At 70.9% G+C, this 44,124-nt stretch carries 43 protein-coding genes (1 of these 43 cut by a window edge); 9 read left to right on the top strand and 34 right to left on the bottom strand.

Annotated features, from left to right (window positions below):
* Positions 1 to 502 precede the first annotated feature (502 nt).
* The 5 genes from IF188_RS18780 to tyrS are packed head-to-tail and all read right to left on the bottom strand — an operon-like array spanning position 503 to position 5,851.
* Positions 503 to 1,123 (bottom strand): response regulator, encoded by a 621-nt coding sequence (locus IF188_RS18780; RefSeq protein WP_191173335.1) that lies wholly within the window; start codon positions 1,121 to 1,123, stop codon positions 503 to 505.
* A complete protein-coding gene (locus IF188_RS18775) occupies positions 1,120 to 2,952 on the bottom strand; it encodes a sensor histidine kinase (protein WP_191173334.1) in 1,833 nt (610 codons plus the stop codon). The genes IF188_RS18780 and IF188_RS18775 overlap by 4 nt, the downstream gene beginning before the upstream one ends.
* 7 nt (positions 2,953 to 2,959) lie before the next feature.
* Complete coding sequence (locus IF188_RS18770) at positions 2,960 to 3,652, bottom strand: hypothetical protein (protein WP_191173333.1); 693 nt, start codon at positions 3,650 to 3,652, stop codon at positions 2,960 to 2,962.
* A 42-nt stretch (positions 3,653 to 3,694) separates the two neighbouring features.
* Positions 3,695 to 4,540: a DUF4184 family protein gene (locus IF188_RS18765; RefSeq protein WP_191173332.1), complete on the bottom strand. Its 846-nt coding sequence runs from the start codon at positions 4,538 to 4,540 to the stop codon at positions 3,695 to 3,697.
* A gap of 9 nt (positions 4,541 to 4,549) precedes the next feature.
* Positions 4,550 to 5,851, bottom strand: a complete 1,302-nt coding sequence (gene tyrS / locus IF188_RS18760; protein ID WP_191173331.1) for a tyrosine--tRNA ligase — start codon at positions 5,849 to 5,851, stop codon at positions 4,550 to 4,552.
* A 92-nt stretch (positions 5,852 to 5,943) separates the two neighbouring features.
* Between tyrS and IF188_RS18755 the strand changes: the two genes are divergently transcribed.
* Positions 5,944 to 6,534, top strand: a complete 591-nt coding sequence (locus IF188_RS18755; RefSeq protein WP_191173330.1) for a hypothetical protein — start codon at positions 5,944 to 5,946, stop codon at positions 6,532 to 6,534.
* A 6-nt stretch (positions 6,535 to 6,540) separates the two neighbouring features.
* Here the strand turns inward: IF188_RS18755 and IF188_RS18750 are convergent, their stop codons facing one another.
* The 8 genes from IF188_RS18750 to argC all read right to left on the bottom strand — a co-directional run bounded on the left by IF188_RS18750 (position 6,541) and on the right by argC (position 15,111).
* On the bottom strand, positions 6,541 to 7,176 hold the full coding sequence (locus IF188_RS18750) for a SatD family protein (RefSeq protein ID WP_191173329.1): 636 nt from the start codon (positions 7,174 to 7,176) through the stop codon (positions 6,541 to 6,543).
* A 64-nt stretch (positions 7,177 to 7,240) separates the two neighbouring features.
* Complete coding sequence (gene argH / locus IF188_RS18745; protein WP_191173328.1) at positions 7,241 to 8,683, bottom strand: argininosuccinate lyase; 1,443 nt, start codon at positions 8,681 to 8,683, stop codon at positions 7,241 to 7,243.
* A 9-nt stretch (positions 8,684 to 8,692) separates the two neighbouring features.
* Positions 8,693 to 9,817: a DUF418 domain-containing protein gene (locus tag IF188_RS18740; protein ID WP_191173327.1), complete on the bottom strand. Its 1,125-nt coding sequence runs from the start codon at positions 9,815 to 9,817 to the stop codon at positions 8,693 to 8,695.
* A gap of 15 nt (positions 9,818 to 9,832) precedes the next feature.
* Positions 9,833 to 10,756, bottom strand: coding sequence for an ornithine carbamoyltransferase (argF, locus tag IF188_RS18735; protein WP_191173326.1), 924 nt, complete (start codon positions 10,754 to 10,756; stop codon positions 9,833 to 9,835).
* A complete protein-coding gene (locus IF188_RS18730) occupies positions 10,753 to 11,985 on the bottom strand; it encodes an acetylornithine transaminase (RefSeq protein ID WP_191173325.1) in 1,233 nt (410 codons plus the stop codon). The genes argF and IF188_RS18730 overlap by 4 nt, the downstream gene beginning before the upstream one ends.
* Positions 11,982 to 12,881, bottom strand: a complete 900-nt coding sequence (gene argB, locus IF188_RS18725) for an acetylglutamate kinase (protein WP_191173324.1) — start codon at positions 12,879 to 12,881, stop codon at positions 11,982 to 11,984. The genes IF188_RS18730 and argB overlap by 4 nt, the downstream gene beginning before the upstream one ends.
* Positions 12,878 to 14,035 (bottom strand): bifunctional glutamate N-acetyltransferase/amino-acid acetyltransferase ArgJ, encoded by a 1,158-nt coding sequence (gene argJ, locus IF188_RS18720; protein ID WP_191173323.1) that lies wholly within the window; start codon positions 14,033 to 14,035, stop codon positions 12,878 to 12,880. Before argJ ends, argB begins: the two co-directional genes overlap by 4 nt.
* On the bottom strand, positions 14,032 to 15,111 hold the full coding sequence (gene argC / locus IF188_RS18715) for an N-acetyl-gamma-glutamyl-phosphate reductase (RefSeq protein WP_191173322.1): 1,080 nt from the start codon (positions 15,109 to 15,111) through the stop codon (positions 14,032 to 14,034). The genes argJ and argC overlap by 4 nt, the downstream gene beginning before the upstream one ends.
* Before the next feature lie 296 nt (positions 15,112 to 15,407).
* Between argC and IF188_RS18710 the strand changes: the two genes are divergently transcribed.
* The 4 genes from IF188_RS18710 to IF188_RS18695 are packed head-to-tail and all read left to right on the top strand — an operon-like array spanning position 15,408 to position 17,989.
* Entirely contained in the window at positions 15,408 to 16,061 is a 654-nt protein-coding gene (locus tag IF188_RS18710; RefSeq protein WP_191173321.1) for a hypothetical protein, read from the top strand.
* Entirely contained in the window at positions 16,054 to 16,353 is a 300-nt protein-coding gene (locus IF188_RS18705) for a transcriptional regulator (RefSeq protein ID WP_191173320.1), read from the top strand. The genes IF188_RS18710 and IF188_RS18705 overlap by 8 nt, the downstream gene beginning before the upstream one ends.
* Complete coding sequence (locus IF188_RS18700; protein ID WP_191173319.1) at positions 16,350 to 17,237, top strand: ABC transporter ATP-binding protein; 888 nt, start codon at positions 16,350 to 16,352, stop codon at positions 17,235 to 17,237. Before IF188_RS18705 ends, IF188_RS18700 begins: the two co-directional genes overlap by 4 nt.
* Complete coding sequence (locus IF188_RS18695; RefSeq protein ID WP_224752129.1) at positions 17,237 to 17,989, top strand: ABC transporter permease; 753 nt, start codon at positions 17,237 to 17,239, stop codon at positions 17,987 to 17,989. The genes IF188_RS18700 and IF188_RS18695 overlap by 1 nt, the downstream gene beginning before the upstream one ends.
* Here the strand turns inward: IF188_RS18695 and IF188_RS18690 are convergent.
* From IF188_RS18690 to infC, 11 genes are all read right to left on the bottom strand, one after another.
* Positions 17,980 to 19,047 (bottom strand): NAD-dependent epimerase/dehydratase family protein, encoded by a 1,068-nt coding sequence (locus IF188_RS18690; RefSeq protein WP_191173318.1) that lies wholly within the window; start codon positions 19,045 to 19,047, stop codon positions 17,980 to 17,982. The genes IF188_RS18695 and IF188_RS18690 overlap by 10 nt on opposite strands.
* Before the next feature lie 216 nt (positions 19,048 to 19,263).
* Positions 19,264 to 21,798, bottom strand: a complete 2,535-nt coding sequence (gene pheT / locus IF188_RS18685; RefSeq protein ID WP_191173317.1) for a phenylalanine--tRNA ligase subunit beta — start codon at positions 21,796 to 21,798, stop codon at positions 19,264 to 19,266.
* A complete protein-coding gene (gene pheS, locus IF188_RS18680) occupies positions 21,798 to 22,847 on the bottom strand; it encodes a phenylalanine--tRNA ligase subunit alpha (protein ID WP_191173316.1) in 1,050 nt (349 codons plus the stop codon). Before pheS ends, pheT begins: the two co-directional genes overlap by 1 nt.
* A gap of 66 nt (positions 22,848 to 22,913) precedes the next feature.
* Complete coding sequence (locus tag IF188_RS18675) at positions 22,914 to 23,822, bottom strand: amino acid ABC transporter permease (protein ID WP_224752128.1); 909 nt, start codon at positions 23,820 to 23,822, stop codon at positions 22,914 to 22,916.
* Positions 23,819 to 24,466, bottom strand: coding sequence for an amino acid ABC transporter permease (locus tag IF188_RS18670; protein WP_191173314.1), 648 nt, complete (start codon positions 24,464 to 24,466; stop codon positions 23,819 to 23,821). The genes IF188_RS18675 and IF188_RS18670 overlap by 4 nt, the downstream gene beginning before the upstream one ends.
* A 65-nt stretch (positions 24,467 to 24,531) precedes the next feature.
* On the bottom strand, positions 24,532 to 25,446 hold the full coding sequence (locus IF188_RS18665) for a glutamate ABC transporter substrate-binding protein (protein WP_191173313.1): 915 nt from the start codon (positions 25,444 to 25,446) through the stop codon (positions 24,532 to 24,534).
* A 61-nt stretch (positions 25,447 to 25,507) separates the two neighbouring features.
* The gene (locus IF188_RS18660) at positions 25,508 to 26,296 is read right to left on the bottom strand and encodes an amino acid ABC transporter ATP-binding protein (RefSeq protein WP_191173312.1); all 789 of its coding nucleotides are present in this window, start codon (positions 26,294 to 26,296) and stop codon (positions 25,508 to 25,510) included.
* Positions 26,297 to 26,379: 83 nt separating this feature from the next.
* Positions 26,380 to 27,180, bottom strand: a complete 801-nt coding sequence (locus IF188_RS18655; protein WP_191173311.1) for a TrmH family RNA methyltransferase — start codon at positions 27,178 to 27,180, stop codon at positions 26,380 to 26,382.
* Positions 27,181 to 27,296: 116 nt separating this feature from the next.
* A complete protein-coding gene (gene rplT / locus IF188_RS18650) occupies positions 27,297 to 27,680 on the bottom strand; it encodes a 50S ribosomal protein L20 (RefSeq protein WP_018172233.1) in 384 nt (127 codons plus the stop codon).
* Positions 27,681 to 27,712: 32 nt separating this feature from the next.
* Positions 27,713 to 27,907: a 50S ribosomal protein L35 gene (gene rpmI, locus IF188_RS18645; RefSeq protein ID WP_045297246.1), complete on the bottom strand. Its 195-nt coding sequence runs from the start codon at positions 27,905 to 27,907 to the stop codon at positions 27,713 to 27,715.
* A gap of 70 nt (positions 27,908 to 27,977) precedes the next feature.
* On the bottom strand, positions 27,978 to 28,631 hold the full coding sequence (infC, locus tag IF188_RS18640; protein WP_191173310.1) for a translation initiation factor IF-3: 654 nt from the start codon (positions 28,629 to 28,631) through the stop codon (positions 27,978 to 27,980).
* Between the two features lie 256 nt (positions 28,632 to 28,887).
* Between infC and IF188_RS18635 the strand changes: the two genes are divergently transcribed.
* The gene (locus IF188_RS18635; RefSeq protein WP_191173339.1) at positions 28,888 to 29,256 is read left to right on the top strand and encodes a DUF1844 domain-containing protein; all 369 of its coding nucleotides are present in this window, start codon (positions 28,888 to 28,890) and stop codon (positions 29,254 to 29,256) included.
* Between the two features lie 42 nt (positions 29,257 to 29,298).
* Here IF188_RS18635 and IF188_RS18630 read toward each other — a convergent pair whose 3' ends face one another.
* The 7 genes from IF188_RS18630 to IF188_RS18600 form a co-directional block, all read right to left on the bottom strand.
* The gene (locus IF188_RS18630; protein ID WP_191173309.1) at positions 29,299 to 30,687 is read right to left on the bottom strand and encodes a pyridoxal phosphate-dependent decarboxylase family protein; all 1,389 of its coding nucleotides are present in this window, start codon (positions 30,685 to 30,687) and stop codon (positions 29,299 to 29,301) included.
* A 75-nt stretch (positions 30,688 to 30,762) separates the two neighbouring features.
* On the bottom strand, positions 30,763 to 31,554 hold the full coding sequence (locus tag IF188_RS18625) for an SseB family protein (protein ID WP_191173308.1): 792 nt from the start codon (positions 31,552 to 31,554) through the stop codon (positions 30,763 to 30,765).
* On the bottom strand, positions 31,538 to 32,284 hold the full coding sequence (gene priA / locus IF188_RS18620; RefSeq protein WP_191173307.1) for a bifunctional 1-(5-phosphoribosyl)-5-((5-phosphoribosylamino)methylideneamino)imidazole-4-carboxamide isomerase/phosphoribosylanthranilate isomerase PriA: 747 nt from the start codon (positions 32,282 to 32,284) through the stop codon (positions 31,538 to 31,540). The genes IF188_RS18625 and priA overlap by 17 nt, the downstream gene beginning before the upstream one ends.
* 99 nt (positions 32,285 to 32,383) lie before the next feature.
* Positions 32,384 to 33,055: an imidazole glycerol phosphate synthase subunit HisH gene (gene hisH / locus IF188_RS18615; RefSeq protein ID WP_191173306.1), complete on the bottom strand. Its 672-nt coding sequence runs from the start codon at positions 33,053 to 33,055 to the stop codon at positions 32,384 to 32,386.
* Complete coding sequence (gene hisB, locus IF188_RS18610) at positions 33,052 to 33,660, bottom strand: imidazoleglycerol-phosphate dehydratase HisB (protein WP_191173305.1); 609 nt, start codon at positions 33,658 to 33,660, stop codon at positions 33,052 to 33,054. Before hisB ends, hisH begins: the two co-directional genes overlap by 4 nt.
* A complete protein-coding gene (locus IF188_RS18605; RefSeq protein WP_191173304.1) occupies positions 33,657 to 34,751 on the bottom strand; it encodes a histidinol-phosphate transaminase in 1,095 nt (364 codons plus the stop codon). The genes hisB and IF188_RS18605 overlap by 4 nt, the downstream gene beginning before the upstream one ends.
* Before the next feature lie 65 nt (positions 34,752 to 34,816).
* Positions 34,817 to 35,188 carry a LysM peptidoglycan-binding domain-containing protein gene (locus IF188_RS18600; protein ID WP_191173303.1) on the bottom strand — a complete coding sequence of 124 codons (372 nt, stop codon included), beginning with the start codon at positions 35,186 to 35,188 and terminating at the stop codon, positions 34,817 to 34,819.
* Positions 35,189 to 35,450: 262 nt separating this feature from the next.
* Here IF188_RS18600 and lexA point away from each other — a divergent pair, with 262 nt between their 5' ends.
* Positions 35,451 to 36,131, top strand: coding sequence for a transcriptional repressor LexA (lexA, locus tag IF188_RS18595; RefSeq protein WP_191173302.1), 681 nt, complete (start codon positions 35,451 to 35,453; stop codon positions 36,129 to 36,131).
* An 87-nt stretch (positions 36,132 to 36,218) separates the two neighbouring features.
* Positions 36,219 to 37,805, top strand: coding sequence for a hypothetical protein (locus IF188_RS18590; protein WP_191173301.1), 1,587 nt, complete (start codon positions 36,219 to 36,221; stop codon positions 37,803 to 37,805).
* Between the two features lie 84 nt (positions 37,806 to 37,889).
* Here IF188_RS18590 and metE read toward each other — a convergent pair whose 3' ends face one another.
* Both metE and IF188_RS18580 read right to left on the bottom strand, forming a co-directional pair.
* A complete protein-coding gene (gene metE, locus IF188_RS18585; RefSeq protein ID WP_191173300.1) occupies positions 37,890 to 40,220 on the bottom strand; it encodes a 5-methyltetrahydropteroyltriglutamate--homocysteine S-methyltransferase in 2,331 nt (776 codons plus the stop codon).
* 97 nt (positions 40,221 to 40,317) lie between these two features.
* Entirely contained in the window at positions 40,318 to 41,280 is a 963-nt protein-coding gene (locus IF188_RS18580) for a methylenetetrahydrofolate reductase (RefSeq protein WP_191173299.1), read from the bottom strand.
* 255 nt (positions 41,281 to 41,535) lie between these two features.
* Between IF188_RS18580 and IF188_RS18575 the strand changes: the two genes are divergently transcribed.
* Positions 41,536 to 43,449 carry a S9 family peptidase gene (locus IF188_RS18575; protein ID WP_191173298.1) on the top strand — a complete coding sequence of 638 codons (1,914 nt, stop codon included), beginning with the start codon at positions 41,536 to 41,538 and terminating at the stop codon, positions 43,447 to 43,449.
* 139 nt (positions 43,450 to 43,588) lie between these two features.
* Here the strand turns inward: IF188_RS18575 and hflX are convergent, their stop codons facing one another.
* A protein-coding gene (gene hflX, locus IF188_RS18570) for a GTPase HflX (RefSeq protein ID WP_191173297.1) crosses the window boundary here: on the bottom strand, positions 43,589 to 44,124 show its final stretch. The gene runs 985 nt beyond the window's last position; only the last 536 of its 1,521 coding nucleotides appear in the window; its start codon lies off the right edge, out of view; the stop codon is at positions 43,589 to 43,591.

The following is a 44,124-nucleotide window of genomic DNA, read 5'->3' as shown; positions in this document are numbered from 1 at the left end:
CAACCAGGATCGGGAAAAACGATCACCAGCCAGCGAGTTCAACCATGACCAAAAACGAATATCAAACTGACATCCATGAATTGATCCAAAAACCCCCACCAACCGTTAAACACGGTCGACAGAGAAATAAATTGGCATTTGACAAGTGCACGCTGTTGAGTTCTCAAAGATCGGACGCACCAACCAGCAACAGACCACCAGGCCCGCCACCCCGACTGGGCAACTTCTCCATCTTACCCAGCTCGATCCGTCTGTCAAACCGCCACGCCATGATCCTGAGATCATCAGCGTCGCCGGCGACCGCGGTCTCCGAAGCTGGGAAAACCCATCCTAGACCCGGAGGTCGACACACTCAATCGAGTGAAGAGGAAGGGCTTCGTTCTCCGCTTGAGGGGGTCGAGGCGATCAGCCTCTCCGCTTCCCTGTGGGGCGAACTCGTAATACTTTACGGAGGCACGCCGCCTCCGTCGAATCGAGCGTGCATCCCGGGCGTGTCGCACGCTCACTCGCCCAGTGAGCGCCCGATCGCGGCCAGTTCGATCCGGTCGGCGACGCCGCATTTGGCGAGCAGCACCGACACGACGTTCGCGACCGTCTTGCCCGCGATGCCCAGCCGCTCGGCGGTCTGGCGGTTGGTGAGCCCTCGCGCGACCAGCGACAGCACGTCGCGCTCGCGCGGCGTCAGCCCGTAAGGATCGCGCGTCGGCTCGCTCCGCAGACCGGCGTCCGCCACGCGCGCGACTCCCGAGCCGAGCACGGTGGCGCCTTCGAGCGCCGCAGCCAGTGCCGCGAGGATCTCGGAGGGAGCAGCATCCTTCACGACATAGCCCGCGGCACCCGCCGCCAGCGCGCGGCGCACCGAGCCGTCGTCGTCGAACATCGTCACGACGACGACGCGCGTCTGCGGGCGCTCCCCCACGATCCGCGCCGTCGCGTCGACGCCTGAGCCGTCGGGCAGCCCGAGATCCATCAGCACCGCGTCGGGCTTCGTGCGCCGCATCCATTCGACGGACTCGGCGGCGCTCCCCGCTTGAGCCACCACGTCGTACCCCGACGCTGCCAGCAGCGCGGCGATGCCCTGGCGGTACACGGGGTGGTCGTCGACCACCATCACGCGGGTCATGACCGCACCTCCGATCGCGGGACCGTGTCACCCTCCGGCGGCACCGCCGCACGCACCGGCAGCACAGCTTCGACGACGGTGCCGCTCGGCCGACCCGCGTGCACGCGCAGCACACCGCCGACCTCCTCAGCGCGCTCCCGCATCGAGCGCAGTCCCACGCCCTCGCGCGGCCGCGACGGCAGGCCGCAGCCGTCGTCGACGATCGTCAGGACGAGGTCGTCCCCACGTCGGAGCACCGACACCGTGCATTCCGACGCCGCGGCGTGACGCCGCACGTTCATCACCGCCTCCTGGACGATCCGCAACGCCGCCGACTCGACGGCGGCGGGAAGGACCAGCCGCCGCGCGGGCGCATCCAGCCGGACCGCCGGACTCGTGCCGGGCCTCACCACCCGATCCTCGATCGCCGCGGCGAGCCCGCGATCGTCGAGCACCGGCGGCCGCAGGTCGTACGCGACATCCCGAAGCTGACGGGTGGCCGAGTGCAGTCCCGCCACGAGTCCGGCGGCGGCATCAGCCGCCCGCTCGTCGCCTGCCCGGGTGAGCGTCTCGACCGCAGCGGCTGAGAGCCCCAGTCCCGCGAACGTGGGAGCGAGCTCGTCGTGCAGATCGCGACGCAGCCGCTTGCGCTCCTCTTCGCGCGCATGGACGACGCGTGAACGCGCGTCGATGAGCTCGCCCATGACGCGGGCGCCGTGCAGCGCCGGCGCCGCCTGCCGGCAGATCTGCTCGATCACGGTCCGATCGTGCGCCGTCAGCTGACTGTCACCCGCCCGGGGGCGGACAGCCAGCTGCGCGAGCTCTTCGCCCTGATACCGGATGGCGAAGACCGCGACCCCGGCTGCGCCGGGCTCCGCCGGATCGCCCGCGGCCGCGTCCAGGCCCGGACCGCCGCGCAGTTCCGCACCGCGCACGCCCAGCGCCCCGGTGACCGTCGCGACGACCTGCGCCGGGACCTCGCGAGGGTCGATGGATGCCTCCAGCCGGCCGCCCAGCTCGTCCAGGGTCTGGAGCGGATCGGCGCGGCGACCGTAGACGACGAGGTCGGCGATGCGCCCGGCGCCCGGCGCAGCCGCCACGGCGACGACGGCGGTGGCCACGGCAGCGATCCACGCGGCGGCGATGGGCTCCAGGGCTGCGCAGACCAGGGCGACGAGCCACGCGGCCACGGCGACGACGATCGCCCACAGGCCCCAGCGGACCGCGAGCCGCAGCATCCGATCCACGCGCAGCAGGCGCGGCGCCACCAGACCCACCGCGAACATCGGGGCCGGGATCGCCAGCAGCAGATTGGCGAACCAGACCGTGTCGGACGAGGCGACGCCCGCGGCGGCCGCGATCGACCACAGCGTGAACACGCTGACGATGACGACGAGTCCGAGCAGGGGCCAGCGCGTGCGCTCGCGCTCGTCGACCGACGAGCGGCGCACGTAGCGGAACAGCTGGCCGCCGCACAGCAGCAGACCCCAGGTGACGAGAAAATGCGCGGGCCACCAGGGCTGTTCCTCCCAGGCGAGACCGCTCAGCAGATTGCCTGCCTGCAGGACGATCTCCAGCGCCGCGGGGACCATGATCCACCGCGGCACCGGTCGCCCATCGGGGAAGACGGCCAGCAGAAAGGCCAGACTCGCGTTCACGATCGCGACCGCCACCCGTGCGAAGACCGCCTCGGAGAGCGGATCGCACGCCGCCACCGCCGCCGCGACGAGCAGCACGACCACGCCCGCACCGGCCGCCGGCGCGACGCGACGGGTGGCCGCCCGCCACGCGACGAGCGCGGCGAGCGGCCAGTTCACCACCTGGACCAGGATGGCGACCGCGAGGTCCATGGCGTCATCATGCCCCAACGGCGTCTGCGGCGACAGGCGCGACCGGGTCCGCGGCGTCCGTGCGTCGCGCGCGCCGCAGCAGGATCGGCCCGGCCACCGCGAAGCACACCATCACGACCAGGAACCCGAACTGCGCACCGAGGATCGCGAATCCCGCGAACGGGCCGACGGCCGCGATCCACAGCATGACCGCGACAGTCTTGGAGACGCGCCGCGCAGCGCCGACGGCGGCGATCGCGAGCCACGGCACGGCGGCGATCGCGAACAGGATGCCGCCCAGGTGGATGCCGAGGTACAGCCCCTCGATCACCGCGCCCTCCGCTGCGGGATCGGCCTGCTCGGCGGCGATGTTGGCGTTGAGCATGGGCGTGCGCTGAGCCAGGATCGCGGCGCCGCTGAGCATCCAGCCGGCCGTCGCGACCGCACCGAAGAGCAGGCAGACCCGGGCGGTCAGCCCGGTCCCGCGCCACGCGACCGCGGCGAGACCGACGGTCGCGATCCCCAGAGCGACGCCGCACACGGACCACAGCACCGTGCCGAGCACGCCGAGCCCGAAGTCGGCCGCCATGTCGGCGGCGAGCGGGTGCTCGGGGTACTGCACGAAGACCGTGTTGATCAGGGCGTTGATGACGAACATGGCGAAGAACGCGATCGCGAAGCCGAGCGTCCCCCACCCCGCCACTCGCAGCGACGTGCGCATGGCGACTCCTTTCGACGGGGCACCCGGCGAGTGCCGCTGTCGTCAGGGTCGCGGCATCCCTTCCCGGGACACCAGGGTCGCGTCCTCCCGGCCGCCGCGCCCGCGCACCACCTGCACGGCGATGCACAGCACCAGGGTCGCCACGCCCCACACAGCGCACGCGGGCGGAAGGACGCGGTAGCCGAGATGCGCGGGGGTGAATCCCGCGTCGAAAGGCCCGAGCGCGGCATATCCCCAGCCCCAGGCGGCGACCAGCACGACCGGCAGGGACGCCCACCAGCACCACCGCAGCCACGACGGCATGATGCGGAGAGCGGATGCCTCGACCCGGCGCCGCGCGAGCCACACCGCCATGAACACACCGAGGATGACGAGACCGATGACGCTCGAGCCGTGCTGCAGCCACTTGTAGCCCGGAAGCGGTCCCCACGTCGCGTCGAGGAACGGGATCGCCGACGAGCCCCAGCGTCCCTCATGCGTGAAGAGGTCCCAGACGATGTGGCTCACGACTCCGATCGCCAGCGAGGCGACGAGCAGCAGCACGCTGCGCACCCCCGGGCGGGCGCCCTGCCGGGCCGCGAAGGTCTCGCCGAACGACGCCCGGGCGCCGGCATCCCACTCCCCCGGCAGACGAACCGCGAGCCACCCCGGCGACAGCTCACGCGCCGCCGGGCGCAGCACGCACCGCCACACCAGCAGCAGCGCGAGCGCCACCGCCATGGTCAGCGGCAGCCACGCGAACGAGTGCGTGATCCCGTACTGCAGCGGCAGTCCCCGCACGAACAGCGGCAGGTCCGGCGTCATCGCACCGACCGCGATCGCCGCGGGCACCAGCGGCGTCCGGACGAACGGCAGCGCGACGACCGCGTGGCTCGGGGTGAACGGCATCCGCCCGGGTCAGCCGACGAACACGCCCGCGAGCGTCTTCTTGCCGCGCCGCAGCACCGACACCCCGCCCGGCAGCGAGCCGTCGACCACCGCGGAGTCGTCGTCCACCTTCACGCCGTCGAGCGAGACGCCGCCCTGCGCGATCGCGCGACGCGCCTCGGACAGGCTCGCCACGAGTCCCGTGTCGACGAGCGCCTGCACCACCGGCGTGCCGGCGGCGACCGACGCGTTCGGCAGCTCCTCCAGCGCCTGGCGCAGCGTCGACGCGTCGAGCGCGGCAAGGTCTCCCTGGCCGAACAGCGCATCGGACGCCGCGATCACGGCCTGCGTCGACGCCACTCCGTGCACGACGGTGTTGACCTCGAGGGCCAGGCGCTTCTGCGCGGCGCGACGGAACGGCTCCTCGGCCACGAGTCGCTCGTACTCGGCGATCTCGTCGCGGGTGAGGAAGGTGAACACCTTGAGCCGCTCGATCACATCGGCGTCGTCCGTGTTCAGCCAGAACTGGTAGAACGCGTAGGGACTGGTCATGTCCGCGTCGATCCAGATCGCGTTGCCCTCGCTCTTGCCGAACTTCGTGCCGTCGCTGTTCGTGATCAGCGGCGTGCCGATCGCGTGCACCGAGACGCCCTCGACGCGGTGGATCAGGTCCGTGCCGCTCGTGAGGTTGCCCCACTGATCGCTGCCGCCGGTCTGCAGGACGCAGCCGTACTGGCGGTAGAGCTCCAGGAAGTCCAGCCCCTGGAGGATCTGGTAGCTGAACTCGGTGTAGCTGATGCCCGCGTCGGAGTTGAGGCGTGCGCTGACGGCATCCTTCTTGATCATCGTGCCGACGCGGTAGTGCTTGCCGATCTCGCGCAGGAAGTCGATCGCGCTCAGCGGCGCCGTCCAGTCGAGATTGTTGACCAGGCGCGCGGCGTTGTCGCCCTCGAAGCTCAGGTACTGCTGCACCTGCCCGCGCAGCCGGTCGACCCACTCGGCCACCGTCTCGCGGGTGTTGAGCGTGCGTTCGGCGGTCGGGCGCGGATCGCCGATGAGGCCCGTCGAACCGCCGACCAGACCGAGCGGCTTGTGGCCGGCCAGCTGCAGGCGGCGCATCGTGAGCAGCTGCACGAGGTGACCGAGGTGCAGGCTCGGCGCGGTCGGGTCGAAACCGCAGTAATACGTGATCGGATCCCCGGAGAGAAGGGCGCGCAGCGCCTCCTGATCGGTGGACACATGCACGAGTCCACGCCACACGATCTCGTCCCACACGTTCTCGAACGTCGGGTCGTTGGCGGGCGCGGTCGCGCTCACGACGGTTTCAGACACGCTCGCCAGGTTATCAGCGCCGCAGCCGCATCCTGCCGCTGCACGGCTGGTCGCACCGGGCGGCGTCCGGGGTGCGTGCCAGACTTCCACGCATGGTGCTGTTCCCCGAGGCGATCCTCGTCGCGATCCTGTCGATCTTCCTGTTCCTCGTGCTGTGCGGGGCGCTGGTGCTGATCGTGGTGAGCCTGCGGCGGCCGACGACGGTGCCTCTCGTGATCGCCGGCGCCCTCGTCGCGCTCGGGCTCGTCGTGGTGGCGATCTCGCCGATGAAGATCCCGGTGCTGATGGGGCTCATCCTCGCGCTCCTGGCGACCGCGGTCGCGGTCCTCGGCGGCAACCCCGTGACCCGACGGGTACTGGACGCGGCAACCGGCGGTCGCGTGCGTGAGACCGAGGACGGCGGCATCCTGCTCGCCGTCCCCGCGGCCGAGGACGGCGAGACAGAGGTGCGCACCCTCATGCGCGGCGGCACCGTGATCGGGTACCTCGAGCGGGTGGCCGTGGTCATCTCGATCATCGCCGGCTTTCCCGAGGCGATCGCGGTCGTCGTGGCCGTCAAAGGCATCGGCCGCTTCTCCGAGCTCGCCGCCGCCGAGGCGCGCGAACGCTTCATCATCGGCACGCTCGCGAGCCTGCTGTGGGCGGGCGTGGTCGGGGGCCTCGTGCGCCTCGCGATCTTCTGACGCGTCTCACGTCTCCAGCAGGCGGAACCCCTCGACGACCGCGGCGGAGCCGGATGCCGCCAGCAGCTGTGACACTGCCGACTGGGTGATCCCCTCCTCCGCCGCGAGCTCGCGCTGCGTCACGCCGAAGCAGCGCCCGTAGGTCAGCCGCCGCGCACGCTCGGACATCGCACCGACGACCTGATCGCGGGCGAGCAGGTAGGCGCTGGCGCGACGCGCGGCGTCGTGTGCGGCATCCCTCTCTCGCTCGTCGGCCACCACCCACGTCCGCGCGCTGGGAACCGTTCGCTGTTCGAGCGCGTGGACGTGCTCGATCGCCGCACGCGCCGCCCACCACCCGGGACCGTCGGGAATGCCGCCGGAGGCCGAGGCGACGAGCCCGATGTCGCCGATGCCCAGGCCGAACCGGCACTGCACGAGGTCGGGCAGCACGAGCTGCAGGAGCAGCGTCGTGGCGAGCGCCGCATCGAGGGTCGGGAAGATCCCCTGCAGCTCGTCGCCGACGGTCGGCCGCAACGGGCGTTCGGCGATGGGCAGGTCCCGCTCGACCCGCGCGATCGCGGTGTCGAGTGCACGCTGTGAGGCATCGCGGTCGGGCAGACGCCGCGAGCCGACGATGTCGACCGTCATCGCTACAGGCATGCGATCAGGATATCACTGATATTCCGTAGATATCAGTGAAGAACTTATAAAGCAGAACGATCAGTCAGAGACCGAGCGCATGCGCAGCCGACTGCACCCGCTGAATGAGCTCGGCGCGCTGCTCGGCGACCCGCACCGGAGCAGTCCCACCCGCCCCCGCGCGGCTCGCGACGGAGCCCTCGACGCTCAGCACCTCGCGCACGTCGGGCGTCAGCTGCGACGAGACCGACGCCAGCTGCGCATCGGTGACCTGGTGCAGCTCGATCCCGTTCTCTTCGCAGACCCGCACCAGGTGGCCGGAGATCTCATGGGCGTCGCGGAACGGGACGCCGCGCTTGACGAGCCACTCGGCGACATCGGTCGCGAGCGAGAAGCCCTGCGGCGCGAGTGCCGCCATGCGCTCGGTGTGGAACCGCATCGTCGCGACCATTCCGGCGAACGCCGGCAGCAGCGTCTCGAGCGTTCGCACCGAGTCGAAGACGGGCTCCTTGTCTTCCTGCAGATCGCGGTTGTAGGCCAGCGGCAGCGCCTTGAGCGTCGCCAGCAGGCCCGTCAGGTTGCCGATGAGCCGGCCCGACTTGCCCCGCGCGAGCTCGGCGATGTCGGGGTTCTTCTTCTGCGGCATGATGCTCGAGCCGGTCGAATAGCCGTCGTCGAGGGTCACGAAGCCGAACTCGCGCGTGTTCCACAGGATGATCTCTTCGGCGAAGCGCGAGACGTCGATCCCGATCATGGCCGTGATGAACGCGAACTCGGCGACGACGTCGCGCGAGGCCGTTCCGTCGAGCGAGTTCTCGGCCGGACGCGCCAGGCCGAGCTCGTGGGCCACGAGCTGCGGGTCGAGGCCCAGCGTCGAGCCGGCGAGCGCGCCGCCGCCGTACGGCGACACCGCCGCGCGGGCGGACCAGTCGCGCAGGCGTTCGAGATCGCGCACCAGCGGCCATGCGTGCGCCTGGAGGTGGTGGGCCAGCAGCACGGGCTGCGCGTGCTGCAGGTGCGTGCGGCCGGGCATGATCGCGTCCGGGTTGGCCTCGGCCTGCGACACCAGGGCGTCCACCAGGCGCAGGATCTCGCGCGCGATCGTGCGCGAGTGGTCCAGCAGGTACATGCGCACGAGCGTGGCGATCTGGTCGTTGCGGCTGCGGCCGGCGCGCAGCTTTCCGCCGAGCTCGGGACCGACGACCGCGATGAGCGCCTGTTCCAGCGCCCCGTGGACGTCCTCATCGGATGCCGCCGGCCGCAGCGTCCCGTCCGTCACACCCTGCGCGAGCTCATCGAGGCCGGCATGCATCGCCTGCTCCTCGTCGGCGGTGAGGTAGCCGGCCGCCGCCAGCGCCTTGGCGTGCGCGTGGGATCCGGCGATGTCGTACAGCGCGAGGTCCCAGTCGAAGTGGGTCGAACGGCTGAGCTCGGCCAGCTCAGGAGACGGCCCCGAAGCGAATCGTCCGCCCCACAGCGATCCCTCGTTCGTGCCGTGCTGGGCCAGTCCGTCGTTCGCGTCGCTCACCCCGACAGCCTACTCGGCACGCGGTTCGACCGACCGCGTCGCCAGGCGGGCCACCCGGTCGAAGACCCACTCCAGCGGACCGCGACCGACCGCCAGCGCCCAGCCGGTCGCGAACACGATGGTGCCCAGCGCGAACGGCCAGAAAGGCGCGAGGGCACGGAAGCCCGCGAGGTCTCCGGTATCGCCGAGGACGACCGCCGCCGTGATCGCCCACACCACGAGCTGCAGCGTGTACGCGGTGAGCGGCATCGCGCCCACCGCGCGCAGCGGCAGCACCGCCCAACGCGCCGGAGTGCGACACAGCAGCAGGCATGCGCCGACGACGGCGAGCGCGAAGCCGCCCGACCCGATCACCTCTAGAAGCCCGCTCGAGTGCGCGCGGGCCGTCCACACCGCTCCCCCGAACGAGTCCTCGGGCTGAGGGTCGGCGGCGGTGGCGGCATCCATCCCGTAGGCGACGATCGCGAGCAGCGCACCGGCCGCCAGCATCCACACCTGCACGCCCAGCCGGGCGACGCCGGCGCGGGCCACGCCGAGACCGGCGACGACGAAGACGATCCACGTCGTGAACGGATAGTGCCAGCCGAGCACGAGCGACAGATCCGCACCGGTCGGGGTCTGCCACACCGGGAGCGCGTCGAGCACGATCTGGACGAATGGCATGACGAGCGCGAGGCCCGCGGCCAGTGGCAGCAGCGCACGGGCCGGCAGAGCGGTCAGCGGCGCCGCGCACACGAAGAGGATCGCGTAGGCGGGAAGGATCACGGAGACCGGCACGCCCGTGAGGATGAGCAGTAGCCCGAGCAGCCCGAGCAGACCCGCCCGCACGACGAGCCGCCGTCGCGCACTGCGCATCGCCCTGCCCGACGGCGGCGTCGGCCCGCCCGTGGCGAGCCCGATCGAGACGCCCGCGAGCGTCGCGAAGAGGATCGACGATCGACCCTGCACCACCGCCGTCCACGTGGACGGGTCGGTCCACGAGATCGGGTCGTCGATGACGAGCAGGTGCGCGGCGAACATCCCGAGCACGGCGAGGCCGCGCGCGAGGTCCACCCCGCCGACGCGGCCGGGACCGTTCAGGTGCGCCCAGCGCGTGGCGAGCCAGGACCCCTGTGACGCGCCCGACCCGCGCACGGGGACGACCCGTTCTCAGCCCTGCCGCAGCAGCCAGACCAGCAGCGCCTTCTGGGCGTGGAGCCGGTTCTCGGCTTCGTCCCACACCACCGACTGCGGGCCGTCGATGACCTCGGCATCCACCTCGTAGCCGCGGTCGGCGGGCAGGCAGTGGATGAAGATCGCGTCGCCGCGGGCGAGGCCCATGGTCTCTTGCGTGACCTTGTAGGCGCCCAGATCGCGCAGGCGCTCGAGCTTCTCCTCCTCTTTGCCCATCGACACCCACGTGTCCGTCACGATGACGTCGGCGCCGGCGGCGGCCTCGTTGGGGTCGGTGTAGAGGGTGACCGAGCCGCCCGTTTCGGCGGCGCGGCGGTCGGCGTCGGCGATCACGTCGTCGCGGGGCGCGTACGACTCGGGCGAGGCGACGCGTACGTGCATGCCCGCGGTGACGCCGGCAAGCACGTACGAGTGCGCCATGTTGGACTTGCCGTCGCCGAAGAAGGCGAGGGTGAGGCCTGCGAGGTCGCCCTTGTGCTCTTTGATCGTGAGCAGGTCGGCCAGCAGCTGGCACGGGTGGAAGTCGTCGCTCAGCGCGTTGACGACCGGCACCCGGGTGCCCGCCGCCATCTGCTCCAGTCCCGCCTGCGCGTAGGTGCGCCACACGATCGCAGCCACCTGCCGCTCCAGCACGCGGGCCGTGTCGGACGGCGTCTCTTTGCCGCCGAGCTGGCTGTTGGCGGTCGAGATGATCAGCGGCGACCCGCCCAGATCGGCGATGCCCACGGCGAACGAGACGCGCGTGCGGGTCGAGGACTTGTCGAAGATGACGGCGACGGTCTGCGGGCCCGCGAGCGGCTTCTGCGCCCAGCGGTCCTTCTTCAGCTCGACGGCGAGATCGAGGATCTCGGCCTGTTCGGCCTGGGTGAGGTCGTCGTCGCGGAGCAGATGGCGGGTCATGCGGGGACCTCCGTCGTGGTCGGGAGCACCAGGGCGTCCTCGACGGTGCGCAGCGCCGCCGTGAACAGGGTGACGAACTCGTCGATCTCGACGTCGCCGATCGTGAGCGCGGGTACGAGACGGATCGTCTCGTCGCCCGTCGCGTTGATGATGAGGCCGTGCTCCTGGGCCGCCGCGACGAGCGCCTTGGCGACGGGATGCCGCAAGCCGACGCCGATGAGCAGCCCCGTGCCGCGGCATCCATCGATCAGCGTCGAGTCGATCGCCTCGATCGCGGCGCGCAGCTGCGCTCCTCGCTCAGCGGCGTTCTGGACGAGCCCTGCCCGCTCGATCTCGCCGAGGACGGCGTTCGCCACGGCCGTGCCGAGGGCGTTGCCGCCGAACGTCGAACCGTGCGTGCCCGGGTAGAACAGCTCGCTCGCGGTGCCGAAGGTGATCATCGCGCCGATCGGGAAGCCGCCGCCGATGCCCTTGGCGACCGTGATCGCGTCGGGGGTGATGCCCTCGTGCTGGAAGGCGAACCACTCCCCCGTGCGTCCTGCGCCGGTCTGGATCTCGTCGATGATGAGCAGCGCACCGTGGCGCTCGGTGATCTCGCGCGCCGCCGTCAGATACCCCTCCGGAAGCGGCAGCACGCCGGCCTCGCCCTTGACGGGCTCGACGAACAGCGCGGCGACGCGATCGTCGATGGCCGCTTCGAGCGCCTCGACCGTCGAGTCGATGAACTCGACGCCCGGCGTCATCGGGAGGAACGGCTCCTGCATGTAGGGCTTGCCGGTGAGGGCGAGCGTGCCCATCGTGCGGCCGTGGAACGCGTCCTTGAGCGCGAGGATGCGGGGGCGGTCGGCTCCGCTCTCCCTACTCTTGGCACCGTGCAGGCGGGCGAGCTTGAATGCCGCCTCGTTGGCCTCCGCGCCGGAGTTGCCGAAGTACACGCGGCCCGCGTCGCCGGTGCCGGCGAGGCGCTTGAGCGTCGCGGCCAGCGCGAGCTGCGGCGGCGTCGCGAAGTAGTTCGACACCTGTACGAGCGTCGCCGCCTGGGTCGCGACCGCGTCGACGAACACCGGATGCGCGTGACCGAGCGAGTCCACCGCGATGCCGGCGAGGAAGTCGAGGTACCGCTTGCCGTCGGCATCCCACAGGTAGGCGCCCTCGCCGCGCACGAACATCTGCATGCGAGCACCGAAGCTCTTCACGAGGTCGCGCGCCTCGTCGTCCTGCCACGTCATCCGAGCACCACCTCTGTTCCGATTCCCTTGCTGGTGAAGATCTCGACGAGCACCGAGTGCGGCACCCGTCCGTCGATGATGGCCGCGGTCTCGACGCCGCCCTCGACGGCCTCCAGGCACGCCGCCATCTTCGGGATCATGCCCGACTCCAGTCGCGGCAGCATCTCGCGCAGCTCGCCCGAGGTCAGGTGCGACACGAGCGAGTCGCGGTTGGGCCAGTCCGCGTACAGTCCCGCGACGTCCGTGAGGACGACGAGCTTCGCCGCGCCCAGCGCGACGGCGAGAGCGGATGCCGCGGCATCCGCGTTCACGTTGAGCGAGTGTCCGGGGTTGTCGAGGTCGGGGGCGATGCTGGAGACGACCGGGATGCGACCCGCCTCGATCTGGTCGAGCACCGGCTGCGGGTCGACCTCGACCACGTCGCCGACACGGCCCAGGTCGTGCTCGACGCCCTCGATGACGACTCCGCGACGACGGCCGCCGAACAGCCCGGCGTCCTCGCCGCTCAGGCCGGTGGCGACCGGTCCGTGTGCGTTGATCTTCGACACGAGCTGCGGGTTGATCTGGCCGGTCAGCACCATCCGCACCACCGAGATCGCCTCGGTCGAGGTGACGCGGTACCCGCCCTTGAACTCGCTCGGAATCGCGAGGCGGTCGAGCATCGACGAGATCTGCGGTCCGCCGCCGTGCACGACGACCGGCTTCACGCCGACATAGCGGAGGTAGGCGATGTCGGCCGCGAACGCGTCCTGCAGCTCTTCGGACACCATGGCGTTGCCGCCGTACTTCACCACCACGATCTGGTCGCGGAAGCGCTTGAGCCACGGCAGCGACTCGATGAGCGTCACCGCCCGCGCGCTGGCTTCGCCGGGATCCGTCTCTTGCAGGTCGGTCATGAGGAGTAGGCGCTGTTCTCGTGGACGTAGTCGTGGGTGAGGTCGTTGGTGAGGATCGTGGCGGATGCCGCGCCGACCTTGAGGTCGATGATGAGGTCGGTCGCGCGCGGCGTCAGGTTGACATCCTCGCGCGGTGCGTCGGGACCGCCCTGCGAGCACACGCGCACACCGTTCATCCACACGTCGACGTCGTACGGGTCGAACGCCGCCTGCGTCGTGCCGATCGCGGCCAGCACGCGGCCCCAGTTGGGGTCGTTGCCGAAGATCGCGGCCTTGAAGAGATTGTTCCGGGCGACCGAGCGGCCCACCTCGACGGCATCCTCTTCGGTCGCGGCGTTCTGCACCAGGATCGTGATGTCGTGGCTCGCACCCTCGGCGTCACCCTGCAGCTGCTTCGCGAGGTCCTGACTGACCTCGGCGAGCGCCGCGGCGAACGCCTCGGCGTCGGGGGTGATGCCGCTCGCGCCGCTGACCATCAGCGTCACCTGGTCGTTCGTCGACATGCAGCCGTCCGAGTCGAGGCGGTCGAACGTGCGGCCGGTAGCCTGCCGCAGCGCGGCATCGGCCTGCTCTGCCGTCAGCACGGCGTCGGTGGTGATGACCACGAGCATCGTCGCGAGCCCGGGCGCCAGCATCCCGGCCCCCTTCGCCATGCCGCCGATCGTCCAGCCGTCGCCGGCGAAGACCGAGCGCTTCGGGCGCGAGTCGGTGGTCATGATGGCGAGGGATGCCGCCTCGCCGCCGTCCGCCGACAGCTCGGCGATCCCCTGCTCGGTGCCGGCGAGAACCTTCGCGCGGAAGACCTCGTCGCCCGTGCCGATGAGTCCCGTCGAGCAGATCAGCACGTCGCCCGCGCTGACGCCCAGCAGCTCCGCCGCCTTCTCGGCGGTGAGATGGCTGGTCTGGAACCCGAACGAGCCGGTGAAGCAATTGGCGCCGCCGGAGTTGAGCACGATCGCCTCGACGACGCCGTCCTGGACGACCTGCTGCGACCACATGATGGGGTTGGCCTTCGCGCGGTTGCTCGTGAAGACGGCGGCGCCGACCTTGAGCGGGCCACGGTTGACGACGACGGCGACATCGGGCTTGCCGGTCGACTTGAGTCCGACGGCGACGCCGGCCGCCTCGAATCCCTGGGGCGCGGTGACGCTCACGGCGCGACTCCGTTCACGGTCAGCGCGGTGCCCTCGGGCAGACCCAGCGCGATGTTCATGGACTGCACGGCGGCTCCGGCCGTGCCCTTGACGAGGTTGTCGACCGCGGTCACGACGACGACGCGATTGGCCGCACGGTCGATCGCGAGGCCCAGCAGCGCCGTGTTGGCGCCGAGCACGTCGGCCGTGCGCGGGAACTGCCCCGCCGGCAGCAGCTGCACGAAGGTCTCGTCGCCGTAAGCGGCCTGCCAGGCGGCGCGGATCTCGCCGTCGCTCACACCCGGCACGATGGGCGCCGTCGACGTCGCGAGGATCCCCCGCGCCATCGGGACCAGCACGGGGGTGAAGGAGATGCGGATGCCTTCGTCCGGGGCGGTGCCGGCTGCCGGAGCCGCGGCGGCCGCGCGGGCGGCCGCGAGCGCCTGCCGGATCTCGGGGATGTGCCGGTGCGTGCCGCCGACCGCGTAGGGGTTGGCGGTGCCGAGGATCTCGCTCGCGAGCAGGTTGGGCTTGAGGCTCTTGCCCGCGCCCGACGGCCCGACGGCGAGCACGGTGACGATGTCGGACGGATCGATGACGCCGGCCGCGACGCCCGGTGCGAGGCTCAGGCTCACCGTGGACGCGTTGCACCCGGGAGCGGCGATGCGGGTCGCGCCGACGAGACGCTCGCGCTGCTTCGCCCCCGCGACCGGAAGCTCGGGGACGCCGTACACCCACGGCTCGTGGAAGTCGCCGCCGTAGAACGCATCCCAGTCGGCGACCGACTCGAGACGGTGGTCGGCGCCGGCGTCGATCACGAGCGGCGTGTCGCCGAGTGCGTCGGTGTACTGACCCGACTGACCGTGCGGCAGCGCGAGGAACACGATGTCGTGACCCGCGAGGATCTCGGGCGTGGTGTCCTGCAGAGTCAGGTGCGCGAGGGAGCGCAGATGGGGCTGGTGCTGGATGAGCGGCTGTCCCGCGTTGGAATGCGCGGTCACGGTGCGGATCTCGACGTCGGGATGCGCGGCGAGGATCCGCAGGATCTCGCCGCCCGCATAGCCGGATGCGCCGCTGACGGCGACCGAATATGTCATGGATTCCACCTTAGAGTCTTGGGGCGGGGCGTAATGAGCCCAGGGGCCGGAGACGGCGACACCCGCTCGCGGCAGTCCAAGACGGACGGCGTGCGGGGTCGCCTAGAGTCGGCGCTCGCCCAGGAACCCGGAGAGGCGGAGTCGGCATCGGCGCGCGGGAGCGACGCTCGGAGCGAGCGTCTGCGGTCCCTGGAACACCGAAGGCATGCGCCGACGATAACGGCCGAGTCGCAGCATCCGCAAATCTGCTCGATCGCCTCTTGACACAAAGTACTTTGCGCTGCAAAGTACTTTGTATGACAACGGATGATCCTCGCGCCGAGGCCGAGCGCATGTTCGACCTGATGCAGTCCCAGCGACGCAGCACGCAGAGCCGGCTGCTGCGCGGCTACGCCGTGCTGCTCATGGTGTGGGCGGCCGCCTGGGCCATCGGTTTCACGACGCTGTGGTTCGGTCAGGGCATCGGCGGGGTGGACCTGATCCCGGCGCCCGTCGCCTGGACGGTGTTCGGCCTCTGCATGGTCGCGGCGATCGTGTGGTCGATCGTCGCCGGGATCCGCACGGGCTCCGGCATCCGCGGCCGCTCCAGATTCCAGGGCGCACTGTACGGCTGGTCGTGGACGATCTCGATGGTCGGCACCTGGATGCTGCTGTTCGGCGTGCAGCGTGCGGGGCTGTCGGCGGAGCTCGCCGCCCTGCTCTACCCCGGCGCCTTCGTGCTGATGGTCGGTGTTCTGTATCTCGCCGGCGGCGCCCTGTGGCGCGCCCCCGTCCAGTACGCGCTCGGCGTGGTGATGATCGCCGTGGCCGTTGTCGCGACGTTCGTCGGCGCCCCCGTCCATTACCTCGTGTACGCGGTCGTCGGTCCCGTCGCGATGCTCGTCGTCGCGATCCTCCTGGTGCGCGGGCTCCTGCCGGTCGAGCCGCGACGGGAGCAGACCGATGATTGAGCTCGACCCCGTGATCCACGCGCCGGCGCGCCTGCGGATCATGACGACGCTCGACGAGGCGCTCGAGGAGGGCGACGAGATCGCCTTCCCCACGCTCCAGAAGCTGCTCGACATGACGGCGGGCAACCTCACCACCCACCTGTCCAAGCTCGAGGCCGCCGGCTACGTGTCGAGTACCAAGACGTTCGCCGGCCGCAAGCCCGCGACGCTCGTCGCCATCACCCCGAACGGACGCGCCGCGTTCCGCGCCTATCGCACCCAGCTCCTGCAACTCCTCGGAGGATCCAGATGAACACCCTCGTCCGCACCGACGCGCTGGTCAAGCGCTTCGGCGACGTCACCGCCCTCGGCGGCGTCTCACTCGAGATCGAGGCCGGCGAATGCGTCGGACTCCTCGGTCCGAACGGCGCCGGCAAGACCACGCTGCTGACCCTCGTCGAGGGACTTCGGGCGCCGACCTCGGGCACCGTGACGCTGTTCGGCGGGGATCCGCGTGATGCGGCATCCCGCGTCCGGCTCGGCACCACGCCCCAGACCACCGCGCTGCCCGAGGCGCTCAAGGTCGGCGAGGTGCTCGACCTCGTCGGCGCGCACTACCCCCACCCCGCCGACCGCGCGCGCATCGTCGACGAGTTCGGTCTCGACGACCTGCTCGGCAAGCAGTGCGGTGCCCTGTCGGGCGGGCAGCAGCGCCGCGTCGCCGTCGCCCTCGCCTTCGTCGGAGACCCCGAGCTCGTGCTGCTCGACGAGCCCACCACGGGACTGGACGTCGACGCCCGGAGGCGGCTGTGGGACGCCGTCCGCGCTCGCAACGCCGCGGGATGCGCCGTCGTCGTGACCAGCCACCACCTGGAAGAGATCGAGCAGTTCGCGCAGCGCGTCGTCGTGATCGACGAAGGCGTCGTGCGCGCCGACGACACGCTGGCCGCGATCGTGTCGGGCGTCGCCCGTCGCCGCGTGACCGTGGGCGGGGTCGATGCGGCGCAGGTCGAGTGGCTCGCCCCCGACGCAGTCGTGACGGTCGACGCCGATTCCGACACCGTCACGGCCGTGCTCGCGGACTCGGACGCGTTCATCCGCCGCCTCGTGCAGTCCGATCTGCCGTTCTCGGGCCTCGCCGTGCGGGGCGCAAGCCTCGAAGAAGCCTTCCTCACGCTCACGAAGGGAGCCGTGTGATGTCCGCCGTGACCTTGGCCGTCGTCCACACCAAGTACAACCTGCTCGAGACCGCCCGCGTGCCGATCGCGGTGATCGGCTCGCTCGCCTTCCCGACACTCGCGTTCTGCCTGTTCGTGCTGCCGCAGCGCATGGTGGTCGAGAATCCCGAGTACGCCACCGCCGCCGTCGCGTCGATGGTCGTGTTCGCCTTCATGTCGGCGAGCCTGTTCTCGATCGGCCTCGACCTCGCCGACCAGCGGGCCAAGCCGTGTGCGCCGTACCTGCGGACTCTGCCGGGCGCCCCGGGCGCGCGCATCGCGGGGCTGATGGCCTCGACACTCATCGTGGCCGCCGTCGCGATGGTGCCGCTGCTCGTGATCGGCGGGCTGTTCACGTCCGCCGCGCCTCAACCGCTCGACCTGCTGGCCGCCATCGGCCTGGTGATCGTGACGGCGGTGCCGTCGGCGCTCATCGGCGTCATCATCGGCACGACGTGCGGACCCAAGGCGGCGATCGCCGTCACGCAGGTCGCGATGTTCGTCCTCGCGTTCGGCGGCGGCCTGTTCCTGCCGCCGTTGCTGTTCCCCGACTGGCTCGACCTCGTCTCGAAGTTCCTGCCGGTGCGTCAGGCGCGTGAGATCGTCGTCGGAACCGCGCTCGGCACCGGAGCGCCGCTGTGGGCGCTGCTGGGCATCCTCGCCTGGACGATCGTGCTCGGCGCGCTCGCCGTCTGGCTGTACCGCCGCGACGAGGGCCGCCGCTACCGCTGAGCGCGGTCGGGTCGGTCGGGTCCGGCGAGTCCGGTGGGTCTGGCGAGTTCTGCCAGCAGGGCGAGCTCGTCGGACCGGACGAGGCCGGCCCGGCGTTCGCGGTCGAGCCCCCGCGCGCGCTCGTCGGCGAGCGTACGCTCCAGCGTCTCGCGCAGCGGCCGCAGCGTGCCGCCCGCCGCCCGGAAAATCGCGTTGCGGTGGGTCATGAACCCCGGCATGTCGCCCGGCAGCCACAGCGGCAGCGATCGGGGTCCCGCCCAGTGCGCGACGTCGTGGTCGACGAGGAACTGATCGGATGCCGCCACCGCCGCGCCGGAATGCCCGGCGATCTGGCGGGCGAGGTCGAGCACGTCAGCGAGCGCGTGCACATCGCCGACGGCGTTCGCGGTGCCCGACCAGCGCTCCCGGCCGATGTGGACCACGAACGCCGCGACATCGTCGACGTCGATCACCTGCGCGCGGGCGTCGGCGGTGTAGGGCACAAGCACCGGATCGTCGCCGGCGAGTGCGCCGGTCTCGGGCACGAGCACCGGGCCGTCGCCGGCGAGCGCGAACCTCGACACCCAGTAGCCGAACCGGTCGGTGGGGTCGCCCGGACCGACGATGAGCCCCGGCCGGATCACGGCCGCACGATCGGCCAGCGCATCGCGCACGGCCTTCTCAGCAGCGACCTTGTCGCGACCGTAGTCGGGCTCCTCCCCCGCGGCCGCCGGCGCGAGCAGCTCGGCCGACTCGTCCTGCCCCTCGACGTCGGCACGGGCGTACGCCGAGACGCTCGACACGTACGTCCAGTGCGCGGCGCGCGTGCCGAGCGCATCCACCGCGGCCGCCACGTGCACCGGGTTGGACGACACGTCGACGACCTCGTCCCAGTCCCGGTCGGTGAGCGCCGCGTACGCCTCGGGGGCGTCGCGGTCCGCGACGACGAGCGCGGCGCCCTCGGGAGCGGGGCGAGAACCTCGGGCCAGGCAGGTCACGTCGGCACCGGCATCCGCCCATGAACGCGCGATGCGCCCGCTCAGCCAGCCCGTCCCGCCCAGGATGAGCACGTCCGTCATCGCACCAGCAAACCAGGTGCAGGGCGCGAACGGCAGCCGTTCCGCCCAGGGCGGAGCCGCTCAGGTGTCACGACACGCCGCAACGCCCGTCGAGATACGACACTTTGCGACCCTCGAGAGAGCCTACCCGCGCGATCCGCCGCTCAGGTGTCACGACACGCCGCAACGCCCGTCGCGATACGACACTTTGCGACACCCGAGCGGGTGACCGAAGGCCTACTCGCGGATGGCGGCGCCGAACCGCTCCGCGGCCACCGCGACGCCGGCGAGCTTCGCCTCCGTCGCCTCGGCGGCGGTGAGGGTGCGGTCCGCGGCACGGAAGCGCAGCGCGAACGTCAGGCTCTTGGAACCCTCGGGCACCCCCTGCCCGCGGTAGTCGTCGACGAGACGGACGGACTCCAGCAGGTCGCCGGCGCCCTCGACGAGCGCGGCGCGCACCTCGGCGGCCGCGACGTCCGTGCCGAGCACGAGCGAGACGTCCTGCGTGGCGGCCGGGAAGCCCGACAGCGATGCAGCGACGACCTTCTCGCCCGCGAGCGAGAGCACGAGGTCGAGATCCAGTTCGGCCACGATGACGCGACCGGGAAGATCGGATGCCTCGGCCACCGCCGGCAGCAGCTCGCCCACGTAGCCGACCTCGGTGCCGGCGACACTCAGCACGCCGGTACGGCCCGGGTGCAGTGCTGCGCGCTCACCCTGGACGACGTCGATCGCGACGCCCGCGGCGGCGGCGATCGTACGGACCGCGTCCAGCGCATCGGCGAGCTCGGCGGTGACCGGGGCGACGCCCGGCTGCTTGGCGACCAGGTGGCCCGTCAGCAGCACCGCCACGTGACGATGCTGCGGCAGGATGGAGGCATCCAGCTCCGCCAGGGTGGCGGCATCCGGACGCACCGCCAGCGGCGGGACGAACGACGTGCCGTACTGCACGCCCGGCTTCGGCAGGAACACCAGGCCGGTCTCGAACAGCGACAGATCGGTGAGGCCGCGCGACACGTTGCGGTGTGCGACCTGCAACAGGCCCGGGATCAGCGTGCGACGCAGGAACGGCGACTGGCCGTCGAGCGCGTTCGCGAGCTTGACGCTCGGCAGGTGACCGCCGGAGGCGGACCCGTGCAGATCGTTCTGCTCCTCGGTCGTGAAGCCGAACGACGGCGTCTCGACGTAGCCGGCGGCGGCGAGCGCGTTCGCGACGCGACGACGGCCGGACTGCAGCGCGGTGAGCCCGCGACCGGAAGGCGGCAGCGGGAGGTGCGAGGGGATGCGGTCATACCCCTCGATGCGGGCCACCTCTTCGGCGAGCGTCCACTTGTCGGTGAGGTCGGGGCGCCACGACGGCGGGATGACCTGCCATCCCTCTTCGTCCTCGGCACCCACCACGTCGCAGCCGATGAGGCGCAGCGCGCCCTCGATCTCGCCCGGCGTGTAGTCCACGCCGATGAGCCGCTGCACGAACGTCGGCGGCAGGGCGATGCCGGGGATGAAGACCTCGGCGAACAGCGCACCGCCGAGCTCCTCGTCACTCGTGCCGCCCGCGTACGCGACCATGAGGTCGGCCACACGGCGAGCGGCCACGAACGGAACGAGCGGGTCGACGCCGCGCTCGAAGCGACGCGACGCCTCGCTCGGCAGCTTGTGGCGGCGGGCGGTGCGCGCGATCGACACGGTGTCGAACGTGGCCGCCTCGATGAGGACGTTGCGGGTGGTGTCGCTCATCTCGGTCGTGCCGCCGCCCATGACGCCGGCGAGACCGATCGGACCGGACTCATCGGTGATGAGCAGGTCCTCGGGGTCGAGGGTGCGGACCTTGCCGTCGAGCGTCTCGAGCTTCTCGCCCGCCGCAGCCCGGCGCACCGTGATGCCGCCCTGCAGCTTGTCGAGGTCGTAGCCGTGGATCGGCTGACCCAGCTCGAGCATCACGTAGTTCGTGATGTCGATGAGGATGCCGAGGCTGCGGATGCCCGCGAGCGACAGGCGCGCGATCATCCAGGCGGGCGTCGGTTTGGTGGGGTCGACGTCGCGCACGACGCGCGCCACGAACTCGGACGCCCCGACACGGCCGCGGATCGGCGCCTGGTCGTCGACCGCGATCGGGAAGCCGGAGCCGGGCGCCAGTTCTTCCCACGGACGGTCGGCCGGGTCACGGAACGCAGCGCCCGTCGAGTGCGAGTACTCCCGCGCCACACCGCGGATCGACAGCGCGTAGCCGCGGTCCGGCGTGACGTTGATGTCGACCGCGACATCGTCGAGGCCAAGCAGTGCGATCGCGTCGGTGCCGACGGGCGCGTCGATGCCGAGCTCGACCAGGCGCAGGATGCCGTTGTGCTCGTCGCCGAGGCCGAGCTCGCGGGCCGAGGCGATCATGCCGTCCGACACGTGGCCGTACGTCTTGCGCGCGGCGATGGGGAACGGCCCGGGCAGCACGGCACCGGGCAGTGTCACCACGACCTTGTCGCCGGCGAAGAAGTTGTGGGCGCCGCACACGATGCCGTGGACGGCGTCGCCGCCGTCGGCGGCCGTCTCACCGTCGGGCGCGACGCGCACCTGGCACCACCGGATCGTCTTGCCGTTGGACTGCGGCTCCTCGACGAACTCGAGCACCTCGCCCACGACGATCGGGCCCTGCAGCTCGAAGCGGTGCACGTCCTCCTCTTCGAAGCCGACGCGCACGAGCGCCGCCAGGACGTCCTCGGGCAAGGCGTCGGCCGGGACGTCGGCGTACTCACGAAGCCATGAGAGCGGGACGCGCATCAGACCACCATTCCGAACTGCTCGCTGAAGCGGACATCGCCCTCGGCCATGTCGCGCATGTCCTGGACGTCGCTGCGGAACATGAGCGTGCGCTCGATGCCCATGCCGAACGCGAAGCCCGAGTACTCCTCCGGGTCGATCCCCGCCGCGCGCAGCACGTTGGGGTTGATCATGCCGCAGCCGCCCCACTCGATCCAGCGCGCGCCGCCCTTGAAGGTCGGGTGCCACAGATCGAGCTCGGCCGACGGCTCGGTGAACGGGAAGAAGTTGGCGCGGAAGCGCGTCTTCGCCTCGGCCCCGAACAGCACCTTGGCGGCGTGGTCGAGCGTGCCCTTGAGGTGGGCCATCGTGATGCCCTTGTCGACGACGATGCCCTCGAACTGGGTGAACACCGGCAGGTGCGTCGCGTCGAACTCGTCGGTGCGGTACACGCGGCCCGGGCACAGGACGTACAGCGGCAGGTCGCGCTCGAGCATCGAGCGCACCTGGACGGGGCTCGTGTGCGTCCGCATCACGAGGTGACGCTCGACCGGGTCGACGAAGAACGTGTCCTGCATCTGACGAGCCGGGTGGTCGACGTCGAAGTTCAGGGCGTCGAAGTTGAACCACTCGTGCTCGAGCTCGGGCCCCTCGGCGATCTCCCATCCCATGCCGACGAAGATGTCGGCGATCTGCTCCTGGAGGAGAGAGATGGGATGCCGCGCGCCGACGCGTGCGCGCGCGGCAAGGGCCGTGATGTCCACGCGCTCGGCCTCGAGCCGGGCGGCGGTCTCCGCAGCGGCGAGCTCGTCCTCCCGCGCCGCGAATGCCTGGGTGACGCGTCCGCGGGCCTGGCCGACGAGCTTGCCGAATTCGGCCTTCTTGTCGTTGGGGATGTCGCGCAGCCGCGCGTTCAGCTTCGCCAGCGGCGAGCCTTCGGCGGCGTGCGCGGACCGCGCGGCCTTGAGCGCCGCCGTGTCGGCGGCTGCAGCGATGGCTGCCAGAGCATCGGTGACGGCGGCATCCACCGCCTCAGGCGTGATGTCGAGTGTTTCGGGAGCGTCGGACACGAGAGAAGAGTCTACCGACGGCCGACTGGGCCACCGGCCGGCCGCATCGGGCGGGCCGGCGGCGCGTCAGAAGCCCTGGGCGTCGTACTTGCCCAGTCCGCGCTGCGCCGCGATCGTCTCGGTCGCAGTGGTCGGCTCGCCGCCGCCGTCATCGAGCGTCACGACCTTGGGTGAGCGCCGAGTCCGCTTCTCGACGAGGTACGCCACGTAGGAGAGCGCGAGACACATCGCGACGTAGATCGATCCGCCCACGATCGCGGCGGGGATCAGCGGCGAGTGGTACACAGCGTTCGACCCGAGGAGCTTGATCACGTAGAGCAGCTCGTGGTAGGTGATGATGAAACCGAGTGCCGTGTCTTTCAGCGTCACGACGAGCTGCGCGATGATCACGGGCAGCATCGCGCGGATCGCCTGCGGAAGCAGGATGAGCTGCATGACACCGGTCTTGCGCAGGCCGATCGCGTACCCCGCCTCGCTCTGGCCGCGCGGCAGCGATTCGACGCCCGCGCGGATGACCTCGGCGAGCACCGATCCGTTGTAGGCGATGAGAGAGATCACAACGGCCCAGTACGGCGACATCTTGATGCCGGCGATGGGCAGGCCGTAGTACAGCAGCATCATGAACACGAGGACTGGAATGGCTCGCAAGACCTCGACGATCCAGCCGACGGGCACGCGCAGCCAGGCATGTTCGGACATCCGGCCGAGAGACAGCACGAAACCGAGGATGATCGCGCCGACAGCCGCGACTGCGAATGCCGACAGGGTGTTCAGGACTCCCTGACCGATCAGCACCCAGATCTGCGTGTAGCCGAAGATCTCCCATTTCTCGGCGCTGAACTGCCCGGTGGCCGCGAACCGCCAGATCACCCACCCGAAGAGCGCCGCGACGACGAGGACGGTGACGACGCCCAGGATGCGGTTGCGGACGACAGCCCGCGGGCCGGGGACGTCGTACAGGACTGAGCCGCTCATCGCGCGATCCTCCATCTGCGCTCGAGCACGCGTTGCAGCCAACCGAGCAGCAGCACCATCACTACGAAGAACACCATCACCCACAGCAGGACGACGAGCTGGTTCTCCCCCTGCTCGCTGAGATCGAACCGGACCGAGCCGAGATTCATCACCGAGAAGCCTGCGGCGACCGTCGTGTTCTTCAGGAGCGCGATGAACACGCTCATCATCGGCGGGATGACGGACCTCGTCGCCTGAGGCAGAATCACGAAGGCCATCACCTGACCGAAGCCCAGCCCGAGCGCACGTGCAGCCTCCGCCTGCCCGACGGGGACCGTGTTCACGCCGGAGCGGATCGCCTCGGCGACATATGTCGCGGTATAGACCCCCAGCGCGATGGTCGGCAGGATGATCGGGTCGATGCGCTGACGGAGCAGCACCGGCACGCAGAACGCGAAGAAGAACATCACCAGCGTGAGCGGCGTGTTGCGGATCCAGTTGACGTAGACCGCGCCGACTGTGCGCGCGATCGGGACCGGCGAGACGCGCATCGCGCCGACGATGAATCCGAGCACCAGTGCGATGAGTCCACCCACGAAGAACAGGACGAGCGTGCCGCCGATGGCTGCGCCCCACAGGTCGAGATGGTCGGTGATGACGCCCATCGAGCTCCCTTCTCACGTGCGAGGTGGTGGTGGCGACGCAGGCCCGCGCCGCCACCACCGTTCGATCAGTCGACCGGGTCGACTTCGGGCTGCTGACCTTCGACCCCGGACGCGCCGAGGTTCTTGTCGAAGATCGCCTGCCAGATGTCGCCGCCGTCGGTGAACATCGTGTTGATGTACTCCTGGAGTGCGGTGTCGCCCTTCGCGAGTCCGACGCCGTAGCGCTCCTCGCTGAAGACATCGCCGACGACCTTCAGCGCGTCCGGCTCCTGCGCGGCATAGCCGATGAGGATGGCCTCGTCCGTCGTGACCGCATCCACCTGACCGTTCTTGAGCGCCTCGACACACTCGGAGTACGTCGTGTACTCCTGCGTCTTTGAGGGCGTCTCGTCCTTGATCCGCTGGATCGAGGTCGAACCCGTCGCCGAGCAGACGGTCATGTCGGCGGTCAGGGAGTCCTTGCCGTCGATCGTGTCGTTGTCGGCCGCGACGAGCAGGCCCTGACCCGTGATGAAGTACGGGCCGGCGAACGAGATCTGCTCTTTGCGCTTGTCGGTGATCGAGTAGGTGCCCACGTAGTAGTCGATGTCGCCGTTCACGATCGCCTGCTCGCGGTTGGCCGAAGGGATCGCCTGGAACTCGATGTCTGCCTCGTCGTAGCCGAGGGTGGCAGCGATCCAGCGTGCGATGTCGATGTCGAAGCCCGAACGCTCGTTCGTGACCGGGTCGAGGTAGCCCAGGCCGGGCTGGTCCTCCTTGACGCCGACCTTCACCTTGCCCCGCTCTGTGATGGCGTCGAATGTCGGGCTGCCCTCGAGGGTGACGTCCGTCGCCACCTCGAACCAGGTCGTGTCTTCCGCCGGGGTAGACGCGCCGTCGCTCGGCTCTTCCGCACCGGGCGTGCCGCTGTTGCACGCCGTCAGGGCGAGGGCCGCGATCGCGATGCCCGCGAGCGCCCCGCCGATTCGTAGCTTGCGCATGTGATCCTCCAAGTCCGTTCCGTGTGTTCGTTCGTTCGTCGCGCCGGTGCGGGCGCGGACGTCAGTGGGTGAGCAGCTTGGACAGGAAGTCCTTCGCCCTGCTGCTCTGCGGGTTCGTGAAGAAGTCCTCGGGCGTGGACTGCTCGACGATCTGGCCGTCGGCCATGAAGACGACGCGGTCGGCGGCCTTGCGGGCGAATCCCATCTCGTGGGTGACGACGATCATCGTCATGCCGTCCTGGGCGAGGCCGACCATGACGTCGAGCACCTCGTTGATCATCTCGGGGTCCAGAGCGCTGGTCGGCTCGTCGAACAGCATCACCTTCGGCTGCATCGCGAGCGCGCGGGCGATCGCGACGCGCTGCTGCTGACCGCCCGACAGCTGGGCCGGGAGCTTGGACGCCTGGTGACCCACGCCCACGCGGTCGAGCAGCTGCTTCGCGAGCGCCTCGGCGTCGGCCTTCTTCATCTTCTTGACCTTGATCGGCCCCAGCGTGACGTTCTCGAGGATCGTCAGGTGCGAGAAGAGATTGAACGACTGGAACACCATGCCGACGTCGGCGCGCAGGCCGGCGAGCGCCTTGCCCTCTTTGGGCAGCTCTTTGCCGTCGATCGTGATCGACCCGCTCGTGATCGTCTCGAGTCGGTTGATCGTGCGGCACAGCGTCGACTTGCCCGAGCCGGACGGCCCGATGACGACGACGACCTCGCCGCGGTTGACCGTCAGGTCGATGTCCTTCAATGCGAGGAAGTCGCCGTAGTGCTTCTGCACATCGGTGATCACTACGAGTGGATCCCCGCGCCGCACCGAGATGTTGCTGGTGGGCGGCGCACTGTCGTCGGGCGTCATATCGCCACACTAGGGCCGGTTTCCGACACGGGGCCAGAGCGCCGCACGCGTCTTAACCGTGTTGTAACAGGAACGCGACCGTGTCAGCCGGCCGCGCGCTGCGCGAACGCGGTCTCGTACAGGCACACGCTCGCCGCCGTCGCGAGGTTGAGCGACTCGGCGGCGCCGTAGATCGGCAGGCGCAGCGACAGGTCCGCGAGGGCCAGCGCGTCGTCCTCGAGCCCGCGCGCCTCGTTGCCGAACAGCCACGCCGTGGGCTGCGAGAGCAGCCCCCGGGACTCGAGGAAGTCGCCGCCGCCGACGTCCGCGGCGATCACCTGCACACCCGCGGCATGCGCCTTCTCGACAGCCGTGGCGAGGTCCACCCCCACCGCGACAGGGACGTGGAACAGCGACCCGGTGGTCGCCCTGACGACCTTGGGGTTGTAAGGATCGACCGTCCGGCCCGTCAGGACGACAGCATCCGCCCCCGCCGCATCCGCGGCCCGGATGATCGTGCCCAGGTTGCCCGGGTCGCGCACCTCTTCGCAGATCGCGACCAGGCGCGGCGACGCCGCGAACACCTCGCGCACCGACGTCGGCGACTGACGGGCGACCGCGACGATCCCCTGGGGGGTCACCGTGTCGGCCATCGCGTCGAGCACAGCCTCGGTCGTGTACACGACCTCGAGGCCGGCGTCCTTCGCCGCCTCGCGCACGTCGGCGTGCTTCTCGAGGGCGGTCGGCGTCGCGAAGATCTCGACAAGCGTGTCGGGGCGGTACGCGAGCGCCTCGCGCGCGGCCTGAGGCCCCTCGAGCAGGAACAGCCCGGTCTCTTGACGGGCGCTGCGCTTGGTCAGCTTCGCGACGGCGCGGACACGCGGAGAGCGGGGGTTCTCGAGCACGGCATCAGTCTAGGGTTGCGCCGCCTGCGTTTCGTCTCGCTTCGCTCGCTCAACGACCGATGCGAAAGGGGCGCCCTCCGTGCGGAGGACGCCCCGTTTCCGAGTGGATGCCGGTGTCAGGCGCTCTTGGGAGCGTTGACGTTCTCGGGCAGAGCCTTCTTGGCGGTCTCGACGAGCGACGCGAACGTCTTGGGCTCGTTCACCGCGAGCTCGGCGAGCATGCGGCGGTCGACCTGCACACCCGCGAGGCCGAGGCCCTGGATGAAGCGGTTGTAGGTGATGCCGTTCTGGCGGGCAGCGGCGTTGATGCGCTGGATCCACAGACGGCGGAAGTCGCCCTTGCGCTTGCGACGGTCACGGTACGCGTAGACGAGCGAGTGGGTGACCTGCTCCTTCGCCTTGCGGTACAGGCGCGAACGCTGACCACGGTAACCCGAGGCGCGCTCGAGGATGACGCGACGCTTCTTGTGGGCGTTGACGGCCCGCTTGACTCTAGCCATTTCGATTGATTCCTATTCGTGCGTCGGCGCGCTCAGCGACCGAGGAGCTTCTTGGCGACCTTGGCGTCACCGGGAGCGAGGACCTGCTCCTGCGACAGACGGCGGGTGCGGCGGCTGGGCTTGCCCTCGAAGTTGTGGCGAAGGTTCGCCTGCTGCTTCATGAGCTTCCCGCTGCCGGTGACCTTGAAGCGCTTCTTGGCGCCCGAGTGGGTCTTCTGCTTCGGCATCTCTTCTTCCTTCGTTTCCATCCCGCACAGGCGGGAGTCGGTATCCCGCGGTGCGGGAGTCTGTGGGGGCCTATTCGGCCGGGGCTGCCTCGGCCTCGGGGGCCGGGGTCTCGGCCGCCGGTGCGCCACCGTTGCGGGCGGACCGTGCGGCCTCCTTGTTCGCGGCGCGCTGAGCGTTCTGCTCGGTCTTCACCTCGGACTTGTTCTTGTGCGGCGCGATGACCATCACCATGTTGCGTCCGTCGATCGTGGGGTTCGACTCCACGGTGCCGAACTCGGCCACGTCCTCGGCGAACTTGCGGAGCAGACGCACACCCTGCTCGGGACGCGACTGCTCGCGACCGCGGAACAGGATCATGGCCTTCACCTTGTCGCCGGACTGGAGGAAGCCCTCGGCGCGCTTGAGCTTGGTGATGTAGTCGTGAGCCTCGATCTTCAGACGGAACCGGACCTCTTTGAGGACGGTGTTCGCCTGGTTGCGACGCGCTTCCTTGGCCTTCTGCGCGGCCTCGTACTTGAACTTGCCGTAGTCCATGATCTTGACCACGGGCGGCTTCGAGTTGGGGGCCACCTCGACGAGATCGAGGTCGGCTTCCTGAGCCAGGCGCAGCGCCACCTCGATGCGGACGACGCCGACCTGCTCTCCGTTCGGGCCGACGAGGCGTACCTCGGGCACCCGGATGCGGTCGTTGGTGCGGGGATCGCTGATGCGGAACTCCTTCATGCGGATGGTTTCGCGGAAAGAGTCACGCATTCCACCCGGCACGACGCGAGCGCCGGCTCTCGCACCCTGAACTACCCCGGCCGCAAGCGGTCGGGGCGGAGTGCATGACCCGGTAGCCTGGAACGGCAAGCGCGGGTGGGATGTGATCCACTTTCCGATCCGGTGCAGAACGCACCGGAGACCGCAGCAGTCTATCAGAGAGAACGGCGTGGACACGATTCGAGACCAGGACGGCGACCAGACGAGCGCGGCGGCAGTGGACGCCGAGCGTCAGGCCCGCTGGGAGGAGCAGGAACGGGCGGCGGCATCCGCCACCCGCGACATCGCGGACGTGCCCGCCGTCGAGGTGATCACCACGACCGCCGTGCACCTGCTGAGCGCCGCCGCCGTGAAGGTCGGGCTCGCGGACGACCCCGCCACCCAGACCGACCTCGACGAGGCGCGCAAGCTCATCAACGCCCTCGCCGGACTCGTCACCGCCGGCGCTCCCGAGATCAGCGACATGCACGCGCGATCGCTGCGCGACGGCCTGCGGTCGGTGCAGCTCGCGTTCCGCGAGGCGTCCGTGATCCCCGACCCGATCGGTCAGGGCCCCGGCGAGAAGTGGACCGGCCCGGTCAACTGACGGGTCGAGGTCGAGCGAGCGGAGCGAATCGAAACCCCTCGCTCACAGGGCGCCGAGGGCGGACGCCGCCGCCGCGAGCGTGCGCTCGACCTGAGCGGCATCGGTCCCCCAGTTGCTGACCGAGAAGCGCAGCACCGACCGGCCGTGCCAACGCGACGACGACGCGAACGCGACGCCGTCGGCGCGCAGCACGTCCGCCCACGCGTCCGTCGCCTCGTCGTCGGCGCGTGCCACGCACACCTGCGTGAAGACGACCTCGCCCAGCACCTCGACCCCCGGCAGCCGCGACAATCCGGCCGCAAGGGCGGTGGCGGCATCCGTCAGCCGTTCCACCAGCGCGGTGACGCCGTCGCGCCCCATCGCCCGCAGCGCCGCATACGTCGGCACACCGCGCGCACGCCGCGACAGCTCGGGAACGCGGTCGTGCGGATCGGCGTGGTCGACGCTCGCGGTGCGGCTGAGGTAGCTCGCCGTCATGCCCATCGCAGCCCGCATGGCCGACGGATCGGCGACGATCGCGATGCCGCAGTCGTAGGGCACGCTGAGCGTCTTGTGCGCGTCGGTCGCCCAGGAGTCCGCGCGCTCGACGTCGACGACGAGTGGACGCGTGCGAGGGGATGCCGCCGCCCAGAGCCCGAACGCGCCGTCGACGTGCACCCACGCACCGGCGAGATGGGCCAGATCGATCGCCGCGCCGAAGTCATCGAAGGCACCGGAGTGGAGATTGCCGGCCTGCAGGACCACGATCGTGGGGCCGTGGTCGATCGCGAGCTCGGCCTCCAGCGCCGCGACATCGATCCGGCCCTGGTCGTCAGCGGGCACCACGACAGGGGCGCCGAGCCCGAGCATGCGGATCGCGTGATCGACGGTGTCGTGCCGCTCCTCGCCGACGATGACCCGCACACGCGGCCCGCCGGCGAGCCCCTGGATCGACGAGTCCCAGCCGACGTCGCGGAGCACCGCGTCACGCGCCGCGGCCAGGCAGGTGAAGTTCGCGACCGTCGCGCCCGTGACGAATCCGACGTCCGACTCCGGCGGCAGGCCGAGCAGGTCGAGGATCCACTCCCCCGCCAGCTCTTCGGCCGCCACCACTCCCGGTGTGACGGCGCGCAGCGCGGTGTTCTGATCCCACGCCGACACCAGCCAATCGGCGGCGAGGGCCGCCGGCTGCGTGCCGCCGATGACCCAGCCGTAGAAGCGTGCGCTCGGCATGCCCATCAGGCCCGGCTCGACCGCGGCGGCGAGGCTGCGGACGACGGCCTCGGGGTCGGTGGCATCGTCGCCGAGCGCGCGGCCGAGTGCGTCCTTCACATCCTCGACCCCCACGCGCGGCGGGATCGGCCGGTCATCGAGCGCGCCCAGCCACGCGAGTGCGGCTTCGGGCGCCGCGTCGAGCGCGCGCGGGAACGCGTCGGATTCGGGATGCACCATTGCGACCTCCTGCTGCGGAAGCGGCCGTCGTGAGACAGGAGGACTCTATGCCCGAAGCGGGGCGTCTGTCGCGGGTCAGGCCCGCACGAGCCTGACGGTGAGCGAATCCACGAGCACCGCGATGCGGTCATCGGCTGCCCACCGCTTCGCGAGCCGGCCGAGCACCGCGTCGAGCTCGTCCTTCTCCAGGCCCTGCATCAGCTGCAGGCGCACGATCAGCTCGGGGCCGCGGAGCCTCGCCTCGGGATCGCCGGATTCGACCACGAGGTCGATGACGGCGAGCTCACCGCCGATGCTCTCCAGCAGCCCCGCCACCACCTCGGCCGACAGGAAGCTCGGCTCCCACGCGTGGCCCTGGCCGATCGCCCACACCGCGGGACGACGGATCACGAACTCGGTCGCCGAGCCGGGATCGACGACGATCAGATCGGTGTCGTCGGCGGCCGCCGCCAGCGCGGTGCGGACGCCGTCGGCCGGGACCGGCCGTGCGGCGGCATCCCATCGCCTCATCGCGTCGACCGACGTGAAGACCGGCAGCACGCGCCGGCCGTCAGGTGCCGCGACCGTCACGATCGACAGCTCCTGCGTCTTGTCGACCTCGAGACCGTGCGGGCCGATGCCATGATCGCCCTTGTCGGCGACGAGCGGGATCAGCAGCCGCGCGGCGCGGTACGCATCGACCACCTCGGTCTGCGAGCCCGTTCCGTCGCGGAACGCCGTCAGCGCGGCGAGGAGCGCGGGATCGGCCGAGCCGTCGTCCGCCGCGTGCGGGTTGCTGTGGAAGCTGCGGCCCTCCCACGGCACGCCGGCAGAATCGGCGGCGCCGTGGTGCGCGTGATCGCCGCTTCGGTCAGTGTCCGGCGACATCCAGCGCCTCGGCGAGCGTGAACGCCCCGGCGTACAGCGCCTTGCCCACGATCGCGCCCTCGACGCCGAGCGGGACGAGTTCGCGCAGCGCCGCGATGTCGTCGAGGCTCGACACGCCGCCCGATGCGACGATCGGCTTCGGCGTGCGCGTCGTCAGTTCGCGCAGCAGGTCCAGGTTCGGACCCTTGAGGGTGCCGTCCTTCGTCACGTCGGTCACGACGTACCGGCTGCATCCGGCTGCTTCGAGGCGGTCGAGGACCGTCCACAGGTCGCCGCCCTCACGGGTCCAGCCGCGCGCAGCCAGCGTCGTGCCGCGCACGTCGAGGCCGACGGCGATCGCGTCGCCGTACCGACTGATGACGTCTGCCGCCCACTCCGGGTTCTCGAGCGCCGCCGTGCCGAGGTTGATGCGCGACGCACCGCTCTCCAGCGCCGCCTCCAGCGTGCGGTCGTCCCGGATGCCGCCCGACAGCTCCACCTGGACGCCCTTGACCTGCTTGATCGCGCGACGCAGCACCGCCGCGTTGCTGCCGCGGCCGAACGCCGCGTCGAGGTCGACGAGGTGGATCCACTCCGCACCCTGGCGGGCGAAGTCCAGCGCGGCGTCGACGGGGTCGCCGTAGCTCGTCTCGGTGCCGGCCTCACCCTGGGTGAGGCGGACCGCCTTGCCGTCGGCGACGTCGACGGCGGGCAGGAGGACGAGCTTGGGCGTAGACGCGAAATCGTTCATGTTTTCCTGGCTGATCAAGTCTTGTGCGTGCGGACGAGGTCACGCGCGACGCGCTCGTCGGTGCGGACGTGCGTGGCGCCGGCGCGGACGGGCACGAGTTCAGAGGGTAGCCGCGCGAAGGCCGTCGATCCAATTCGTCAGCAGCCGGATGCCGGCATCGCCCGACTTCTCGGGGTGGAACTGGGTCGCCGACAGCGGTCCGTTCTCGACGGCGGCGAGGAACGGCGCGCCGTAGTCGCACCACGTCAGGACGGGCTCCGGGAACGGCGGCTGGACCTCGAGCAGCCACTTCTGGGCGCCGAACGAGTGCACGAAGTAGAACCGTTCGTCCTCGATGCCGCGGAACAGCCGGGAGCCCTCGCCGGCCCGCACCGTGTTCCAGCCCATGTGCGGCAGGACCGGCGCATCGAGCTCGGTCACGACACCGGGCCATTCGCCGAGCCCCTCGGTGTCGACCGAGCGCTCCACGCCGCGCTCGAAGAAGATCTGCATGCCGACGCAGACCCCGAGCACGGCTCGCCCTCCGGCGAGGCGGCGCTCGATGAGCTCGTCGCCGCGACTCGCGCGCAGCGCCTCGGCCACGGCGCGGAATGCCCCGACGCCCGGCACGAACAGCCCGTCGGCATCCCGCACGAGACCGCGGTCGGACGTCAGGCGCGCGTCGGCGCCCGCGGCGATCAACGCCTTGACGGCGGAGTGCACGTTGCCCGATCCGTAGTCGAGCACCGCGACGACCGGCCGGTCGCTCGGCGTGGCGGTGGCGTCGGTCACAGTGCGCCCTTCGTGCTCGGGATGCCGTCCACCAGCGGGTCCAGCGCCTTGGCCTGCCGGAACGCCCGGGCGAACGCCTTGTACTCGGCCTCGGCGATGTGGTGCGGATCGCGCCCCGCCAGCACGTTGACGTGGACGGTCAGCGCGGCGTTGAACGAGATCGCCTCGAAGGTGTGACGCACGAGAGAACCCGTGAAGTGGCCGCCGATCAGGTGGTGCTCGAAACCGGCGGGCTCACCGGTGTGCACCAGGTACGGGCGGCCGCTGATGTCGACGACGGCCTGCGCGAGCGCCTCGTCGAGGGGCACCAGCGCGTCGCCGTAGCGCGAGATGCCCGACTTGTCGCCGAGCGCCTCGCGGATCGCCTGGCCGAGCACGATCGAGATGTCTTCGACAGTGTGGTGAGCGTCGATGTCGGTGTCGCCCGAGGCGCGCACCGTGAGGTCTGTCAGCGAGTGCTTCGCGAACGCGGTCAGCATGTGGTCGAAGAACGGCACGGTCGAGTCGATGCGGCTGCGGCCCGTGCCGTCGAGGTCGAGCTCGAGCTCGACCGTCGACTCGCTGGTCGCGCGCCGAAGGGAGGCGGTGCGAGGTGCGGCGCTCATGCGGCCGATCCTACCGAGGCGAGGGCGTCCAGGAACGCGGTCGTCTCGTCGGCGGTCCCGGCCGTGACCCTCAGGTGGTGCGGGATGCCGACATCGCGGATGAGCACGCCCTGGTCGTACAGCGCCTGCCAGGTCGTGGCGGGGTCGTCCACTCCGCCGAACAGCACGAAGTTCGTCCACGACTCGTGCGGTGTGTAGCCGAGCGCCTCGACCGTCGCCGTGATGCGGTCGCGCTGGGCGACGATCTCGTCGACCATGCCGAGCATCACCGGCGCGTGGCGCAGTGCAGCCGATGCGGCTGCCTGCGTGAGAGCGCTCAGGTGGTACGGCAGGCGCACGAGCCGCAGCGCGTCGATCAGCGCCGGATCGGCGGCGAGGTAGCCGACGCGGGCGCCCGCGAACGCGAACGCCTTGCTCATGGTGCGCGAGACGACCAGTCGCTCACGGCCGGGGAGCAGGGTCAGCGCCGAGCGCGCATCGGCGGGCGCGAACTCGAAGTACGCCTCGTCGACGATCACGATGCCGTCGGCCGCCTCGTACACCGCCTCGACCACGTCGAGGTGCAGCGGCGTGCCGGTCGGGTTGTTCGGCGCGCACAGGAACACGACGTCGGGTGCGGCATCGGCCACCTGGGATGCCGCGTCCGAGGCGCTCACCGTGTAGTCGGCGGCGCGGGTGCCCGACACCCACTGGGCGCCCGTGCCGCGCGTGAGCAGCGGATACATGGAGTAGGTGGGCGAGAACCCGAACGCGGTGCGGCCGGGGCCCGCGAAAGCCTGCAGGATGTGCTGCAGCACCTCGTTGGAGCCGTTGGCCGCCCAGATCTGGTCACGGGTCAGGCCGTGACCGAGGTACTCGGCGAAGCCCTCGCGCAGCGCGGTGAACTCGCGGTCCGGGTAGCGGTTGACGTCGCGCAGCGCCCGTGCGATCGAGTCGAGGATGTCGTCCGCCACGTCCTGCGGAACGGGATGCGTGTTCTCGTTGACGTTCAGCGCCACCGGCAGCGGGGCCTGAGGGGCTCCGTAGGGCTTCTGCCCACGGAGATCGGGGCGTAAAGGGAGGTCTTCGAGACGTGCACTCACCCCTCCCATGCTAGAGCGGTGGCGAGACACCGATCCTCGCGTGACGAAGAGCGTCGGGGCGGTCCGTCCGCCGTTCAGCGGCCGTCGGCGTACTGCGCGGGGATGGCCAGTCGCTGCCCCGCCTGCACGGAGACGCCGGGCAGCGCGTTCAGCCGTGCGATCTGGTCGACGACATCGCGCGGGTCGTGCCCCGGCGCGACCTCTTCGGCGATGGACCAGAGGGTGTCGCCCGCCGACACCAGGACGGTCTCGAAGGAGTCGACCGGCGCGCCGTCGTCGCGCGAGGCGAGGGCCGCACCGCCGCCCAGCACGACCGCGGCTCCCAGCGCGAGCAGGGCAGGCAGCGCAGCCAGCATCGCCAGCACCCGACGACCGCGGACGGTCAGTCGCAGGCGCGTGGCGCGCGCCGGCGCGGCGACGGTCGACGAAAAGCTGATCGCGGTCATGCTGTTCTCCTCCTGCTGGGGAGAGATTCGCATTCCCCGCTCGGCCGGGAGCGGGGAATCCGAACCTCTTTTCCGAAGCTATCTTCGATTCTGATAGATGTCAACAGTCGATCCCGGTGCACATCCCTCGAACGCGACACGCGGACGGGTTGTTCCCCTCGGCGCACGGATCCGGATACGGTTTCGATAAGAGAACCCCACCACGGGCCTCCGACATTCGAAGAAACAGCGCTCGACGACGCAGCGCAGGACGGAGCCGGACATGAGCGACGCGGCCGGTCGCGACAAGCCACAGACCCGACGACGCAAGAGCCTCAGCGACAAGCAGCTCGCGATCCTCGAGGTCATCCAGCGCTCGATCGCCCGTCACGGCTACCCGCCGAGCATGCGCGAGATCGGCGACGCGGTCGGGCTGAAATCGCTGTCCAGCGTCACGCACCAGCTGAACCAGCTCGAGCTCAGCGGCTACCTCCGCCGCGACGCGGGGAAGACCCGCGCGATGGAGGTGCTGATCGATCTTCCCGGCGCGTCCACCGAGAACCCCGCCGACACCGCGCCGGCGCTCGGCGACGCGGCGCTCGTGCCGCTGGTCGGCAGGATCGCGGCCGGCGTGCCCATCACCGCCGAGCAGCAGGTGGAGGAGATCTTCCCGCTCCCCCGTCAGCTCGTCGGCAAGGGCGACCTGTTCATGCTGAAGGTGTCGGGCGAGTCGATGATCGACGCGGCGATCTGCGACGGCGACTGGGTGGTCGTGCGGTCCCAGGCCACCGCCGAGAACGGCGACATCGTCGCGGCCATGCTCGACGGCGAGGCGACGGTGAAGACGTTCCGCCAGCGCGACGGTCACACGTGGCTGCTCCCCCGCAACTCCGCGTTCGAGCCGATCCTCGGCGACGAGGCCGTCGTGCTGGGCAAGGTCGTCGCGGTCCTGCGCGCGGTCTGACCCGGCCGCCGGCGCGGGCGTCGCGCGTTGTCCGCCGCACGGTGCGGCAGGTGGCGGGATGTCGGCCGCAGGCGCTATAAGGGGGGAATGACCGCCGATGCGACCACCGCCGACGACACCGCCGCACTTCGCGCGAGGCTCGAAGCCCTCGAAGCTGAGAACGCCCGGCTGCGAGCCACGACAGGCGCGGACGCAGCGCCTGCGCCCGACGAGCGGTTGAAGGGATCCCGCTGGCGCGCGTTCTTCTCGGCGCTGTGCATCGTGATCGCGACGATCCTGGTACCGGTCTCCATCGTGGCCGCGTGGGCGCGCAGCGAGCTCGTCGACGAAGAGAAGTTCGTCGCCACGCTCGCACCCCTCGCGCAGGACCCGCACGTGCAGAGCCTCATCATCTCGGAGGCGATGGACGCGGTCGACGCGCAGGTCGACTTCACCGAGCTCACCGGCAACGTGATCGACGGGATCTCCGACCTCGGACTCGGCCCCCGCGCCGTCGCTGCGCTCAAGCTCCTGCAGCAGCCGGCCGCCGACGGCCTGCACAATCTGGTGCAGACGGGCGTCACGCGCGTCGTCGAGTCCGACGCGTTCGCGGACGTCTGGGCGACGGCGGTGCGCGGCGCGCACCGCGCACTGGTGACGACGGCCACCTCCGACGGCGCCGGAGTGTTCGTGCTCACCGACGAGGGTCTCGGAATGAAGCTGGGGCCGATCATCGATCAGGTCAAGCAGCGACTCGTCGACAACGGCGTCGGAGTGGCATCGCTCATCCCCGAGGTCGACAGGACGATCATCATCGGCGACGGCTCGGCGGTCGGCACGATCCGCACCGTGTATGCGATCGCCGACGTCGCGGGATGGTGGCTGCCCTTCATCGCGATCGGCCTCTTCGTCGCCGGCATCCTGATCGCCCGGCGCCGCCCGGTCGCCGTCCTCGGTACCGGCATCGGTCTGTTCATCGGCGGCGCCGCGCTCGCGTCGACGTTCTCGATCGGCACGCTCGTGGTCGCGAACGCCGCCAGCGACCTCGACCTCTCGGTACCGGCGCTCGACGTGATCTACACGGCCCTCGTCGACGACATGCGGCGCACGGCCCTCGTCGTGGCGCTGCTGGGCGCGCTGATCGCCGTCGTCGGGTGGGTGACCGGCCGCTGGCGGCCCGCTCGCCGCGTGCGGGGACTCGTCAGCGGGCTCAACGCGAGTGCACGCGCCGGACTCGCTGCGCGCGGCCTCGACACCGGCCGGGTCGGCACCTGGATGGGTCGCCAGCGGGTGCTGGTGCGCATCGTCGTCGTCATCCTCGCGGTCGTCTGGCTGATGGCGCTGCGGCCTCTGTCGGCGGGTGACATCTTCCTCGTCGTGGTCGTCGCGATCATCGTCGCCTGGGTCCTGGAGCTGCTGCAGAAGCGCCCCGACGATGCGGCACGCGCCGTCGCGACGCGGCGCTCCGTCGATGAGTCCGAGGCGGAGGCCGCAGTCGCAGAAGCAGCGACCGTGGACACGGGCACCGACGCCAACGCCGACGCCGACGGCGACGGCAGCAACGACACTCTCCCGCTGCCCTCGCCCGATGCCGAGACCGCGCCGCTGCCCGACCTCGAGCCCGGGGACGCCGGCGACGCCGCAGCCGGAGGTGCGGCATCCCCTCGCCCCCCGAAGCGCCCGAAGCGCCCATAGGGTCCGCAGCATCCGCAGCACGCGACGACACCCAGGAGGGGCGGTGCGAATCCGCACCGCCCCTCCTCGTCTCGGCGCGCCGGCTCAGGCGTTCAGTCGCTCCCGCACCTCGATGGTCGCCGCCACGAGATTGCGCAGCGACGCGACCGTCTCGTCGTAGCCGCGCGTCTTCAAGCCGCAGTCCGGATTGACCCATACCCGACGCAGCGGCAGCTGCCCGACCGCGCGGTCCAGCAGCGCGCCGATCTCTGCGACCGCCGGGACGCGCGGCGAGTGGATGTCGTAGACCCCCGGACCGATGCCCGCGACGAAGGCCGAGCCGGCGATGTCGTCGATCACCTCGCCGCGGCTGCGCGCCGCCTCGATCGAGGTGACGTCCGCGTCCAGCGCGGCGATCGCGTCGATCACGACGTCGAACTCCGAGTAGCACAGATGCGTGTGGACCTGCGTGGCGGGCGCGGCGCCCGCCGTCGCGAGCCGGAACGACCCGACCGACCACTCCAGGTACGCCTGCTGGTCGGCCTTCTTGAGCGGGAGCAGTTCGCGCAGCGCCGGCTCGTCGACCTGGATGACGCGGATGCCGGTCGCCTCGAGGTCCGCGATCTCGTCGCGCAGCGCCAGGGCGACCTGGTTCGCCGTCGCGCCGAGCGGCTGGTCGTCGCGCACGAACGACCACGCGAGGATCGTCACGGGTCCCGTGAGCATGCCCTTCATCGGCTTGTCGGTGAGCGACTGCGCGAACACCGTCCAGTCGACGGTGATGGGCGCCGGCCGCGAGACGTCGCCCCAGAGGATCGACGGCCGCGTGGCGCGAGAGCCGTATGACTGCACCCAGCCGTGCTGCGTGACGGCGAACCCGTCCAGGTGCTCGGCGAAGTACTGCACCATGTCGTTGCGCTCGGCCTCGCCGTGCACGAGGACGTCGAGCCCGAGGTCCTCCTGCAGCGTCACGACGCGCGCGATCTCGTCGCGGAGGAACGCCTCGTACTCGTCGGCCGAGAGCTCGCCGCGTCCGTGACGCGCGCGGGCACGACGGATGTCGCCGGTCTGCGGGAACGAGCCGATCGTCGTGGTCGGCAGCACCGGCAGGCCGAGCTCGGCGTCCTGCGCGACGGCGCGGGCGTCGTAGTCACCGCGCTCGAAGTCGCCTGCGCCCAGCCCGGTGGCCTTCGCGCGCACGGCGCCGTCGTGCACGCCCGGTGCCGAGCGGCGGTCGGCGAGGGCGAGGGATGCCGCCGACAGCGCGCTCTCGATGGCCTCACGCCCCTCGACGAGGCCCGTCGCGAGCGTCACCACCTGCGCCACCTTCTGGTCGGCGAAGGCGAGCCACGACACGAGGCGCGCGTCGAGCGCCGTCTCTTCGTCGACATCGTGCGGGACGTGCTGCAGCGAGGTCGACGTGCCCGCGCTCACCTGCGCCGCGCCCAGTCCGCGGAGGGCGACGAGGCGGTCCCATGCGCCGGCGAGGTCGCCGCGCCACACGTTGCGGCCGTCGATCACGCCGCCCACGAGCGTCTTGCCGGCCAGCCCCTCGGCCGGCGCCGGCACGGCACCGCGGCCGAGGTCGATCGCGATGGCCTCGATCGGCGCGGCGGCGAGCGCCGTCCACGCCTGGGGCGACAGCTGGGCGTACCCGGCGGCCACCAGCAGGCTCGGCCGATCGGCGCGACCGCCGAGCGTCGCGTAGGCGCGGGCGGCGGCGTCCGCGAGAGTCTCCGGGCTCGCCGCGAGGCTCTCGCTCACCAGGGCCGGCTCGTCGAGCTGCACCCAGTCGGCGCCTGCGGCGCGCAGTGCGGCCAGCAGCTCGACGTACACGGGCACGACGTCGTCGAGGCGGTCGAGCGGATCGAAGCCCTCGGGCGCGTCGTCGGCCGCCTTCGCGAGCGCCAGCAGCGTCACGGGCCCGACGATCACGGGGCGGGTGGTGAAGCCGTCCGCCTTGGCCTCGGCCACCTGGCGTGCGAAGCGGTCGCTCGACAGCGCGAACGCGGTCTTCGGCCCGACCTCGGGCACGAGGTAGTGGTAGTTCGTGTCGAACCACTTCGTCATCTCGAGGGCTGCATCGTCCCCGGCACCACGCGCGGCGGTGAAGTACGCGTCCAGCCCGACCGAGCCGTCGGCGCCGCGCAGCGCGGCGAACCGCTCGGGCAGCAGGCCGACGGTCACCGCGGCGTCGTGCACCTGGTCGTAGAACGAGAACGACTCGGGGATCGAGGAGTCGTCGCGGCCGAGGCCGAGCTCCGCGAGGCGCTCACGCGTCGCGCGGCGCAGCCGCGCGGCGGTGTCCTCGAGGGTCGCCTCGTCGATCGAACCTGCCCAGTGCGCTTCGACGGCGCGCTTGAGCTCGCGGCGCCGGCCGATGCGGGGGTAGCCGAGGATCGTCCCCTGCGGGAAGGGCGTGCGGGAATCGGTCATCGTGGATCTCTCTTTCGGTCTCGCTGGGTGGTCATGGGGTGTTTCCGGGGTCGCCGAAGAGACCCGTCGGACCTCCGACGGGATGCGGCGACCGCGCTCAGTGGACGGGTTCGAGGATTCGCGGCGCGGAGGCGATGACCCCGGCGTCCTGCAGCACTCCGAGCACGATGTCGTGGTTGTTGAAGGCGTAGAGATGGATGCCGGGTGCACCGCCGTCGCGGACCGCCCGGGCGAGCTCGGCAGCATGCGCGACGCCGACGGCCCGCTGGCCCTCGGTCGTCGGCTCGGTCTCGAGCGCCGCGGCGAGCGCGGCGGGTCGCGGGAGCTCGGTGAGCTCGAGCGTGCGCCGCAGTCGCGCCGGAGAGGTGATCGGCATGATGCCCGGCAGGATCGGGATCGTCACCCCGGCCGTGCGGGCGGCATCGACGAAGCCGAGATAGTCGTCCGCGTCGAAGAACAGCTGCGTGATCGCCAGCGTGGCACCCGCCGCCTCTTTCGCCAGCAGGGCGTCGATGTGCTCGGTCGCGTGGCGGGAGCGCGGGTGGCCGTGCGGGAACGCGGCGACCGCGATGTCGACGCCGGCGCGTCGGTCCACACGAACGGCCCCGGGGACGCCGGGGATCGGCGCTTCGGCGTACGGCTCGCGCTCGGCCTGCACCCGGTCGATCAGCTGCACGAGTTCGGCCGCGCTCGCGAGGTCGCCCAGGTGCATGTCCTCTTGCGCCGTGCCGACCGGCGGATCGCCGCGCAGCGCGAGGAAGCTCGTGATGCCGGCATCCAGGAACTCCCGGATGAGCGCATTCGCACCCGCCCACGTGTTCCCGACGCAGGTGAGGTGCGCGAGCGGTTCGACGTCGGTCTCGCGTCGGATGTGCGTGAGGAGTTCGAGCGAACGCCCGCCGGTGGAACCGCCCGCGCCGTAGGTGACGGAGATGAACCGGGGGCCGACAGCCGCGAGGTGACGGATGGTCTCGTGCAGTGCGGGCCATCCCGCCTCGGTGCGAGGCGGGTACACCTCGAACGAGATCGGCACGGGCGGTGCGCTCAGATCGATCGACATCGTGTCTCTCCGGGTGGACAGTGCTACCTGTGGGGAGGGGGCTCAGCCGAGACGGAAGAAGCCCGGTCGGCCGCGGCACCGCTCGTGCCGTGGGGCACGGGGTGTCATCGCGGGCGGGTGCCGGGCTCGGCTGTCGCTCCTGCCCGGTCATGACCGGGCGACGATGCGTCCACCGTAGCGGATCATCCTGAGCCCGCGGTTCCTGTGACCTTCTGTTTCGCGACGGCGCACGTCGCAAGGTCGTAGCGTGGGGGCGTGACCTCATCCACTCCTTCCCCCTACGGCAGCTGGCCCTCCCCTCTCACCGCGGCAGACGTGTCGGCATCCTCCGCGCGCATCGAAGGCGCCCGGTTCGTCGGCGACGACGTGTGGTGGGGCGAATCGATCGCCGAAGAGGCAGGGCGTTCCGGCGTGCGCCGGCGTGCAGCATCCGGATCCGTCGTCGAGGTGCTGCCGGCGCCCTGGAGCGCCCGCTCACGCGTGCACGAGTACGGCGGCGGGTCGTGGACCGCCGACGACGCCGGGACGCTGTACTTCGTGGAGAAGAGCGACCAGCGGGTGTGGCGTCTCGATCCCGGCGCCGACGCCCCGGTGCCGCTGACCCCGGAGGCCGGCGACGTCCGATACGGCGGGCTGACACTGCAGCACGGCCGACTGCTGACAGTGCGCGAGGATCACACGACGGGGCGGGACGTGCCGCCCCGCGCCATCGTCGAGGTCGCGACAGACGGCTCCGGACCGCATCCGCTCGTGGCCGGCAGCGACTTCGTCGCGCACCCGGCGCTCTCACCGGACGGCACGCACCTGGCGTGGATCGCATGGGACCACCCCCACATGGCATGGGACCGCGCCGAGCTGCGCGTCGGCCGCGTCGAGGACGGCCGCGTCCAGGCCTGGCGCACGCTCACCGGCGGCGGTTCGTCGCCGCTGCAGCCGGAATGGACACGCGACGACGAACTCGTGTTCTCGGACGACCCCACCGGCCGCTGGAACCTGTGGCGCACGCGCGTATCCGGAGCCTCCCCCTCTGCTGTCGCACCGGCGGACGCCGACACCGGCGGACCGCTGTGGGTGCTGGGAACGCGATGGTTCTCGGTGCTCGACGACGGCCGCATCGTGGCGGTGCGAACGAACGGCAGTGACGAGCTCGTGGTGCTCGCCCCGGCCGGCGACGAGCGGGCGCTGCCCGTCGAGCCGGTCACGCGCCTGTCGCTGGAAGACGTGCGCGGCTCACGCATTCTGCTCTCGGGTGCAAGCGCACGCGGCGCGGGCCTGTGGCTCGTCGACGTCGATCATCCCGACGATGCCGAACCGATCGCCGGCGCATCCTCGCCGTGGGGGGACGAATGGATGCCGCTCCCCCGCGCCGTGACCTTCCCCGGGCCGCACGGCCCGGTGCACGCGTTCGACTATCCGCCCAGGAACCCCCATGCCGTCGCCCCGGACGGCGAGCTGCCGCCGTACGTCGTGTTCGTGCACGGCGGGCCGACGGACCACGTCGGAGGTGCGGCATCCGGCAAGATCGCCTACCTGACCAGCCGCGGGATCGGGGTCCTCGATGTCAACTACGGCGGATCCACCGGGTACGGACGCGCCTACCGCGAGCGCCTGCTCGGAGAATGGGGCGTCGTCGACGTGGACGACGTCGTCGCCGCCGCGCGGGGGCTCGGCAGAGCAGGAGCCGCCGACCCCGCCCGCATCGCCGTCGCCGGCGGATCGGCGGGCGGCTGGACCGTGCTGTGCGCCGTGACGAACTCGGATGCCTTCGGCGCGGGCATCAGCCGCTACGGCGTCGCTGATCTGCGCCGCCTCGCGGACGACACCCACGACTTCGAGGCGCGGTACCTGGACGGCATGGTCGGACCGCGGCCCGAGGCCGAAGCGCTGTACATCGCCCGTTCGCCGCTGTCGCACCTCGACCGCCTGCGCACGCCGCTGCTCATCGAGCAGGGGCTCGAGGATCTGGTCGTGCCGCCATCGCAGTCCGAGGCGGTGCGCGACGCGCTCGCGGCGAACGGCGTCGCCCACGCCTATCTGGCCTTCGAGGGCGAAGGCCATGGCTTCCGCCGCGCCGACACGATCGTGCGGACGCTCGAGGCAGAACTGGCGTTCCTCGGCCAGGTCTTCGGCTTCGAGACGCCGGGTGTGCCGAAGCTCGCCCTCGACTGACGTCGAGCCGGGTCAGTCGCCGAGGTGGGCGCCGCAGCCCACCGCGTACGCCTCGTCGATCCAGCCCGCCTCGACCGCGCGGAACAGTGCCACGCTGTCGTCGGGTTGACCGCGCAAGTGGTCCTGCACGGTCCAACCTTCAGCTTCGGACATAGGGCGCGAGGCGGGATGCGAGGTGCTCGCCGACACGGGCGTGCACCGCGGTTCCGCCCTCTTCGTGCTGCTGCGACAGCAGCATGCCCTGCTCGTGGATGGCCGACACCAGGTCGCCGCGGTCGTACGGCACGAGCACGTGCACCTCGACGGCCGGCAGCGGCAGCGCCGCCTCGATGGCCGCGCGCAGCTCTTCGATCCCCTCGCCGGTGCGCGAGGACGCGAAGATCGCCTTGGGCTCGAGCCCGCGCAGCACCAGTCGCGTGTCATCGTCGACCAGGTCGGCCTTGTTGAAGACCACGAGCTCGGGGATGTCGCGAGCGCCCACGTCGCCGATCACGTCGCGCACCGTCGCCAGCTGAGCGGCGGGGTCGGGGTGCGAGCCGTCCACGACGTGGATGATGACGTCGGACCCACCGACCTCCTCCAGCGTCGAACGGAACGCTTCGACGAGCTGGTGCGGCAGGTTGCGCACGAAGCCGACCGTGTCGGTCAGCGTGTAGACGCGGCCGTCGGTCGTCT

Source organism: Microbacterium helvum, assembly GCF_014779795.1.
Classification (GTDB): Bacteria; Actinomycetota; Actinomycetes; order Actinomycetales; family Microbacteriaceae; genus Microbacterium; species Microbacterium helvum.
Note: the sequence above shows the minus strand (reverse complement) of the source record. Positions and strands in the feature narration are given on the sequence as shown.

Bases quoted from the DNA above. Each gene is read 5' to 3' on its own strand.
- IF188_RS18780 (WP_191173335.1), bottom strand. From the start codon at position 1,123: ATGACCCGCGTGATGGTGGTCGACGACCACCCCGTGTACCGCCAGGGC.
- IF188_RS18775 (WP_191173334.1), bottom strand. From the start codon at position 2,952: ATGGACCTCGCGGTCGCCATCCTGGTCCAGGTGGTGAACTGGCCGCTC.
- IF188_RS18770 (WP_191173333.1), bottom strand. From the start codon at position 3,652: ATGCGCACGTCGCTGCGAGTGGCGGGGTGGGGGACGCTCGGCTTCGCG.
- IF188_RS18765 (WP_191173332.1), bottom strand. From the start codon at position 4,540: ATGCCGTTCACCCCGAGCCACGCGGTCGTCGCGCTGCCGTTCGTCCGG.
- IF188_RS18755 (WP_191173330.1), top strand. From the start codon at position 5,944: ATGGTGCTGTTCCCCGAGGCGATCCTCGTCGCGATCCTGTCGATCTTC.
- IF188_RS18750 (WP_191173329.1), bottom strand. From the start codon at position 7,176: ATGCCTGTAGCGATGACGGTCGACATCGTCGGCTCGCGGCGTCTGCCC.
- argF (WP_191173326.1), bottom strand. From the start codon at position 10,756: ATGACCCGCCATCTGCTCCGCGACGACGACCTCACCCAGGCCGAACAG.
- IF188_RS18730 (WP_191173325.1), bottom strand. From the start codon at position 11,985: ATGACGTGGCAGGACGACGAGGCGCGCGACCTCGTGAAGAGCTTCGGT.
- argB (WP_191173324.1), bottom strand. From the start codon at position 12,881: ATGACCGACCTGCAAGAGACGGATCCCGGCGAAGCCAGCGCGCGGGCG.
- argC (WP_191173322.1), bottom strand. From the start codon at position 15,111: ATGACATATTCGGTCGCCGTCAGCGGCGCATCCGGCTATGCGGGCGGC.
- IF188_RS18710 (WP_191173321.1), top strand. From the start codon at position 15,408: ATGACAACGGATGATCCTCGCGCCGAGGCCGAGCGCATGTTCGACCTG.
- IF188_RS18705 (WP_191173320.1), top strand. From the start codon at position 16,054: ATGATTGAGCTCGACCCCGTGATCCACGCGCCGGCGCGCCTGCGGATC.
- IF188_RS18700 (WP_191173319.1), top strand. From the start codon at position 16,350: ATGAACACCCTCGTCCGCACCGACGCGCTGGTCAAGCGCTTCGGCGAC.
- IF188_RS18695 (WP_224752129.1), top strand. From the start codon at position 17,237: ATGTCCGCCGTGACCTTGGCCGTCGTCCACACCAAGTACAACCTGCTC.
- IF188_RS18690 (WP_191173318.1), bottom strand. From the start codon at position 19,047: ATGACGGACGTGCTCATCCTGGGCGGGACGGGCTGGCTGAGCGGGCGC.
- pheT (WP_191173317.1), bottom strand. From the start codon at position 21,798: ATGCGCGTCCCGCTCTCATGGCTTCGTGAGTACGCCGACGTCCCGGCC.
- IF188_RS18675 (WP_224752128.1), bottom strand. From the start codon at position 23,822: ATGAGCGGCTCAGTCCTGTACGACGTCCCCGGCCCGCGGGCTGTCGTC.
- IF188_RS18670 (WP_191173314.1), bottom strand. From the start codon at position 24,466: ATGGGCGTCATCACCGACCATCTCGACCTGTGGGGCGCAGCCATCGGC.
- IF188_RS18665 (WP_191173313.1), bottom strand. From the start codon at position 25,446: ATGCGCAAGCTACGAATCGGCGGGGCGCTCGCGGGCATCGCGATCGCG.
- IF188_RS18660 (WP_191173312.1), bottom strand. From the start codon at position 26,296: ATGACGCCCGACGACAGTGCGCCGCCCACCAGCAACATCTCGGTGCGG.
- rplT (WP_018172233.1), bottom strand. From the start codon at position 27,680: ATGGCTAGAGTCAAGCGGGCCGTCAACGCCCACAAGAAGCGTCGCGTC.
- rpmI (WP_045297246.1), bottom strand. From the start codon at position 27,907: ATGCCGAAGCAGAAGACCCACTCGGGCGCCAAGAAGCGCTTCAAGGTC.
- infC (WP_191173310.1), bottom strand. From the start codon at position 28,631: ATGAAGGAGTTCCGCATCAGCGATCCCCGCACCAACGACCGCATCCGG.
- IF188_RS18630 (WP_191173309.1), bottom strand. From the start codon at position 30,687: ATGGTGCATCCCGAATCCGACGCGTTCCCGCGCGCGCTCGACGCGGCG.
- IF188_RS18625 (WP_191173308.1), bottom strand. From the start codon at position 31,554: ATGTCGCCGGACACTGACCGAAGCGGCGATCACGCGCACCACGGCGCC.
- priA (WP_191173307.1), bottom strand. From the start codon at position 32,284: ATGAACGATTTCGCGTCTACGCCCAAGCTCGTCCTCCTGCCCGCCGTC.
- hisB (WP_191173305.1), bottom strand. From the start codon at position 33,660: ATGAGCGCCGCACCTCGCACCGCCTCCCTTCGGCGCGCGACCAGCGAG.
- IF188_RS18605 (WP_191173304.1), bottom strand. From the start codon at position 34,751: ATGGGAGGGGTGAGTGCACGTCTCGAAGACCTCCCTTTACGCCCCGAT.
- IF188_RS18600 (WP_191173303.1), bottom strand. From the start codon at position 35,188: ATGACCGCGATCAGCTTTTCGTCGACCGTCGCCGCGCCGGCGCGCGCC.
- lexA (WP_191173302.1), top strand. From the start codon at position 35,451: ATGAGCGACGCGGCCGGTCGCGACAAGCCACAGACCCGACGACGCAAG.
- IF188_RS18590 (WP_191173301.1), top strand. From the start codon at position 36,219: ATGACCGCCGATGCGACCACCGCCGACGACACCGCCGCACTTCGCGCG.
- metE (WP_191173300.1), bottom strand. From the start codon at position 40,220: ATGACCGATTCCCGCACGCCCTTCCCGCAGGGGACGATCCTCGGCTAC.
- IF188_RS18580 (WP_191173299.1), bottom strand. From the start codon at position 41,280: ATGTCGATCGATCTGAGCGCACCGCCCGTGCCGATCTCGTTCGAGGTG.